Source organism: Streptomyces sp. NPDC023527 (genome assembly GCF_055560115.1).
Genome location: NZ_JBVHJJ010000012.1, coordinates 223,563 through 277,213, shown reverse-complemented (window position 1 = coordinate 277,213; position 53,651 = coordinate 223,563). Strand labels below are relative to the sequence as shown.

Sequence of the window (53,651 nt, the reverse complement as noted above, 5' to 3'; positions counted from 1 at the left end):
ATCGATGTCGCCTACCGCTACTTCGCCACCCCCCGCCGCCGCTTCATCCTCGCCGACACTCCCGGGCATGTGCAGTACACCCGCAACATGGTCACGGGTGCTTCCACGGCGCATCTGGCGGTGGTCCTGGTCGACGCCCGCAACGGTGTGGTCGAGCAGACCCGCCGCCATGCCGCCGTCGCCGCTCTTCTGCGGGTGCCGCATCTGGTGCTGGCGGTGAACAAGATGGACCTGGTCGGCTACGCGGAGCCGGTCTTCGCCGCGATCGCCGAGGAGTTCACCGCCTACGCCGCGTCGCTCGGCGCCCCCCAGGTCACGGCCATTCCGATCAGCGCCCTGGCGGGCGACAACGTCGTGGAACCCTCCGCGCACATGGACTGGTACGACGGCCCCACCATCCTCGAACACCTCGAAACCGTCCCGGTCGCCACCGACCCGGGTGGCGAGGCGGCCCGCTTCCCCGTCCAGTACGTCATCCGGCCGCAGACACCCGAATACCGGGACTACCGGGGCTACGCGGGTCAGATCGCCTCCGGCGTCCTCCGCGTCGGAGACGAGATCGCCGTGCTGCCGTCCGGCCGGACCAGCACCATCAGCGCCATCGACATGCTCGGCGAGGCGGTGGAAGAGGCGTGGGCGCCGCAGTCCGTCACCGTCCGCCTCGCGGACGACCTGGACATCTCCCGCGGCGACCTCATCGCCCCCACGACCACCGCGCCGGCCACCACCCAGGACGTCCACGCCACGGTGTGCCACGTCGCCGACCAGCCCCTGCGGCCCGGTGACCGGGTGCTGCTCAAGCACGCCACCCGCACCGTCAAGGCCGTCGTCAAGGACATCCCCTCCCGGCTGACCCTGGACGACCTCTCCCAGCACCCGGCGCCGGGTGAACTGACCGCCAACGACATCGGGCAGGTCACCGTGCGCACCGCCGAGCCGCTCGCGCTCGACCCCTACGCCCACTCGCGCCGCACCGGCTCCTTCCTCCTCATCAACCCCGCCGACGGCACCACGCTCACCGCCGGCATGGCCGGCACCGCCTTCGCCGCTTCTCTCACGAGGTGACCTCCAGCATGGCTCCTACGCCGCGCCCGCAGCGCTGGCTGCTGCGCAAGCCCAAGGGAGACGCGCCCACCCGGCTCTTCTGCTTCCCGTATTCCGGTGTCGGGGCGTCGATGTACAACCGGTGGCCCAAGCGCATCGGGCCGGCCGAGGTGTGCCTGATCCAGCTGCCCGGCCGCGAGAACCGCCTGCGCGATCCGCATTACGGTACGTACGAGCAGCTCGCCGGCACGCTCGCGGAGGCCCTGCTGCCGTATCTGGACCGGCCGTTCGCGTTCTTCGGGCACTGCGGCGGCGCGCTGCCGGGCTTCGCGACCGCCCTCCACCTCCAGGAGCACGGGCTGCCGACCCCGTCCGCCCTCTTCGTCTCCTCGCAGGTCGCCCCGCACGACGGCCCCTTCGGCCGCTTCCTCGGCATGACGGACGACGAGCTGGCCGTGGAGCTCGGTGAACTGACCCGGGCCATGGGCGGCACGCCGCACCCGGCCCTGATCGAGATGAGCCTCGGCGTGCTGAGGGCCGATGTGGACGCCAACCGCGCCTATCACCTCACCGAGCCGGTCCGGCTGCCGACCGCCGTGCACACCATCGGCTGGGACGCGGACCGGGAGATCCGGCCGGACCAGATGGGGGGCTGGGAGAAGTACGCCGAGCCCGGCCGCTTCCACCCGACCGTCCTCCAGGGGGAGCACTACGCGTTCCTCGGAGCTCCCGACCCCCTGATCGAGGTGCTCGCCGCCGGCATGGAGCGGGCGCGCGACGAGGACAAGGAGGGCAGTGCCGATGGAGCTCACGCCGACGCCTGAGCAGCGGGCCTACCGGGACGAGATCCGCGCGCTGCTCGACACCGACGAGGTGCGCGCGGAGACCGCCGCGATCCGCGGCCGCCCCGGTACCGAAGGCGGGCTCCTCGACGTCTACCGGAAGCTGGGAGCCTGCCGGCTCCTCGCTCCCAACTGGCCCGAGGAGTACGGCGGGGGCGGCCTAGGCATCGCCGAGAAGGCGATCCTCACCGAGGAGCTGATCGCCCACGGTGTACCCGACATCGCGCACACCCTCAGTATCGACATCGTCGGGCTCGCCCTCCTGCTGTACGGCACCGACCGGCAGAAACAGCGCCTGCTGCCGCCGATCGCGCGCGGCGAGAGCCTGGCCGGCGTGCTCTTCAGCGAGCCGGAGGCCGGCTCCGACCTCGGCGCGTTGCGGACCCGCGCCGAGCGGGACGGCGACGGCTGGCGGCTGTCCGGCCGGAAGGTCTACAGCGCCAAGACCCAACTGGCCGACTTCGCGCTCTGCGCCGCGAGGACCACCGAGTCCGACGTCAGGTTCCACGGCATCACCGTCTTCCTGGTGCCGCTGCGCACCCCGGGCGTGAGCGTGGAGCCGCTGTGGAACATCGGCGACGAGCGGTTCAACGAGGTGACGCTCTCCGGCATCCGCGTCACCGACGAGGACGTGCTCGGCACGGTCGACGACGGATGGCAGATCATCGGCGAGGTGCTCGGGCTGGAGCGCACCGGCATCGAGTTCCAGGCCAAGGCGCGCCGCTGGCTGGACGCCGTCCTCGACCGCGCCGCCACCGGCCCGACGGACCTCACCCCCGCCGAGGCGGACCGGCTGGTGGCCCTCGACGCCGACGTACGGGCGGCCCGGCTGCTGGCCTGGCGCTGCGTGGACGACCTCCACAGCGGCCGGAGCGACGAGGTGCGGTCGGCCATGGCCAAGTACTGGGCGGGGGAGACGGGTCGCGAGGTCGCGCTCGCCGCTTCCGAGTACGCCGGGCTCGACGCCCTGCTGGCGGGCGACGACGAGGAGAGCACGGACCACGGACTGCTGGAAGCCGCCTGCCGGGAGGCCCCCGGCCTCACCCTGGCCTCCGGGACCTCCGAAGTCATGCTCACCCTCATCGCCTCCGCCGACCTGGGACTGCTCGCCTGAGCCGTCGAAACCCCACCGAGCCGTCGAGAGAGAACAGAGAGCCCAGATCGCCATGGACGTCACACTCGCCCCGCGCCACCAGGAACTGCGCCGGCACGTCACCGAGATCCTGGACGACGAACTCGCCCCTCTCATCCGCAGGATGGCCGATCGCCCCCGCCACGGCGCCGACCCCGACAACGCCGCGATCCGCGCGATGGTCTGGCAGGCGCTGACCGAGATGGGCGCCCTGCGCCTCAACCAGTCGCCCGCCCCCGGCGACCGGCGCGGCCTGAGCGGTCTGGCGGTGCTCGCCGAGCGTCTTGGCGAGGTGCTCTACCAGGGGCCTCTGCTGGACACCGTGCTGGCCTCGGAAGCCCTGCTGCGCTGCGCCCCCGGCCCCGAGCGGGACCGTTTCCTCAAGGAGATCGCCGCCGGTACGTCCGTGGCCGCGGCGGTGCGCGACGGCGGGGTGCGCCCGTACGACGCCCCGCTCACGACCGGCGCCGCGGGGGAGACGGTCGGTGCCGAGCGCCGCTTCGTCGCCTTCGCCGCCGAGGCCGACTGGCTGCTCGTCCCCGGCCGGGCACCCGGCGGCACCTACCGTACCGCCCTGATCCGGCGCGACCACCCCAGCGTTCACCTGCGCAGACACGAGGAGCTGGGGCGCGGGGAGCTGTACGCGGTGCGGCTCACGGACACACCGGTCGCCGGCTGGCTCGACCTGGCAGGGGACGCCGAGGGCGCCTGGCAGGAGCTGATCGCGTCCGCCCGTACCCTCCAGGCCGCCTATCTCGTCGGCCTCAGCAAGGGCGCCCTGCGGCTCGGCGTCGACCACCTCAAAGAGCGCCGGCAGTTCGGCGGCGCCCTCGGTCGCCAACAGTCGCTGGCCTTCCTGCTGGCCCGACTCGCCACCCGGATCGACGCGGCGCACCTGCTCACCCGGGAGGCCGCCTGGGAGGCCGACAACGACCGGGACCACCGGCTGACCGCCGGCCAGGCCCTGGCGACGGCCGCCACCCTGGCCCGGGACGCCGGCCGGGACGTGCTGCACGTCCACGGCGCGCGCGGGATGACCGACGCCTGTGACGCGCAGCTCTTCTACCGCCGTGCGGCGGTGGAGTCCCTGGTGCTGGGCTCGCCCGCCCGCGTCCGGGCCGATGTGCTGCCGCTGCTGATGGCACGGCGCACGGCGGGCTGAGGCCCGCCCCACAGACCGAAGGCGGACGCGGAGTCCGTCATATCGCGCGGGAGCGACGGCGCATCGTCGATGCGTCACCAGACCCCGCGTCCGCCTTCGTACATCGCCGCCGGGCCTACCGGGCGCGCGAGAAGTGGTTCCACGATCTGCCGCGACACGCCTACGACGCCATCCTCCAGCAGCTCAAGGAGCGCGGGCCGTTGACCGCCACCGAACTGGGCGGCGCGAAGAACGGCGGGGAATGGTGGGACTGGAGCGACTCCAAGGTCGCCGTCGAACGCGCGCTGATGCTGGGCGACGTGGTGTGCGCCCGGCGCCGGGGCTGGAAGCGGGTGTACGACCTCGCCGGGCGCGCCGTGCCCGACCCGCTCCTGCACGACGACCTCGACGACACCGCGTGCGTGCGCCGCCTCGTCGCGCAGGCCGGGGCCGCCATGGGCGTGGCGACCCGCGCGGACCTCGCCGACTACCACCGCCTCAAGGGCACGCAGGTCGACGCCGTCGTCGAGGACTCCGGGCTGGTCCCCGTGGAGGTCGAGGGCTGGGCACAACCCGCCTGGGCCGACCCGGCCGCCCTCGCCGCCCCGCCCCGGGGCCGGCACCGCACCACACTGCTCTCGCCCTTCGACTCCTTGATCTGGGACCGGCCGCGCACCGAGCGCGTCTTCGGCTTCACCCACCGGCTGGAGGCGTACGTCCCCAAGGCCAAGCGCATACACGGCTACTTCGTCATGCCGCTCCTGACCGGTGGCCGGCTCGCGGGCCGCGTGGACCCCGCCCGCGAGGGAACCACCCTCGTCGCCCGCCAGGTGTCGATGCGGGGCCCGGGCGCCGTACGCCCCATGGCCCAGGCGCTGCGCTCGGCCGCCGACTGGGTGGGCTGCGACGACGTCCGCGTCGAACGCTGCGACGACCGGGCCCTGGCCTCGGCCCTCATGACGGAGCTCGGCCGGCTCTCCTGACCGTGCCGCCTCGCGGACGACTTATTGACGGTGCCGCCCGCACCGGACATTCCCCCCCAGCATGCCCACCGGCCCTGTGCGTCACAGAGTTGCCCCACTTATGGGTGAATTGCCGCTGTTCATGCCCGGTTCGCCCAAGCCGTACGGCATCGTGCAACCCGCTCACGCCGTGAACCGGCCCATGAACACCGGGAGGGACAAGTTGGCCGCCGAGACCACCGGAACACCCTCGGAGGAATTACGCTTCCGCTCTCCCACCCTGGCCGCCTTCGACAAGAGCCCGCTGACGGCGCGGTCGATGAGCAGGAGACTCCCGCAGCTCGTACGCAAGGCTCTGGCCCTGGCCTGGCGGGTGGACCGGCGCGCGGTGGTCGCGCTGCTCGGCTGCCAGGTGCTCTCCGGCGCCTTCGAGGCGTTCGGGCTGCTGGCCACCACCCGCACCATCACGGCCCTGATCACCTCGGGCCACATCCAGGACCGGCTCGCCGAGGCGCTGCCCTCCCTGGTGGTGCTGGCCTCCGCCGCCGGCATCCGCGCCCTGCTCGGCATCGCCGTCAGCAACATCTCCAGCCGGCTGGCCCCGCGCATCTCCCGTGAGGCGGAGATGCAGATGCTCGAAGCGGCGATCAACGCCGAACTCGCCGCCTACGACCACCCCGGGTTCAACGACAAGCGCGAGGCGGCGGACCGGGGCGCGGACGTCGCCCAGGACCTGCTCACCGAATCGCAGGACCTCATCGCCTGCCTCGCCTCCCTCGTCGCCGCCGCCGGCGTCGTCACGCTCCTGCACCCGGTGCTGCTGCCCCTGCTCCTGCTGGCCACGCTCCCGCAGGGCATCGCCAGTGTGAAGGGCGCGCGCGTCCACTACCTCACCTCCCGAGCCCTCAGCGCCGACCGCCGGGTGCTGAGCCACCTCCGCTGGCACGCCACCGACAAGATCTTCGCCGACCAGCTGCGCTCCGGCACGATGGCCGGTTTCCTCCTCGGCCGCTACCGCACGATCGGCGACCGCATCGACAGCGCGACCGACCGGGCCGTCCACCAGGGCGCGCGGTACGCACTGCTCGGCTCGCTCGCCGGAGGGGCCGCCTCCGGGCTCGTATGGGCGGCGTTGGCCCTGCTCCTCGGCACGGGCCACATGTCGGTCGCCTCGGCCGGCACGGCGGTCTTCGCCCTGCGCACGGTCGGCTCGTCCCTGCGCGGCATGGTGGGCTACGGCAGCCGGCTGTTCCGCACCGGCCTGTATCTGGACGACTGGGCGGAGTTCATCGACGAGGCCGGCGGCCACCGGATGCGGCGCGGCACCAAGGCGCCCGAAGCGCCCCTGGCCGTCCGGGCCGAGGCGCTGACCTACCGCTACCCCGGGGCCGACCGCCCCGCCCTGGAGAAGGTCAACCTCCAGGTGCGGCGCGGTGAAGTCCTGGCGCTGGTGGGGGAGAACGGCTCCGGGAAGACCACGCTCAGCAAGCTCCTGGCCGGCCTGTACCTCCCCACCGAGGGCGCCGTCACCTGGGACGACGCGGACATCGGCGACTTCGAGCCACAGGCGCTGTGGCGGCAGACCGCCGTCGTGCCCCAGGACTTCGCGCACTGGCCGCTGTCCGCCCGGGAGAACATCACCCTCGGCCAGTCGCAGCACGGCGGTGACGACGCCGTCATGCGGGCCGCCGCCCACGCGGGCGCCGACGAGGTCGTCGACGGCCTCCGCAGCGGCCTCGACACACTCCTGGCCCGCGAGTGGTTCGGCGGGGTGGACCTGTCCGGAGGGCAGTGGCAGCGCGTCGCCATCGCCCGCGCCTTCTACCGGCAGGCCGGGCTGCTCGTCATGGACGAACCCACCAGCGCCCTCGACGCCCGCGCCGAGCACCGCATCTTCACGGGCCTGCGCGAGGCCGCCCGGGACCGGGCCGTCGTCCTGGTCACCCACCGGCTGGCGAACGTCGCCGTCGCGGACCGCATCCTCGTCCTCGACCACGGCCGCGTCATCCAGGAGGGCACGTTCGGCGAACTCACCGCGGCCGAAGGGCTGTTCCGGGAACTGTGGCTGCTGCAGAACGACCGGGGCGTCCCGGGGGAATCGCCGGGCACGGCGGCGGACGAGTTTACGTCCTGTGCCGCAGTGGCAAGCTCCACGCGACGGCCGGAACACAATCCGCCGACGCGGCCCGCTTGACCGGCATACACGCACGCCGGGCGCGGAACCAGGACAGGCGCGCAATCACGACCGCCGCCCCGGGGCGTGGGCCGGAGAGTCAGGAGAGGCGTCATGGCGCTGAGCCAGGTCGAGATCGTGGCCGTCGACGAGGGTGAGGCATTCTGGGACGACAGGTCGGCTCTCCTGGCCGGCCTGCGGGAGAACCCGCCACGGGTGCCCGCCCACTTCGGGTACGACGCGCGCGGATCGGATCTGTTCGAGCTGATCACCGAGTTGCCCGGTTACTACCTCACCCGGGTCGAGTACGGGCTGCTCCAGGACAACGCCGGCGAGATCGCCGACCTGATCGGGTGCGAGCGGATCGCGGAACTGGGCAGCGGGAGCGCGAAGAAGACCCGCGTGCTGCTGGCGGCCTGCGCAGACCGTCGCCCGACCTCCTACCTCCCGATCGACGTCAGCCGCGAGATGCTCGAAAGCAGCGGGCACGGTCTGACCGCCGGACTGCCCGGCCTGCGGGTGCGGGGGCTGTGGGGCCGGTATCAGGCGGGCCTGGCCTGGCTGCGCGACAGCGAGCCCGAGCCCGTGGTGGTGGCCTTCCTCGGGAGCAACCTGGGCAACACCACGCCGGAGGAGCGCGACGGCCTGCTGTCCGAGATCGTGGGCACGCTCCGCCCCGGCGACGGCTTCCTGGTGTCGGTCGACCTCCGCAAGCCGGCCCGGGTACTGGAAGCCTGTTACAACGACCCGCCCGACCGGTCCGCCTTCACCCAGTTCCGGCTCAACCACCTGCACCACCTCAACCGGCGCTTCAAAGGCGACTTCGACCCCCGGTACTTCCAGGCGCGGGCACACTACGACTCCGACACCTCCACCGTCGAGGCGCGCCTCTACGCGACCGAGGACCACTCCGTCGCGCTCCGCGAGCTGGGCGTCGAGCTGGAGCTACGGCGCGGTGACTCGCTCAACGTCGGCCTGTCCCACAAGTTCGACCGTGAGCGGTTCGTGGCCGACGTCCGCGCGCGCGGCATGGACCTGCGCGCGCAGTGGATCGACGAGGTGTGGCAGTACGGCATCTTCCTCTTCCGGCGCTCGCCCGACCGTGGTGACGCCGCCGATGCGAACTGACATGGACGAGCTCGCGTCCCGCACCTCACGGGGTGCGCTGTGTGGCTGCTGAGGCCCCCAGGGGTCTACCGGCCTCAGACGGACACCTGGTTGCTGGCTCAGGCTCTGCGCGACTCCGGGATCCCCTCCGGCGCGCGGGTGATGGACATGTGCACCGGTACCGGCGCGTTGGCCATCGCCGCGGTCGGCGTGGGGGCGGCCCACGTCACGGCTGTCGACATCTCGCGCCGTGCCACGCTGGCGACCCGGTTCAACGCCCGGGTCCGCGGGCTCCCGGTACGGGTCGAGCGCCGCGACGCGCTGACCTTCCCCGCCCGTCGGCAGTTCGACGTGATCCTCGCCAACCCGCCGTACGTACCCTCCGCGCGGCGGGAGCTCCCGCGGAGCGGGAAGAGCAGGGCCTGGGACGCGGCCCGGGACGGCCGGGCCGTGCTGGACCCCCTGTGCGCCAGGGTGCCCGAGATGCTCTCCAGCGGCGGAATGCTGCTGCTCGTCCACTCCGCCGTGTGCGGCGTGGAGACCACCGTGGACCTGCTGCACCAGGGCGGGCTGAAGGCCGCGGTGGTGGTGCGGGAGACGGTGCCCTTCGGCCCGGTCATGAGGCACCGGATCGCGCTGCTGGAGGAACAGGGCCTCATAGAGGCAGGACAACGGCACGAGGAACTGGTGGTGATCCGTGGTGACCGGCGCGACCCCGAACCGTGACGTGGAACCGGACCGGCGGCGGGACCCGGCCGTCGGCCCGACCGACCGGCACCGCAGGCGGGTCACCGTGGTCCCCGGCGGCCCCCTGCTCGTCGAAGGACCGGTCGAGGTGGTGACCGGCGACGGCAGGGTCGTCGTCTCCGATCGGTTCATGACCGCTCTGTGCGTATGCCAGCGCAGCCGACGGCAGCCGTTCTGCGACACCAGCCACCGCCGACGCGTTCGCCAGGACCCCGAGGACCGGGCCGAGGGATCAGGCTCCGACTGAGTGCTCCGGCAGAGGGCGACGCAGCGATGTCGTGCCGCCGCGCCAGGCGGTGAGCAGATGGTCGGCCAGCCTGCCCTCCAGCAGCTCGGTGGCCGCGATGCCGAACACCACGTCACCGGCGAGCCGGGGTTCCCGGCGGAGCAGGTCACCGACGACGTCGCGACGCAACACCTGTTCGTGCACGGCGTCGGCCTCGATGTGTTCGGTGAAGAAGAGCGTGCACTCCGGCCCCGCGCCCAGCCGCTCCAGCGCCTGGGCGATCCGCTGCGCACTGGAGGCGGTGGTGATCTCGGCGGCCGCGAAGTGACCGACCATGGCGCCGCGCAGCCTGCGGTGCAGCCCGAACATCGACATCAGGTTCACCGTCGCGATCGCGGGCGCGGGCACGTCGTCCACGTAGTGCTGGTACTCCGAGGACAGCCCGGCGCCCACCATGAGGTCGGCGAACAGCCGGGAGTGCGCGCGCTCGGCGCGCCCGCCACCGAACTCGTCGAACTCGACCGCCACCAGGGACGCCTTGGCCTGCCCCTGAAGACGAGGGATGACCCAGGCGTGCGGGTCGGCCTCCTTGAGGTGGTACACCGAGCGGTGCGCGATGTATTCGCGCACCTGCCCCCAGTGGGCGGAGTCCCGGAGGTAGTGCGAGACCCCGGCCCCGGGCACCGGCTCGACCAGCAACGCGTCCAGCGCGGCGGTGACATCGTCGTCGCCGCCGGTGTCGGAGCGCAGGGCGGCCAGGAACACACGCTCCATCGCGGCCCGCAGCCGAAGCAGCTCCGGATCCCACTCCCACAGCGGATCGACCCCGTCGAAGCCTCGGTAGTGCAGCTCGTAGCAGGTGTGCAGGGCGAGCGTCAGGTCCTCGCCGTACGGATCGACGTGCTCCACGTCGGGCAGCGGCAGCGGCTCCGACGAGGGGCGGCGCGCCAGCGCGGTGACCACGACGGCCGACAGAGGTCCGCGGGGGATCGGCAGGATGTGGGTGAGGGGCTGGGCGTCTCCGGTGGTAGCGATGGGGGTCATCGGCCCTCCGACTCGATCGAACCGCGTGGATGCCATGCCCACGGGCGATGGATTCATCATCGCCCACCGCGGTTCCGCGCCGCCAGAGTCGGCCGGGCGCACCGGCGGGGTCGAACGCGGCGCCGATCCCGTCACCGCCGTGCCGCCGCGGAAGCCCGCGGTGGCACGGCTGCGGCCCGTCAGACCTCCAGCTCGGCCTCTATCCGCTTGAGCTGGTGGCGCGCCATCGCCAGGTTGGCCCGCTTGCCGTCCAGGACGAGGTAGAGGAACAGGCCCTTGCCGCCCCGGCCGGTCAACAGCCTGATCAGGTGGTACTGCGTGTTGAGCGTGATGAGGATGTCCTCGATGCTGTCCTGGAGGCTGAGCATCTCCATCGCCCGCAGCTTGGCCCGCACCACATCGGTGTTGGCGGCGGCCGCGACGTTCAGGTCGAGGGCCTGCGTCCCGCCGAGCGTCCCGAGCGCCATGCCGCTGCTGTAGTCGACGAGCGCCACCCCGATGGCTCCCTCGATCGCCGTCATCGCGTCCTGGAGAGCCGCTTCGGTGTTCGCCATGAGAATCCCGCTTTCGTCGTCAAAGTGGCAATGATGTAAAGGGAAATGAGGTCATGAGAGGTGGCGAGGCCGGTGGGCTCAGGCTTGCTGCCGGCGCTCCAGCGCGTCGGCGACGAGCTCGGCGACGCGGGTGCCGGCCCGACGGGCCTCCAGATTCAGCCGGCCCACATTGGCGTCCCCCGTCGCCAGCAGCGTCAGCACGCAGGACGGCCCGGCCGCGTACGTGGCCACGTACCCCCGCTCGCCGCGGACGAGCAGTTCGCGGAAGCCGCCGTGGCCCACGGCGTCGGTCAGCCGCGAGCCCACCCCCAGCGCCGCCGCGGTCAGCGCGGCGACCCCGTCGGGTTCCATGTCGGTGACATGGTGTGCGATCACCAGCCCGTCCGTGCTCGCCACCAGCGCGCCCGTCAGATGCGGGACGCGCACCCGTAACCCCTGGAGCTCGGCGAGCACCTCGGGCATGGCGGTCATCGACTGTCTCCTTCCGGTGAGTTGTCTCAGGGCGCGCCTCATCATGGGAATCGGCGGGTCCGGCAGGCGTACGGGCGGATGCGGGGCACGGTCACAGGGCCTCCAAGGCGTCACGGATCCTGAAGAGCAGGGAGATCTCCGGGGCGTCACGGATCGCGGGCCTCGCACCCGGCGCCGGCGCGGGCGCCGGTCCGGGGGCGCGGATCAGCCCCAGGGCGGCCAGCCGTCGTACGTCCAGGAGGGTGGCGAAGGCCGAGCGGCCCAGCGCCCGGGCGATCTGCACGGGTGTGCGGGTGCCGTCGGCCGCCCCCAGCACCGCCCGCCGGCCGCGGGACGGGTCCGCGCCCCGCTCCCACCGACGGGCCGCGTCCGGTACGGGCACGACCGGCGCGGCGTCCACCTCCGCGCTCGGCCAGGCCCGCTCCAGCAGGTCACGACGGCGGCGCACCTCCCGCCGCACGGCCGCGACCGGCACGGGCCGCACCGGGCCGAGCCAGTGCCGGGCCTCGCGCAGGAACCGCTCGGGAGGGCGCTCGTCCGCCTCCAGCGGGCACAGGACGAAGTAGGCGGCGTCGAACAGGGCGCTGAGGTGGCACAGTTCCAGCTCGCCCTGGCTGAGCCGGCCGTGTTCGACGAGGAAGTCCCCGGCCCGGTAGCCCGGGCCGCCCCGGGAGACGGCCTCCTCCCAGGTCTCCGCCGACAGCCGGCCGCCCGCGGTCAGCCGCCGGCCCACGTCCGGCGCGGCCGGGCTCTCCGCGTGCACCACGGCGCCGTCCGCGAGATACAGCGCGCCGACCGGTCCGTGCAGCGCCCCGGTGGCCCGCTCGTCGGCCAGCCGGACCAGCGCGGTGTCCTCGGCGGACGACGGCTGCGGAATCGATTCCTCGGCATCCGAGGCACCGGACGTCACGACAGGACCAGCTCGGCGGTCAGATCCTTGAGACGGAAGCGCGCCACGGCCAGATTGGCCTCGGCGCGGTCGAGCCAGAGATAGAGGAAGACGCTGCTGTCGAACGCCGTCTCCACGAAGCGGATGAGGTGGTAGCTGCCGCGCGCGGTGACGATGAGGTCCTCGACGGGGCCGGTGTCCTCCGCCGCCCGGGCGAACGCGCTGCTCTCGAAGACGAGCCGGGCCAGCTCGGCGGCCTCCGCCGACGCCGTCTCATGGTCGCGGTTCGGTCCGTCGCCCGCCGCGCCCAGCGTCAGACCGCTGGTCCAGTCCACCAGGCTGGCCCCCCGGACCCCGGGGATCGCCATGGCCTCTGATAAGCACGCGTCGATACCGGACACTCGGACCTCTCACTCGTACAGACGACTACTCGTACAGGCGCTGTTCGTACGGACACCGGCCGCCCCGCGGCGGCCACCAACGGCAGGGACGGCTGCGACGGAAGGTAATCGAAAACGGAACCCGATGAGACCGTTTTGGCAATTTCACTCGGCATAGGAGCCGGGTGTGGCAGGGGGGCCCACAGCCGTGGTCCGTTGGAGGGAACGAGGCCGCCGCCTGCGGCGCCGGGGCGCAGGGCCGCCCGCAGACTGGGCGCCACGGAAGAGAGGTGATGCTCGATGGAGACGACGGTCACCGAGATCGCGCCGGACATCTATCGGCTGTCCACGTACATCAGCGACGCGGACTTCATGTTCAACCAGTTCCTCGTCGACGCGGAGGAACCGCTGCTGTTCCACTGCGGACTGCGGGCGCTGTTCCCGCTCGTCTCGGAGGCCGTGGCACGCGTGACGCCGGTGGAGAACCTCCGCTGGATCACCTTCGGCCATGTCGAGGCCGACGAGTGCGGCTCGCTCAACCACTGGCTCACCGCCGCCCCGCGGGCCGCGGTCGCGCATGGCGCGATGGGCTGCCTGGTGTCGGTCAACGACCTGGCCGACCGTCCGCCGCGCCCGCTCGACGACGGCGAGGTGCTCGACCTCGGGGGCAAGCGGGTGCGCCGCCTGGAGACGCCGCACGTGCCGCACGGCTGGGACGCCGGGCTGATGTACGAGGAGACGACGGGCACGCTCCTGTGCGGCGACCTCTTCACCGCCATCGGCGACGCGCCGGCCCTGACCGAGTCCGAGATCGTAAGTCCGGCGCTGGCCGCCGAGGACGTCTTCCACGCCTCGTGCCTGACGGCCGACACCGCCCCCACCATGCGCCGGCTCGCCGACCTCGACCCGACCACCCTGGGGCTGATGCACGGCCCGTCCTACGCGGGCGACTGCGGCCAGGCGCTGCGCGACCTGGCCGCGGCGTACGAGACCCGGTTCACCGACTCGCTGCGGCAATGACCTCCGCGAGCGGGCGCGGCGCGGCGTCGGACTTGGGGGCCTGTTGCGGCGATCAACCCGCGTGTTCCGGCCGGTGGCCGTGACCCCTTCCGAGCCGGGCGAGGGTGACCGTGGTGGGACCGGATGCCGCGGTGAGGCCCTTGGGTGTCAGACAGGCGCCGACGCTGGAGGCCACCAGCGTGACCTCGGTGACGACGGTGGCTCCCTTGAACTTCCCCGCCTTGATGGCACCCGTGCTGACGGTGACGATGGAGACGGTGCTGCGCTGCGAGTCGGCAGCCGTGTAGACCCGGCCTTCGTTCTCCAGGCCGAACGGGCCGAGGCCGACCAGGGACCGGGTCAAGTGCGCCCCTTCGACCCGTACTTCCATGACGTCGGGGCAGGCATCGAGGACGGCCGTGCCCAGTCGGTGGAAGGTGTGCTGACTCGACCGGCTGGTGTGCTCGGCGAACGCTTCGGACACCGCTCGGCGCGCGCGGCTCCGGCAGTCCCCATAGTCGGCGGGGCGCTTCCGCTGCCACCGGCAGGTCCGGCCCCCTACGGCGCGCCGCCGGGCACCGACCCCCGTACGATCCGCTCCCACCGGAGGTGCACCGTGTTCAGGCCCGGCACCGCGCGGTCGGCCATGAAGCACGCCGCCGACGTGCCCCGGTACGTCAGCATCAGCACCCCCAGGGGACTGCCCTCCGGCAGACAGCCCATCGGCTCCACCGCGACGACGGGATCCCCGCCCAGCTGGAGGTCGTGCCGGGCCACCAGTCCCGAGACGCCCACCACCGCGTGCCCCGGCCCGGCCAGGGTCCGGGTGAGGCCGCGCAGCGCCCACCCGGGCAGGCGCGGCATGACGGCGGCGCGGCGCAGGGCCTCGCGGTCGCGGCGGGACTTCAGCGGGGCCGTGGCCCGGACCGCGCCTTCCAGCTGCCGCGCCAGGGGCACGTCCCCGCCCGGCAGCGTCAGCCGGACCATGACCGTCCGGTTGCCCGGCGCGCCGGCCTCGCCGGGGCGCCGGACGTTCGCCGGCATGACCAGCTCCAGCTCCGGAGAACGGTACGCCGCGGGCCAGTAGGTGGCCGCCCAGTCCTGCAACGTATGGGCGAGCGTGGCGAGATAGGCGTCGTTGGAGGAGCCGCCACCGGTGGCGGCGACCTCGCGCAGGAACCGCGTCGGGACCCGCGCCCAGCGGAAGGTGCGCCGGGCCGACAGCGGATGCCGGGCGGACTGCCACACGCCCGTACGGCGGGTCGCGCGCGCCGCGGTGGCCAGCGCCCGCAGGCGGTCGCGGACGGTCGGCGCCGGGGCGCCGAGCAGACCGGGCAGGACGGCGGACGACTGCTCCTCGGGCACGCCGTGCGGGGTGAACAGGGTCTCCAGCGTGTGCAGCATGCCCGCGCCGTCCTGCACGGCGTGGTGCACGAGATAGAGCACGGCGTACGTCCCGGGCGCGTGCCCGTGCAGCAGCCAGACGCGCCAGTGCGGCGCGCCCTCGGGGAGCGGGTCCCGCAGGAGCCGCTGCACGGCCTCCTCCAGGTGCTCGTACCCCGGCGGCAGCGGATGGTCCACGACGTGCGTGGCCGGATCGAGCCGCCGGGCGGCGGCCCACCGGGTGTCGGCGTCGGCGAGGTAGTGCGTCAGGGCCGGTAACGCGGACAGCCGTTCGAGGATGTGATCGCGCAGGTGTGCCCTGCTCGGGGCGTCCCCCGCGAGGCGCAGCAGCGCCCCGATGCGTAAGCGGGCATCGGGGTGGTGGACGGGAAAGGCGCGCATCGCCCGGTCCGTCAGGGACGGGGCGGCGGGGTGGAGCGGTGCGCCGGCGGGGAAGGTCATCGGCGGACGCCCCTGGTTCCGGACGGTCGTCCGGCGGCCTCGGCTCCGAGTCGGTCAGCGGTGACGGGCATGGGTGGAAGGTAACCCTCCGAACCGGATGGAAACAGATCGTTTCCGGCCGGGACGATCTCGCTCCGGACCCTGGCCGCGCCGCCCCGGCCATGACAACCTGGGGCGCCCGGACGGCACAACACCCCTCAATCCGACGGCTGGTTGGGAAGGACGAGGACACATGGACGCACTGACCGGACCGCCGCACGCACCGGATCTCCAGGATCCCGGCGACACCGCCGACCGGACGCCGCTGCCCCTGCGCATACGAGTCAACGGGCAGTCCCACGAGCTGCTCGTCGACCCCCGCACCACACTCCTGGACCTGCTCCGCGAACACCTCGGCCTCACCGGCACCAAGGTCGGCTGCAACCACGGCGCCTGCGGCGCCTGCACCGTCCACCTCGACGGACGCCGCGTGCTCTCCTGCCTGACCCTGGCGGTCACCACGCGGGACCGCGACGTCGTCACCATCGAGGGCCTCGGCGCCGACGGCTCGCTCCACCCCATGCAGCGCGCCTTCGTCGACCACGACGCCCTCCAGTGCGGATACTGCACCCCCGGCCAGATCATGGCCGCCGTCGCGTGCGTACGCGAGGGCCACGCCGGCTCCGACGCGGAGATCCGCGAGTACATGAGCGGCAACCTCTGCCGCTGCGCGGCCTACCCCAACATCGTCGCCGCGATCGCCTCGACGGGCACCGCCGCCGAGGGGATCTAGCCGTGCGGCCCTTCGTCTACAGCCGCGTCCACTCCCTGGACGAGGCCGTACGAGCCGCCGGCGAGCCCGGCGCGGTCGTCCTCGCCGGTGGCACCACCCTCGTCGACCTGATGCGGCTGGAGGTCATGCGGCCCCGGCGCCTCGTCGACATCGCCGGGCTCGGCGAACTCCGCGCCTTCGACACCCGCGGCCCCCTCCTGCGCTTCGGCGCGCTCGCCAACATGGCCGACGTCGCCGAGGACCCGACCCTCGCCCGCGACCACCCCGCCCTCACCGAGAGCCTGCGCCAAGCCGCCTCCCAGCAGCTGCGCAACGTCGCCACACTCGGCGGCAACATCCTCCAGCGCACCCGCTGCGCCTACTTCCGCGACGGCGTCTCGCCCTGCAACAAACGGGCGCCCGGCACCGGATGCGCCGCGCTGACCGGCGTCAACCGCGAACACGCCGTGCTGGGGGCCACGGACGCCTGCGCCGCGGTCTACCCGGGGGACTGGGGCGTCGCCCTCGCCGCCTTCGACAGCGAGGTCGAGCTGATCTCCCCGCAAGGGCGCCGCACCCTGCCCTTCGAGGACCTGCACCGCGTCCACGGCGACCGCCCCGACGTCGAAACGGTTCTGCGCCCCGGTGAGATCGTCACCGCCATCACCGTGCGCGCCACCCCCGCCGGCCGCCGCTCCACCTACCTCAAGGTGCGCGACCGCGCGAGCTACGCCTTCGCCGTCGCGTCCGCCGCCGTCGCCCTGGAGATGGCGGGCACGACGGTGGTCGGCGCCCGCGTCGCCGTCGGCGGCGTCGCCACCCGTCCCTGGCGCAGCCGCGAGGCCGAGGCCGAGCTGACCGGCCGGCCGCTGACGGAGACCACCGCCCGCCGCGCCGGGCAGGCGGCCTTCGCGCAGGCCCGCGCCCTGAGCGGGAACGCCGCCAAACTCCGCCTGGGGCCGCGCACCGTCGCCGAAGCCGTCTTGATCGCGAGCCGGAAGGGACAGGAGTCGTGACCGACACCGTCGGAGCGCCGGTGGTGCGCGCGGACGCCCTCGCCAAGGTCACCGGCGCCGCGCGCTACGCCGCGGACACCCCGGAGCCGCACCTCGCGCACGCCGCGCTGGTGACGTCCGCCGTCGCCCGCGGCCGCCTCACCCGCCTCGACACCGCCGCCGCCGAGGCCGTACCCGGCGTACGGCTCGTCCTCACCCACCGCAGCCCCGAGGCCGCCCTGCCGCCCGGCGGCTTCCTGACCGCAGGCGAGCCGTTCCAGTCGAGCGTCAACCCCCTGGGCTCCGACGAGATCCACTACGCGGGCCAGGTCATCGCCCTCGTCGTCGCCGACTCGGTCGAGGCCGCCGAGGAGGCCGCGCACCGCGTCGAGGCCGACTACGACACCTTGCCCGCCCACGCCACGCTGGACGGGGCGATGGACGGCGCCCGCGCGCAGGACCCCCTGTCGATCACGACCGGCGACACGGAAGCGGCCCTGCGCGCCGCACCTGTGGTCATCGAGGCCGAATACACCACCCCGGCGATGCACCACAACCCGATCGAGCTCTACGCCACCACGGCCGTCTGGCGGGACGACGCGCTGACCGTGCACCTCCCCACCCAATGGGTCCGCGGCACCCGCGCCGCGATGGCCTCGATGTTCGCGATGCCCGTCGATCGCATACGGGTCCTCAGCCCCTACGTCGGCGGCGGCTTCGGCGCCAAGGCGAGCGTGCTGTGGCACACGGTCCTGGTCGCGGCCGCCGCCCGGCGCCTGGACCGGCCGGTGAAACTGCTCGTACCCCGCGAGCAGATGTTCACCGTCGGCTCCTTCCGCCCGCAGACGCGGCAGCGCATCCGGCTCGGCGCCGACCGCGACGGGCGGCTGCTCGGCTACGAACACCACGGCTGGGGCCAGAACTCCCGGGCCGACACCCTCGCCCTGCCGGGCACCGACCTCACCACACGCCTCTACGCCCACCCCAGCATCAGCACCCGCGAGCACGTGGTGCCCACGGACGTGAACACCCCCGGCTTCATGCGCGCGCCGGCCGAGTTCCCCGCCGTCTTCGCGCTGGAGAGCGCCATGGACGAACTCGCCGTCGCCCTGGACATCGACCCCGTCGAGCTGCGCCTGCGCAACGAGCCCGAGCGCGACCCGGTCACCGGACTGCCCTTCAGCAGCCGTTCGATGGTGGCCTGCTACCGGCGCGGCGCCGAGCTGTTCGGCTGGTCGCGGCGCGACGCCCGGCCCGGCTCGATGCGCGACCGCGAGGGCCGGCTCATCGGCTGGGGGTGCGCGGCCTCCGGTTACCCCGTCCTACGGGCGCCGTCCCGGGCCCGCGTCCGGCTCACCGCCGACGGCCGCGCGACGGTCCTGGTCGCCGCGCACGACCTCGGTACGGGCGCGTACACGGTGCTGGCGCAGATCGCCGCGCGGGAACTCGGCCTGCCCGCCGACGGGGTGACGGTGCGGCTCGGCGACAGCGACCTGCCCACCGGGCCGATGTCGGCGGGCTCCCTGACCACGGCGTCCGCGGGCTCCGCCGTACGACTGGCGGCCCGGGCGGCGGGGGAGCGGCTGCGGGCCATGGCGGAGAGCCGGGGGCGTACGGCCGAGTGGGCCTGGGCCCACCTGCCCGGTGGCTCCCTGGAGGCCGAAGGGCACTGGGCGCCCCCGGAGCTCGACGCGGAGACGGCCCGCCGAGGGCTGGCCGCCGACTTCGGCGGCTTCGTCCAGGCGGGGGCGGTCAGCGCCACGCACGCGATGTTCAGCCACGGCGCGCAGTTCGTGGAGGTGCTGGTCGACCCCGGCACCCGCCGGATCCGGCTGGGTCGGATGGTCGGCGTCTTCGCCTGCGGGCAGATCATCAACCCCCGTACCGCGCACGGCCAATTGTCGGGCGGCATGATCTGGGGCGCCGGGCACGCCCTGCTGGAGGAGACGGCCGTCGACCGCGGCCGGGCCCGCTTCACCAACACCGACCTCGGCGGCTACCACATCGCCTGCAACGCCGACATCGGCGAGGTGACCGTGGAGACGGTCGACGAGCACGACGAGGTGGTCAACCCGCTCGGCGCCAAGGGCGTGGGCGAGCTCGGCATCGTCGGCACCGCCGCCGCGATCGCCAACGCCGTGCACCACGCGACGGGCATCCGGGTGCGCAAGACCCCCATCCTGATGGACGACGTACTGCCGCCCGGATCGTGGTGAGCGGACGGGGCCGTCCCCTTGGAGCCAGCGGATCGCGCCCGGCGAGCCGGTGCCGGGGGCGGCCCCGCCCCGGCCGTCAGCGCGACTGACGGTCGTCCATGACGGGCTTGGTCAGCGGACCGCCCGCCGACCCGGTGTTGACGACCCCCGCCGGTTCCAGCAGCAGGACGGCGGTCTCCTCCTCGGCCACCGGGCAGTGCTCCACGCCGCGCGGCACGACGAACAGCTCGCCCGGCCCGAGCGTGACCTCGCTGCCACCCTCGCCCTCGCCGTCGCGGAGCCGGATGGTCAGCCGGCCGCTGATGACCAGGAACAGCTCATCGGTGTCCTCATGGCTGTGCCAGACGAACTCGCCCAGCAGCTTGGCGAGTTTGACCTCGTAGTCGTTGAGGTCGGCGACCTTCCGCTGCGCCCAGTGGTCGTGGAAGGTCGCGAGGCGCTCGGCCACATTCACGGGCTGAACGGGGCGAGAGGGCTGGGTGGGTCGAGTGGGGGTGGTCATGGTGTGGATGCCTCCTGGAAAGCCGGGCCGTATGACGCCGTCGCGCCCGCCGGTGTCAGGAGTCTGCCGAGGGCGGTCACTTCCGGTCTTGTACGTTCCTTGCATGATCGGAGTCCTTGCATGACCGAAGATCGCCCCTGTACGGAAGAGCGACCCCGTACGCGGATCGAAGCCTGGCGGCCCGCGGTCCCCGGTATCGCCGAGGTCTTCCACGCGCGGTTCGTCGACCACGCCTATCCCGCCCACACCCACGACACCTGGGCGCTGATGATCATCGATGACGGCTCGGTGGAGTTCGCCCTCGACCGTCACCGCCACGGCGCCACCGGCGCGGGAGTCGCCCTGCTGCCGCCCGGCGTCTCCCACGACGGCAGAACCGTCACCGACGCGGGCTTCCGCAAGCGCGTCCTCTACCTCGACACCACCGTCCTCCCCGAGCGGCTCGCGGGCCCCGCGGTCGGCGTGCCCGTCTTCTGCGACCGTCTCCTGCGCCACCGCGTCCATCAGTTGCACACCGCCCTCGCCCATGACGGCGATGCCTTCGAGGCCGAATCCCGGCTCTCCTTCATCGGCGAGCGTCTCCGGGTCCACCTCGCCGCCCTCCGCCCCGGCACACCGGGGCGTGAGGCGGGACGGCTGGCGGCGGAGCTGCGGGACCTGCTGGACGCGCGCGTACGCGAGGGCCTCACGCTCCAGGAGGCGGCCGGGGTCCTGTGCGCCCACCCGACCCATCTCATCCGCTGTTTCCAGCAGTTGTACGGGCTCCCGCCGCACGCCTATCTGACGGGCAGACGCGTCGACCGGGCGCGCGGCCTCCTGCTCGCGGGCCACCGCCCCGCCGACGTCGCCACCGCCGTGGGGTTCTACGACCAGGCGCATCTGAACCGGCACTTCACCCGGCACGTGGGCACCACCCCCGCCCGTTACGCGGCCCTCGCGCGGGGTCGTGCGACGGGCTGCGGACGGCTGACGCGACAAGCGTCGGCCGCCACTCTTTCGGGGGAACCGATCGCCGCCGGGGAACCGCGCGGCAAGGGCGGGGCGTCGGGTTAACTCCCCTGTTCCCAGGGGAGATCGGGTGCATCCGCGTGGGTACGCGGCGGCTCGTACCCCGCCGCGCGCCCCAGCCCGGCGCCGGCCCGCCGGGCGCGGGCATATGCCGGGTCCACTCAAGCCGCGTGACCTTGCCCCACCGGCCACGCGCCACTGCTACCGTCGCGCGGCATGGAGCAGCTCTTCAGCCAGGATGAACTCGCCCTTATCACGGCGGCCGCGGAGGAGGCGGGCATGCCACCGCGGGACTGGGTCCGCGGTGTCGTCCTCCAATACCTCTCCGAGGATCCCGAGGACCTCTACGAGGACGCGCGGGCCACCGTCGACCCCCGGGCCGCCGACGGCCGCGCACCCTACCGGCCGGACCTGGAGCACGCCCTCTGGCCGATGACCTCGCACCGCCGGTCGGGCCGCACCATGCTCGAGGTGCACCACGCGGGGTGCTGGGTACCGAAGGGGGACGAGGAGGCCATGACCACCGCCCAGGCCCGCGAGCAGCTCCTCGCGGGGAACGCCCGGCCGTGCGACGCCTGTCTGCCCGAACGGTTCCTCACCCCCTCGGTGTAGGCGGCCGCGCGGGTGGCCGCGCCGCACCGGGCGCGGTCGGCCAGGGTGTCCCGCCCGCGGGATTTCCCCGGCCGGCCCGCGACTCCTGATTCCGCGCGAGCAATTCGGCTCGTGTTCGGAGGGAGTTTATGAAAGGGGCGCCGCGCGCCTCGGAGCCCGTACCTCCACATTCGGCCATTCCATTGACCGGCCGACGCGCCGGTTCCCGGTCGCGGGGGAGTGGCCTCGGTCAGGAGTGCTGGGCGAAAGTGTCGCGAGAGCACTGTGGGACCCCTGCTGTTTCCGGCCAGTCACACATGTCGGGGCTCTGTCAATTTTGCGGTCCGTTCGGGCGTGTTCCATGATTGTGAGCGTGCGTCAGTTGCGACGCCGGAGCGATATGACCCCACCCCGTGTGGGTCATTGAGCTTTCAACAGGCAACGGCGAGTGCTGTCCCTCGCCATCCGGAATACTTTCTCACTCTCGTGTATAGGCAAGGCCTCATGCCCGTCCAACAGCTATCGGACCTCATACGTTTCGCCCGTCGGCAGTCACCCTTCTACGCGAATCTCTACGCTTCCCTGACGCCGGACGCGGACCGCCTCGCGGACCTTCCCGTCGTCGACCAAGGGGAGTTCTGGGCGGCGAACACTCTCCAGGACAATCAGGTGCTGACCGCGCCGCTCACCGAAGCGGCCGTATTCAAGACGGGCGGCACCACGGGGGCGCCGAAATTCTCCCCTTACACCCGCGAGGAATGGCGGGAGTTCACCACCGCCTTCGGCCAGGGACTGGTCGAGGCGGGACTCAGGCCCGGCCACCGGGTGGCGGACCTGTTCTACGCCGGAGAGCTGTACGCCAGCTTCCTCTTCATCCTCGACTCGCTCGCCAACGCCCCGGTCGAGAACGTCCGGCTGCCCATCGGCGGCGGCGCCCCGCTGGAGTCGACGATCCCCACGCTCCAGGACTTCGCCGCCCAGGTCGTCGCCGGCACCCCGACCACCCTGTGCCGCCTCGCCGAGCACCTGATCGCCCAGGACCTGCGGCTGCCCGAGGTGGAACTGCTGTTCTTCGGCGGCGAGGCGCTCTTCGCCGACCAGCGACGCCTGCTGGCCGCCGCCTTCCCCAACGCCGAACCGCGCTCCCTCGGCTACGCCAGCGTCGACGCCGGCCTGCTCGGCTGCCCGGTGCCCGGCCCCGACCCCCGCGTGCACCGCGCGTTCACCCCGCACTCCGTCGTCGAGATCCTCGACGAGACCACCGGTGAACCCGTCCTCGAAGCCGGCCGGCCCGGCCGCGTCGTGGTCACCAGCCTCTTCCGCAAGCTCATGCCCGTCATCCGCTACCCGGCCGGCGACCGCGCCGAGTGGACGGACCCCGAGGCGGGCCACTTCCGCATCCTCGGCCGCGCCGAGGAAGGGGTGCGCGTCGGCCCCGTGTCGCTGTACTCCCAGGACGCCCAGGCGGCCGTCGAGGAGGCGGACACCGAGGGCCGCGTCATGGGCATGCAGCTCGTGGTGCGCCGCTGGGAGGGGCGCGACGGGCTGGTGCTGCGCCTGGCCACCGCCCCCGGCGACGACGACCCGGCCGGCCTGGAGGTCCTCGCCAAGGAGATCGTCACCGGTCTGTACACGGCCCGGCCGCTGTACCCCGACAGCATGGCCGCCGGCTATGTGCACCCCCTGGAAGTGGAGTGGGTGCGCCACCGCGACCTCTCCGTCAACTCCCGCTCCGGCAAGCTCGTCCGCGTGATCGACGAGAGGCCGACCGCATGACCACCCCGACAGCGAGCCGCAGACCGCCGCTCGTCCTGCGCAACCGCGCCTTCGGGACCGTATGGCTGAGCCAGGTCCTCACCCAGGCCGCCGTGCGGATGTTCCAGGTCGGCGTCTCCTGGTGGCTCGTCGCCTACGCCGTCAGCGGCGGCAACGGCCTCGCCTCCGGCCTGTTCATGGCCGTCAGCACGCTGCCCGCCGTGGCCCTGGCGCCCGTCGTGGCCCGCGCCATCGCCCGCTTCGCCCACCGCTCCCTGCTGCGCGGCGCGGCCGGCGGCGCCGCCGTCGTCGCGAGCGCGCTGGCCGGCTGGGCCTACGCGAGCGACCTGCCGCTCGCGACCGCCTATGCCGCGACGCTCGCCCTGGCCACCTGCCAGGCGTTCTTCGACCCCTGCCTGACCACCTCCGTGCCCGAACTCGTCGACGACGAGGACATCGAGGCCGCGACCGGCTTCGAGCTGTCCACCCAGTCGCTCGCGAGCCTCGGCGGCGCCCTCCTCGGCGCCCTGATCGTCGACCGCGCCGGAGTCGCCGGCCTCGCGGTCGGCTGCGCGGCCGCCTATGTGACGGCCGCGGCGCTCCTGGCGACCGTACGGTTCCGCCCGGCCGCGCCCGAAGCCGCCGGTGACGAGGCGGGCGCCGGGTCCGGGCGGCGGACGCTGCGGCAGGTCCTCGCCGGGCTGCCCTTCGTCCGGAAGATCCTGATCAGCTTCACCGCCGCCAACCTCTTCACCACCGCGGTCTTCGTCGTCATCCCGCTCTACACCAAGTCGGAGCTCCACGCCGGCGGCGGCACCGTCGCCCTCCTGGAGGCCTCGCTCGGCGCGGGCACGCTGATCGGCTCCTTCAGCGGCGCCAAGGTCCCCGGCCGGCCCACCGTCGTCGGCTCCCTCTGCCTCGCCGCGATGGCGCTCGCGCTCGGCGTCCCCGGGATCGTCGCCGAACGGCCCGTCATCGCCGGCGGCCTGGTCGTCGCCGGGTGGTGCGTCGGTGTGATCGGCGTCCGCTTCGTGGCACTGTTCCAGCGGCTGGTCCCCGCCGCCGACAAGCCCGCGTTCTTCGCCGTCATGCAGGCCGTCCTCGGCGCGACCTTCCCCGTCGCCTCGCTGCTCTTCGGCCTGCTGGGCGACCACCTGCCCGTACGGACGCTGTGCCTGATCCAGGCGGCCGGACTCGTACCGGCGGCCTGCGCGCTGGCCCTGCTGCGCGACCACGGACGCAAGGACGCCGTGGCGGAGACCGGGGTCGCCCCCGGCGCGGTGCCGACCTCTGACGCCCCGTCCGCCCCCGACGCCGAGCTCGTCACCGAGGCCGCGGGAGGCGGGCGATGAGCGTCGTCATCGAGCGCGCCACCACCGCCGACATAGCCGATCTGCGGCAGCTCTACTACGCCGTCTACGGTCCGCACTACCCCACCTCGCTGGGCACCGACCCCGCCGAGATGGCCCGTCTCATCCAGGACCCGGACACCCTCTGGCTCGTCGCCCGCTGCCCCGACACCGAGGGCCTCGCCGGCTCGGCCGCCGTGCACAGCGAGCCCGGCAGCCGCGTCGGCCGGCTCGAAGGGCTCGCGGTCCACCCCGACCGGCGCGGCTCCGGCCTCGCCGGGCTGCTGACGCGGGCCCTGTGCGCGGGAACCCTCGACGCCGGGCGCGTCGACTCCGTCTACGCCACGGTCCGTACGGTCAGCGCCGGTCCCCAGCGCGTCGTCGCCCGCAACGGCTTCCGCCCCGTGGGCATCCTGCCCAACGCCGTCGACGTCAGCAGCCGCGAAAGCCTCGCACTCTACGCGCGTTACTCGCCCGGTGTACTGGACCGGCGCGTCCCGGTCGCCGAGGTGCCCGAGGTACTGGCCCCGCTCCTGCGCACCGTCGAGGGCAGCCTGGGCATCAGCTACGCCGACACCCTGACCACCGCGCCCCGCCCGGCCCCGGCCGGGCCCACGGCGGCGCGGCTGGAGATGATCGAGGCGCCCGCGTTCGTCCGCCGCCGCTTCCAGGAGCGCTTCCCCGACGCCGACCGCTGGTTCTATCCGCTGCACACCCCGAACATCCTGCTGACGCCCGACGACGGCGGGTTCGAGGTGTACGCCTACCTCAACCGCACCGGCGGATACTGCGCCCTGGTCACCGCCCACCCCGACCCCGCGATCGCCGCGGGCTGGCTGGAGCCGGTCACCCGGACGCTCACCCGCGCCGGCGCGGGCTACGTCGAGGCGCTCGTCCCCCTCGACCACCACGGCGCGCTCTCCGCCTTCGCCGCGCAGGGCTTCATCGCCGGTGCCCTCTACCCCGCGATGCGCCGGGACGGCGACGGCTTCCACGACTACGTGGTGATGTCCCGGACCACCGAACACATCGACTTCCGCGGCGTGGTCGTCGACGCACCGCTCCAGCCCTTCCTCGATTCCTATGTGTCGGCCTGGGCGTCGACGTATCTGCCCTCACGTGAGGTTGCCTCATGACCCCCGTAAGTCCCCTGAACCCCCATCTCGCCCCCGTCGACGTCCCCGACGCGGCCGCCCTCGCCCGGGTGCAGCGGCTCTGCGACCTGACCGACCCCTACTCCTCCGGCCCCGCCGAGGAGGAGCTGTTCACCGCCGCGATGGCGGAGGTCAACGCCTGGCACCGCGACCGGTCCCCGTTCTTCCGGAACCTGTACGACAGCGAGCGGCCGGCCACGCCCTACGACGCCCCGCTCATCCACGCGAACTTCTTCAAGCGCCATGAAGTGCTGTCCATCCCCACGGACGACGTCGACCTGCACCTGACCTCCTCCGGCACCACTGGCCAGAAGTCGCAGATGTTCTTCGACCGCTGGACCATCCGCTCCGCGCAGCGCATGGTCGCCCGCATCTTCGAGCGCAACGGCTGGATCACCCCCGAGCAGGAGGTCAACTACCTCCTCTACAGCTATGAGCCCGCCCGCGACCTGAAGCTGGGCACCTCGTTCACCGACAACTACCTGTGCGACTTCGCGCCCGCGCGGCAGGTCGAGTACGCGCTGCGCGACACCGGCAACGGCCACGAGTTCGACCCCTTCGGCTGCGTCGCCGCACTGCGCCGCTTCGCCGAGGACGACGCGCCCGTACGCATCCTCGGCTTCCCCGCCTTCCTGTGGTTCACCCTGGAGCGGATGAGCGCCATGGGCCTGCCGCCCCTGCGGCTCCCGGAGGGCTCCCTGATCATCCTCGGCGGCGGCTGGAAGGGACACACCGACCGGCAGATCGGCAAGCACGAGCTGTACGCCCGCGTCACCGAGCAGCTCGGCATCCCCTCCGAGCGGATCCGCGACACCTTCGGCTCCGTCGAGCACTGCATCCCCTACATCGAGTGCGCGCACCACAACCTCCACGCGCCCGTCTGGTCCCGCGTCTTCATCCGCTCGACGCGCACCCTCGAAGCCCTTCCGTACGGCGAGCGGGGTTACCTGCACCTGGTGTCCCCGTACATCACGTCCGTACCGGCGCAGAGCGTCGTCATGGGTGACCTGGCCTCGCTCCACCCGGGCGAGGAGTGCGGCTGCGAACTGGACACCCCGTGGTTCACGATCCACGGCCGGGCCGGGGTCAGCCGCAACCGCAACTGCGCCGTGGCCGCCGCCGAACTGATGAAGGGAATGTCATGACCGAGGCAGAGATCTCGACGAACCACCACTACTGGCAGGGCGCCTTCATCGGCGACGAGGAAGCCGCCCGCCGCCTGGCCACGCTGCCCGCCGCCGTCGAGGCCGCCCTCGCCGCGCCGCTGGCCACCGAGACGCTCCTGGCCGCCTGCGACGCGCTCGCGACCGCCCTGCGCGACCCGGAGCACCCGGCCACCCGGCGGCTGGGCCACCACCTCCCCGCCGGCGAGGACGCGGCCGTCCTCGGCGAACTGGCCGCCTTCCTCAGCCGCGAGGAGCTCACCCGCAAGCTCCGCCGCGAGCTGGGCGGCACGGCGCCGCAGCGGCTCACCCGCCCCGACGCCAAGGAGACCGTCTACGAGGCGTGGGCCCCGGTCGGCCTCGTCGCCCACATAGCCCCCGGCAACGCCGCCACCGTCGCCCCGCTCAGCGTCGTCGAGGGACTCCTCGCCGGCAACGTCAACGTCCTCAAGACCAGCGGCGCCGACACCCTCCTCGCCCAGCACCTGCTCGCCGAACTGGCCGCGCTGGACACCACCGGAGCCATCGCCGAGCGCGTCGTCGTGCTGCGCTTCCCCTCCTCCCGCGAGGAGTGGCTGAAGCTCATGTGCGCCCCCGCCGACGCCGTCGCGGTGTGGGGCGGCGAGGCCGCCGTCGAGGGCGTGGCCGCCCATGTGCCGCCCGGCTGCCGCCTGGTGGAGTGGGGACACAAGATCTCCTTCGCCTACCTCACCCAGGACGCCTGGCACGACGCGGACACGCTGACCGCGCTCGCCGAGGACGTCTGCCGCTACGAGCAGCAGGCCTGCTCCAGCCCCCAGGTCGTCTACCTCGACACCGAGGACACCGACGAGGTCTTCGCCTTCGCCGAGCGGTTCGCCACGGCGCTGGCCGCCGTGCCCCCGGCGCCCGTGACGGAGGAGCCGAGCCCCGCCGAGGAGGCCGAGCTCACCACCACCGAGATGATCGCCCGCCTGGAGGAACACCTCGGGCTCACCCGCGTCCTGACCGCCCCCGACGGCTCCTGGCGCGTCCTCGCCGACACCCGGCCGGCGCTCACCGCCTCCCCGCTGCACCGCAGCGTGTGGATCAAGCCGCTGCCCCGCAAGCGCCTGATCCCCACCCTGCGGCCCATGCGCCGCTACCTCCAGACGGCCGCCGTCGGGGGCAGCCGCACCGACATCGCGGAGCTCTCCGGCACGGTGCTGGCCGCCGGCGCCACCCGGGTCACGCCCGTCGGCGCCATGACCGCCGGCTACTCCGGCGAACCGCACGACGGCGTCTACGCCCTCCAGCGCTACAGCCGCCGCGTCGCCGTCCAGGCCGACGAGCGCTTCACCACCACCGCCTGCCTCGACGACCTCGCCCGGCCGGTCGCCTTCCCGCCGCCCACCGGGCCGCTGCGCGACAAGGCCGACGTCCAGGAGCTCAACCGCCACGTGGACCGGCGGGACGCCGAGCTGTACTTCCGCAGCGGCGGCAGCACCGGCGCGCCCGCCCTGTCCCTCTTCAGCTACGACGACTACGACGTCCAGATGCACGCCGCCGCCCGCGGCCTGCTGGCCGCCGGCTACGACCCGGCGCGCGACCGCACCGCCAACCTCTTCTACTGCGGCGGCATGTACGGCAGCTTCATCAGCTTCTTCTCCATCCTGGAGCGCCTGGGCGGCGTCCAGATGCCGATGGCCGCCGGCCCCGACCACCGCGCCACGGCCGAGATGCTGGTGGCGTACGAGGTCGACACCCTCTTCGGCATGCCCTCCTACCTGTGGCAGCTCCTGCACGAGGAAGCGGACCTGCTGCGCTCGTACGGCGGCATCCGCAAGATCTTCTACGGTGGCGAGCACTTCACCGCCGAGCAGCGCCGCACCCTGGAGCGGAACTTCGGCATCGAGGTCGTCCACTCCATCACCTACGGCAGCACCGACCTCGGCCCGCTCGGCTACCAGTGCGCGGAGAGCGACGGCAGCGTCCACCACCTCCACGCCGACCTGCACACCCTGGAGATCCTGGACGTCGAGTCCGACCGCCCGGTCGAACCGGGGGAGACGGGCCGACTGGTGTTCACCACCCACGCCCGGCGCGGCCAGGACCTCGGCCGCTACGTCATCGGCGACCTCGGCCGCGCCCTGCCCGGGCGCTGTGCCTGTGGCAGTCATGCCCCGCGCTTCGAGCTGCTGGGACGGCTCGGCGACGTGATGCGCGTGGCGACGTACTTCCTCAACCACCGCCGGTTCACGGCCATCGCGCAGGAACGCCTCCGCTACAGCGGCGAGATCCAGATCCTGCTGGCCAACGGCGGCCCCCGCGAAGAGCTGACCGTCCGCGTGGAACGCGCGGCGGGCGTTCCGGCGGAGCGGGCGCGGGATGCCTTCCTGGCCGACTACCCGGAGCTGCGCACGGCGGTGGAGGAGCGCCTCCTCGACCTCACCGTCGAGGCCGTCGACGGCGCCGCGCTGGAACGCACCCCGACGAGCGGCAAGCTGCGGACGGTGGTGGACACCAGAAGCTGACCCCGGGCGCCCCCGGCGGTCAGGCGCGCTTCACGACTGCCGGGGCGCGTTCGCCGACCCGACCGGGGCGCCGCCGCTGGTGCCCTGCGCGAGCCGCGGCCGCGTTCGCGCCCTGCGCGAACGCCGCCGCACGGCCGGCCGACTTCGCGGGCGCGAGCTGTCAGCGGACGAACTCCAGGGCCACCGGCATCACCAGCGTCGTGAAGCTGCCCTGGTCCGCCGAGCGCACCACGACCGGGGCGGTCGGCGTCGCGATCTCCAGCAGCACATCGGGACCGACGCTCGTCTCCAGCACGGGCACCAGCACGGCCGGGTCGAAGCCGATCCGCGGCGGCCGCCCGTCCTGGCAGATCGCGGGCAGTGCCGTCGCGTCGTCCGCGTCGTGCGCGGCGACGGCCACACCGTCGTCGGAGAAGGTCAGGGTGACGGCCGCCGTCTCACCGAGCCCCTCGACCACGTCGCGCAGCGCCGACCGGCCGACGATCACCCGGTGCTCGGGCGGAGCCATCGCGGCGAGCACCTCGCGGTACATGGGGAACTCCCCGTCGAACGTCACCGGCGCCCGCTCCCCGGACGCGCCGCGCACCCGGAACCCGTCCGCGTCGATCTCCAGGGTGACGTCGGCGGACCGCGCCGCCCACCGCCCCAGCTCCACCAGCTCGGCGGCCTCCACCAGCACCCTGGCGGGCGCCCCTGTCAGCGCGAGCGGCTTCAGCACCCGCACCGACAGCCGGTAGCGGTCGGTCGCCACCAGCCGCACCTCACCCTCGTCGATCTCGACGAGCACACAGCCCAGCACCGGATACTCCGGGTCGGACGCCGCGGCCGGCACCACCTGCCGTACGGCGCTGGCCAGTTCCACACCACCGAGCCGCGCCCGCGTCGTGCCGGCGGACCGCCCACCCGCGAACCCGCGCAGCACCGCCGCGATCGCGGCCTGCGCCGCCTCCGTCTGATCCCGCACCGTCCCCAGATGCCGCTCCAGCAACTCCCGCCCCACCTCCTCGGGCCCGTCCAGCACCACGGCGATCTCGGCCAGCGGCAACCCCGTCTCCCGCAGACTCCGCAGCAGCCGCGCGCGCTCCTCCTGCTCCGGGCTGTAGAAGCGGTATCCGGTGACGCCGTCGACCCGAGCGGGCCGCAGGATCCGGCAGTCGTCGTAGAAACGGAGGGCGGACGGCGCGAGGCCGACACGCCGCGCGAAGGCACTGATGTTCAGCAGCTGTGTGGTGTCACTCATGGCCGCGATTCTGGACGTTAAGCCAGCTTGAAGGTCAACTTCGAGGCGGGACCGCCCTCCGGCGGCGGGTCCCGCGACCCGGGAAACGCCGATGCGGCGGCAGCCGGCAGCCGTTACCGTCAGAGCCGTTTCGTCCGTATCGAATCGCGGGGGAGGGACGCATGCCGGTCGGAGAGCCGCGCTTGTTCGAAATCCGGATCCACGGGTGCGCGAACCACGAAGAGGCGCTCCCGCTCCAGGAGCCGGTCGCACGGGCGCTGTGTCCGGACCCTGAGCACGACGGTCCGTGCGACGTGCCGTGGGGCTTCGGCGTCGAGGGCGGCGACGGGACGGCGGTGCTCGTCCTGGGTGTCTACACCTCCGGCGAACGGGCCGCGGAGGTGGCCGACCGGGTGCGTGCCGTCGTGGGCGGGGCGCACCCGGTCGTACTGAGCGAGGGCGGCGGCGAGGGGTTCGAGGAGCTGGCGACGCAGTACAGGATCGAGAACGGGCCCCGGCGGACCTGAGCCCGGCTCACGCCCGCCCGGGGCCCGGCCCGGGGCCCAGCCCGGGCCGGGGTCGCCGACCGTCAATGGCCGGCGGCCCTCGAAAGGCTCGCCTCCTGCGCGTCGATCAGCTCGTCCCAATGCTCCCGCGTCCATGCGCAGGCCGTGTCCAGCGGGCCCAGCAGACCCCGGCCGAGCGGGGTCAGGGCGTATTCGACGCGGCGCTCCGTTCCCTCGTACTCCTCCCGTACGACGAAACCGTCCCGTTCCAGCCCACGCAGTGACTGGGTCAGCGACTTGGCCGTGACGCCGCGCAGGGGAACCTTGAGCTCCGAGAACCGGCGCGGGCCGTCCTGCAGACAGCGCAGGATCAGCGTGGCCCACTTGTCGCCCACGCGGAACGGCACCAGAGGGGAGGGGCAGACGGGGTCGAACATCTCGGGGTCCAGCGGAGCTCTTTCGGCCTGCGACGTCGTCATGATCTACACCGTAGATCGGTATCCGATCGGAAACCAGCCCTCGGGCTACGCTCCCGATCATGGAAACGAAGAGCAGCAGGATCATCGTGTTCGGGGCGGGCGGCCGGGTCGGCCAGGCGGTTGTGGCGGAGGCCCGACGGCGGGGCCACGAGGTCACGGCGGCCGGGCGGGCCGACGGTGAGGTGACGGACCCGGCGGCCGTGGCGCGGCTCGCGGCCGGGCACGACGCGGCGATCGCCGCCGTGTACGATCCCGATGCGCGCCCCGGTGAGTTCTTCCCCACCGTCGCCCGCGCCCTCGCGGAAGGGCTCCCGGCGGCCGGAGTGAAGCGGCTGGTGTCGGTCGGGCTGGCGTCCGTACTGCCCACCGCGTCCGGGACCTTGCTGATGGACACCCCCGGGTACCCGCAGGAGTGGCGGGAGTTCTACGTCGGCCATGGCGCCGGCACCGATGCTCTGCGGGCGGCCGCGCCCGAGGCGCTGGACTGGGTGGTACTGAGCCCGGCGGGGGACTTCGACCATGAGGGCGAGTCCACGGGCGGATACGCGCTCGCCCCCGCCACCGCCGACAGCCGGATCACGACCGCTGACTTCGCCCGTGCCCTGCTGGACGAGGTCGAGGTCCCCACCCTGCACCGGACGCACAACGGAGTATCCGCCGCATGAACGACGTGATCCACGACAACCCGACCCCCTGGATCGCCGACCACATCCGTCGCTTCGAGGAGACCGGCGGCCGCCCCCGCCCAGGAGTGGCCGACCTGCTCCTCACCACCCGGGGCCGCAAGTCCGGCCTGCTGCGCCGCACGGCGCTGGCGTACGTCCGGGACGGGGACGCGTATGTCCTGACGGCGTCCAACGGGGGTGCGGACCGCCATCCGGCCTGGTACCTGAACCTGTTGGCCACCCCGGAGGTCACCCTCCAGGTCGACGCGGCCACCTTCACCGCGACGGCCCGGCCGGCCACGGCGGCCGAGTCGGCCCGCCTGTGGCCGATGGTGGTGGCCGCGATGCCCTCGTACGCGGCCTACCGCACCGCGACGACCCGGGAGATCCCCCTGGTCCTGGTCACCCCCGTGGGGCGCACGGACTGAGCGCGTCCCTATCCACCGGATGCCGCCGTGCGGCCCCTGGGACCCCAGGGGCTTCCGGCCGCTCCGTACGGGCCTCGGACCTGTCGGGATCACGCGTGAGCGTGATCGACCGGACATCTCCGGACCGGCCGGTCGTGTCCGCCGGTGCCGGGAGCCGATCCGGGCGGGCGGTCGCCGCTCGGGGCGCGCTTTACCGCGGCCCGGTCCGCGCGTCCGGGTCAGCCGCGACCGGCGCCGTCTTCCCCGTACACTGAGGTCGTGTCGGGCAGGCCCCTGCTCCGCCCGGCCACCTGTGTTCCACCCCTCCGCGGCCCGACCGGAAGGTCCGGCCACCCGGATGTCAGCCGGCCCGGGAGACGGGCACGGACCCGGACCGGTCGCACACGCGGCCGGACGCTCGGTGAACAGGTAGCGACGCCCGGCCGGTCCGGCCCTCGGCTCGCACGCAGATATCCCCTTCGCGGGGACCCGCTCGCTCTCACGCGTCACCGCCGGTGACCCGGTCCCCGCGCCGCCGTGCACCCGTACCGCGTCGACGAGGCCGGCAACCGACCGGTCGACATGCTCCCCGGCCCCACCGGGCCTTGGTCATCAACGCGGTTCCGGTCACCGTCACCCTCGCCGTCAGGCCGGGCCACGCGCGGTGCGCCATCGGCCGCCTCCGAGGGGACATCATGAAACTGAGCGCACTGCTCGACGGCCACGACCACCACCTTCTCCAGGGCGACCCGGAAACCCCGATCACCGCCGGAATGACCTTCGACGCCCACCGGGTGACGCCCGGCGCGCTCTACATCGCGGTCCCCGGCCACGAGGACGGCGGCCCCGGACTCGCCGGGCCGGCGCTGGCACGCGGAGCCGTGGCCGTCCTGACCGAGGACGACACCCCGCCGCCACCGGCCGGCCCGCCCGGGCGCGCATGCGTCGTACGGGTGGCGGACGTGCGGGCGGCCACCGCGCTCGCCGCCTCCCGCTATTACGGACATCCCGGCCGCGCCATGGACGTCGTGGCGATCACGGGCACCAACGGCAAGACGTCCGTCTCGTGCATGGTCGAGTCCGCCCTGCGGATCGCCGAAGGCGCGAAGGTGGGTGTCATCGGCACCTCCGGCAGCCGGATCGGCGGGCATTCGATCCCGATGCCGCGTTCGGCGCTCAGCACCCCGCAGTCGCCGGACCTCCACTACCTCCTGGGCCACATGCGCGACCGGGGCGTGCGGAGCGTGGTCCTGGAGGCCACCTCCATGGGCCTGCTGGAGCGCCGCCTGGATCATGTGCCCATCGACATCGGCGTCTTCACCAACCTGACCCAGGACCACCTCGACGACCACGGCACCATGGAGAACTACAAGAACGCCAAGCTGAGCCTCTTCAGGGGACTGAGCGGCCGCGCGGTGGTCAACGCCGACGACCCCGTCGGTGCCGGGATCCACGCCCTGATGCCCGGCGCCGTCACCACCTACGGCCTGGACGCACCGGCCGACTTCCGGGCGACCGACCTCTTCGTCGACGCCGTCGGCACCCGCTTCACGCTCCACCACGACGGCCGCAAATACCCCGCGGCCATCCCCGTCCCGGGCCGCTTCTCGGTCGCCAACGCGCTGGCCACCCTCGCGGCCTGCCACCTGCTCGGCCACGACCTGTCGGCGCTCGTCGACGCACTCGACCGGATGCCGGCCATCCCCGGCCGGTTCGAGCGCTACACCACCCCGCGGGGCACACGCGTGATCGTGGACTACGCGCACTCCCCGGATTCCCTGGAGAAGGTCCTCACCACCATCCGCGGCTTCGCGACCGGGCGGATCATCACCGTCTTCGGCTGCGGCGGCGACCGGGACGTCACCAAGCGCGCGCCCATGGGCCGGATCGCCGGGGACCGTTCCGACCTGTGCTTCCTCACCTCGGACAACCCGCGCGACGAGGACCCCGAGGCCATCCTGGACCAGATCGCCCCCGGCCTCGCCGCCACCGGGACCCCCTTCCACCGCGTGGCCGACCGCCGGACGGCGATCCTCTCCGCGCTGTCCGCCGCACGGCCCGAGGACATCGTGCTGGTGGCGGGGAAGGGCAGCGAGCCCCATCAGATCGTCGGGGAACGGCTCATCCCCTTCGACGACATGGCCGTGGTCCGCGCACTGGCCGCCCGATAGCGCGTCCCGTCGTCCGTGACCGCTCGCCACGGACGACGGTGAGGGAAGGCCGTACGGACCCTCGTCAGCCGACCGTGAGCGCCTCCGCGGCCGGTGACCGCAGCAGCGCCGCCAGCCGGGTGGCCGACGTGCCGAGACCGCCCGGCGCACCGAGCGGCGGTGCCTTGGGGGCGTTGTGGCGCAGCAGGTCGGCCTCGGCGTAGCGGCGGCAGCCCCGGTGCCAGGTGAGGATCCCGGACATCCAGTTCTTGAGCTCCTCCGCGTAGGCCTCCAGCGTCGCCCGCGCCTTCTCGTCGAGACCGAAGTCCTCGAAGAGCGCGGGCAGCTGGACGGCGACGACGTGCTGGAACTCCCGCATCCGTGACGCCATCAGATCGGCGACGATGCCGAGTGCCTCGGTCGTACCGCAGTCGAAGAAGTTCCGCACCACCAGGACGGCGTTGTGGACCTCGCCCTCGAACTGGATCTCCTTCTGGAAGGAGAAGATGTCGTTCATCAGGCAGGCGTAGTCCTGCGCGGCGCTCTCCATGGCCTTGACCGGCCGCGTCTGGTAGATCTCGCGCGGCACGGAGTTGCCGTGGCCGATCCGGGACAGGCTCATCGTGAGGTCCGAGCCGAAGGTCTGGCGGCGCATCTCGATGTAGTCGACGGGCTCGGGGATGCGGTTCTCCTTCTGGTTCGCCAGCTCCCACAGCCAGCTCTCCAGCATGGCCTCGACGGCGGCGCGGAACGCCCGGCGGTCGTCGGTCCCCATCGGTCCGGCCGTGCGCGGCCACAGCTCCGCCAGGCCGCGCTCCAGCGCCGTCAGCGCGGGCGGCATGGCGGCGAGGTCCAACGGCATGCAGGCCAGCAGGCGTTCGTGGTACGCCTTGGCGGCGCTCAGGTCCGGCGTGCGGCCGAAGACGACGGGATAGTAGTCGTCGGCGTACGTGCCCCAGGTCAGCCAGTCCGTGGTCAGGTCGAGCCCCTCCGGTGTCGCGTCCGGGTGGATACCGGCGGCGCACAGCGGGAGATCGATGTCCTTGAGCTTCTCCTCGTCCCAGATGCCGGAGCCGGGGAGGCCCGGCACGGCGTCCAGGATCCCCGTGCGGTGGCTCCACTCGACGTTGTGCCGCCGCGAGGCGTCCAGGTGGGGGCTCAGCCGCGTCTCGTACGGCATGGGGAAGTCGGGGTGGGGGAGCGCGCCGACCACCTCGAAGGGCACATGAGTGTGGCTCCGGAGCCTGGCGGGGGCCGTCTCCACCAGCGAGGCCACCAGCCGGGCCGCCGAGGTGCCCAGCCCCGACGGGCCGCCCAGCAGGCTGCGCGCCACCGACGCGGGCGCGTCCGCCGCCCGCTCGGCCGCGCCGTTCATGTACCGGCTGGAGCGCATGTGCCATTCGTGGCCGCCGGACTGCCAGTCCTGGAGCCCCTTGACGTAGGCGACGACATCGGCGCAGGCCGACAGGTCGAGGCCGTGCTCCAGGAGAAGCGGTTCGACCTCGGTGAGAGCCGTGTGCTCGAACTGCTGGAGCCGCGAGGTGAGCAGGTCGTTGACGGCGTCGGCCGCCTGCTGGGTGCCGACGCCCAGGAACTTCTCCAGCACCAGCACCGCGTTGGCCAGCTCACCCTCGTTCTGCGTCTCGCGCTGGTACGAGAAGAGGTCGTTGCGCAGGTGCACCCCGTCGGCGAAGGTGTCCTTCAGGACGCGCATCGGCCGGGTCGCCGCGATGGCGGCGGGCACCTCCGCGCCCACCGCGTGCTCCACGAGGTTCGCGGACCACGGCGCGCCGCCGACCTTGCGGCGCATCTCGATGTACTCGACGGGGTTGGACACCCGGCCTTCGTTGATATTGGCCAGCTCCCACAGCGACTCCTCCAGGAGATGCCGGGTGCTCTCCTTGAAGCGGCGCCGCCAGTCGAGCGACATCACCGGGACCGTACGGGCCCACAGGTCGGCCAGGCCCGCCTCGACCTGGTTGGTCGGCTCGGGTGAGGTGTCCTCGGGGTCGATCGGCATGAACGCGGGCAGCCGGTCGAGGTACGCCTTGCCGCCCTCCATGTCGCGGGTGCGCTTGAAGATGTCCAGGAAGTGGTCGTCGAAGAAGAACACCCAGACATACCAGTCCGTCACCAGGTCGAGCTCGGCGGCCGAGGCGTCGGGGTGGGTGTAGGCGCACAGCAGCGCGTAGTCGTGGGAGTCGAACGCCGTCTCGTCCCAGATGCCCGACCCCTCGATCATCCGCATCTCGCGGGCCCACGCTTTGGAATGCTCGCGCGCGCTCTCCAGATGGGGGTTCAGGCGGGCCGGATACGGCATGTAGAAGCGGGGGAGTTCGAAGGGCTGCGACATGGGGAACCACGCTAGTTCGCACCGGCCGCCCGGATAGATCGGGAAGTCGTATTTCCGCCCAATGAGGTGAAAGCCGCCGCGCCCCCGCTTAAGGATCTTGCGGACGGTGGTGTTCGATCGCCCGGTGGTCCCTCGGGGTGACCGGTGCGTCGCCGGGTGTACCGGGATGCGCCCGCGCGCGTAGGGTCGTGGACATGGGCGACGAAGCGCTGCGCAAGGACGTACTCGACGAACTCGGCGAGGACCGGATCGAGGAGCTTGCCCGTGAGCTCGGCACCGACGGCGAAGGGGCCAGGACGTTCGTCGAGGCCACGGTCGACGCCCTGCCCGCGACGCTCACGAGCGCGGGAGGAACGGCGGGCGGAGCGGCCGGGCCGGCCGGCGGCTTGATGTCCGGGGTGCTCAGCAAGATCGCCGGGCCGGTGGCCGAAGCGGTCGCCAAGAGGACGGGCCTGCCCGTCGGCTCCGCCTCGCGCGCGCTGGAGCTCCTGCTTCCGGTGGTCATGACGACCATCGCCAAGCGCAGGAAGCGCTGACACCGGCACCGGAGGCCGGCGTGCGGGCGGGCTCCCGGTGCCACAGGCGCACGGGTCGGGCGGGGCCGCCTCCACCGGCACGCGCGGCCGGGCCCGGCAGCCCCTGGAGACCACTCGCTTAACATCGTCGTGGATGCCGCCCCCGCGAAGGGGCCCGCCGAGCCGCCGCGCGAGGCGCGAACCGCGGCGCCCGACCCACGACATTGGAACTCCGCAGTGCCCCGATCCGCCCCGTACGTCCGATCCGCCGCACCCCGCCGCCACCTAGCGCGGGTGCTCGCGACGGTCGCGCTGTTCGCGGTCGCGGCCACCGGGTGCGGGACCGTGGGCGAGCCGCTCAGCGCCGGCCGGACCGCGCCCGCCGCCGCCCCGTCTCGGCTGTGGCCCGACCGTCCGGCGGCCCCCACGCCCACCGGCGAGCAGCACGACGACGTCACCGCCACGCGCGTCCCGGGCGTCGCCGCGATCCCCTCCGGCGACATCCGCGCCGTGGACCCGTACGCGGTGATCAAGGCCGAGGTCGCCGCCCGCGGGCACGACGACAACGGCGCCGACGGGCTCGACGACGCGACGGCCGCGAAGGTCGCCTCCTGCTCCGGCAAGCATCGGGGCTGCCCGGTCAGGACCCCCGTCTACCGGGACCTCACCGGCGACGGGCACAACGAGCTGATCATGGCCATCGAGATGGAGGAGCACCTCGTCGCACTGCGCTGCTACACGGTCGTGGACGGGCACCTCACCCGCATCATGCTCACGGTCGTCCAGCCCTCCGCCATCGAGGTGGCGGGCCGTGACCTGATCGTCTGGGAGCCCTCGGCCACCCCGCACTACGCCGTGCGCTCGGTCTACTCCTGGGACGCCCACCGCCGCTACATGGACCTCCGGAGCGACGAGATCCGCCGCACCGACAACGACACCGCCACCCCGCGCCGCGGCACGGAGCGCCGCCGGTGAGCGCCCGCCTGCGCCCGACGCGGCCCCGGCTGCGAAGGATCTCCCGATTCGGGTCGCTGTACGGGAAGTTCACGCTCTTCCTGGCCGTGATGTGCTGTGTGGTCGCCGCGGTGCTCGGCATCCTCGTGCACGTCATCGTCACCCGGCAGACCGTCCACCAGGCACGCGTCGAGGCGCTCGCGAAGCTGGACTCCGGCGCCCGTGCCTACGCCGCCGGTGACCCGATGCACCACCAGGCCGACCTGAACCCGCCCGGAATCCCCGACAAGCTGCGCGAGATGGCGCTGCGCGGCCGGCGCGGCACCGCGCTCGGCGACGACAAGGGCATCGCCACCATGTGGGCCGCCGGCCCCGCGGACGGCGGGGTGCTGGCGGCACGGCTCGACTACCGCCACGGCGCGAGCACCATCGAGGGCCTGGACCGGGCCATCGTCGGCTCGTCCGCCCTGGCCATCGGCGGCACGCTGCTCGTCGGCGTCTTCGCCGTCTCCCGGGTCACCCGCCGCCTGCACCGCACCGCGGACGTCGCCCGCCGCATCAGCGCGGGCGACCTCGACGCCCGCGTCGCCGACCCGCGCACCACCGACCCCTCCAAGGCACAGGACGAGGTCGCCGCCGTCGCCGAGGCGCTCGACGCCATGGCGGGCACCCTCCAGGCCAGGCTGCAGAGCGAGCAGCGGTTCACCGCGGACGTGGCCCACGAGCTGCGCACCCCGCTCGCCGGCCTCCAGGCGTCCGCCGACCTGCTGCCGCCGGGCCGGCCCACCGAGCTCGTACGGAACCGGGTGCAGGCCCTGCGCCGGCTCACCGAGGACCTGCTGGAGATCTCCCGGCTGGACTCGGCCACGGAGCGGCCCGACCTCGACGCGCACGACCTCGGGCAGCTGGCCGAGCGCGCCGTACGGGCCTCCGGGCTGGAGGCCGACGTGCGGATCGTCCGCGACGCGTGCGTCGTCACCGACCGGCGCCGCCTGGAGCGGGTGCTGAGCAACCTCCTCGCCAACGCCCACCGGCACGGCCGCCCGCCCGTCACCCTCACCGTCGACGGCCCGGTGATCACCGTCCGCGACCACGGCGACGGCTATCCGGACTACCTCCTCGAACACGGCCCGCAGCGCTTCCGCACCGAGCCCACCACCAGCGGCGCCAAGGGCCATGGCCTGGGCCTGACCATCGCCGTCGGCCAGGCCCGCACCATCGACGCGGAGCTGACCTTCGCCAACGCCCCCGACGGCGGCGCCCTCACCACGCTCGTCCTGCCGGAGGACATCGGGGAGCCGGTGGACGCCGGGGACGGAGCGGGCGCCGGAGGCGGCTGACAAGCCCCGCCGACGACGGGCTCAGGGGCGTCTCGTGACGTCGGCGGTCGCCGCCGGCCGGACGACGGCGGCTTCGAGCGGCAACCCGTCCAGCTGCCCGCCCCCACCGACCCCCGCCTCCGAGCCGTCTGCGACCTCCTGCACCACGACCCCGCGGATCCGCGCACGCTGGCCGCCCTGGCCGCCGCGACGGGAGCCGGTGAGCGCACCCTCAGCCGGCTCTTCCGCCGCGAACTGGGCATGACCTTCCCCCAGTGGCGCACCCAGCTACGCCTCTACCACGCGCTGCGGATGCTGGCCGACGACGTGCCGGTGACCACCGTCGCCCACCGGTGCGGCTGGTCCTCCGCCAGCGCCTTCATCGACGTCTTCCGCCGCGCCTTCGGCCGCACCCCCGGCGCCCACGTCCGCCACCCCTGAACTCACACCCCCGTCAGCCGCCCGGGCGCCGGGCGCAGGTAGACCGCCCAGGTCAGCGCCGCGCAGAGCGCGTACGCCGCGAGGAAGGTGAGATACGCGGCGTCACCGTTGTGAGAGGCGAGGAAGGACTGGCGCAGGGCCACGTTGACCAGGACGCCGCCGAAGGCCCCCACCGCCCCCGCGACGCCGATCAGCGCCGAGGCGCGGCGCCGTGACCGCTGTTCGGCCGCCTCGGGGTCGGCTCCGGCCGCCACCGAGACCCGGGCCCGGGCCCGGAAGATCGCCGGGATCATCCGGTACGTCGAACCGTTGCCGATGCCGCTGAAGACGAACAGGGCCACGAAACCGGTGATGAACAGCGGCAGCGAACCCTGCCGGGACGCGGCCAGGACGAGCGCCGCGCCGACCGCCATGGCGGCGTAGTTGCACAGCGTCACCCTCGCGCCGCCCCAGCGGTCGGCCATCAGCCCGCCGACCGGTCGGACCAGGGAACCCAGCAGCGGGCCGATGAAGGTCAGGCCGGCGGCCTTGACCGGAGTGTCGAACTGGTCGTGGAACTGCACCTGCAACACCTGCCCGAAGGCGAAGCCGAAGCCGATGAAGGAGCCGAAGGTGCCGATGTAGAGGACCGACATGATCCAGGTGTGCGGCTCGCGGCAGATGTCGCGCATGGCGTGCTTGTCGTTGCGCAGCGCCGTGAGGTTGTCCATCCGCAGAGCCGCGCCCAGGGCGGCGAGAGCGATCAGCGGGATGTACAGCAGCGGCAGCAGCCTGGGGTGGGCGGTACCGGCGACGGTCATGACCAGCAGGCCGACCAGCTGTACCGCGGGTACGCCCAGATTGCCGCCGCCCGCGTTGACGCCCAGGGCCCAGCCCTTGAGCCGCTGCGGATAGAAGGCGTTGATGTTCGCCATCGACGAGGCGAAGTTGCCGCCGCCGACCCCGGCCACACAGGCGACCACCAGCAAGGTGGTGTACGAGACGCCCGGTTCGAGCACCACACCGGCCAGCACGGTGGGCACCAGCAGCAGGAGGGCGCTGAACACGGTCCAGTTGCGGCCGCCGAACTTCGCCACCGCGAAGGTGTACGGCAGCCGCAGCGTCGCGCCGAGCGCCGTGGGCAGGGCGGTGAGCAGGAATTTCCCGGCGGGGTCGATGCCGTACTCCGGGCCGAGGAAGAGCACCAGCACCGACCACAGGCTCCACACGGAGAACCCGATGTGCTCCGACAGCACGGAGAAGACGAGATTGCGGCGGGCCACCGCGGCCCCCGACTCGGTCCAGAAGGCGTTGTCCTCCGGCCGCCAGTCGTCGATGTCGTGCCGCCGGGCCCCAGTGGCGCGGGCGGCGGGCGGCGGCGAGGGGTGGGCCCGTACGTTCCAGACCCGCAGCGCCGCCTCGCTGCCGTCGGGCGCTGTCGGCTCGTCCAGACAGGCGCCGGTCCGCAGGTCGAACGCCTGCTTGTACATGGGGGAGGCGACCACCGGGGCGCCGTCCCGGCTGCCGAGAATGCCGCGCGAGAGGACGTAGGCACCGCTGAACGGGTCGCGGTTGCCGACGGCGTAGACCTGCCCGTCCCGGTCGCGGAAGACCGCGACCTGCTCGTCGCCCACCAGCACCGCCACACCGCGGCCGGGCATCAGGGCCGTCCAGTCGCACACGGTCCGCCAGTCGCGGCCGTCATGGATCTCCACCGTCATCGGGTACGCACCTCCAGGGCGGTTCCGGCGATCAGCGCGGGAGCGGCGACCGCCGGGGTGAGGATCCGGCCCTCCTCGTGGGGGCGGGCCGGGCGGATCTGGTCGCGCTCCGGGACGAAGCGCACGGTCGGGTCGGGGGTGCCGGGGGCGTTGGCGAAGGAGACGAAGCGGCGCAGCCGCTCCGGGTCGGCCAGCGTGGCGGACCACTCGTCCTCGTACGTCCCGACATGGCGGGCCATCAGGTCGTCCAGGACGGAGCAGATGCCGAGCGCGTCGTCCATGACGACCGCGCGCAGGTGGTCCAGGCCGCCCTCCAGGCGCTCCAGCCAGGGCGCGGTGCGCTCCAGCCGGTCGGCGGTGCGGATGTAGAACATCAGGAACCGGTCGATCGTGCGGATCAGGGTCGCGCGGTCCAGGTCGGCGGCGAGCAGGTCGGCGTGGCGCGGAGTCATGCCGCCGTTGCCGCCCACGTAGAGGTTCCAGCCCGCCGAGGTGGCGATCACGCCGAAGTCCTTGCTCTGCGCCTCGGCGCACTCGCGGGCGCAGCCGGAGACCGCCGACTTCAGCTTGTGCGGGGCGCGCAGCCCGCGGTAGCGCAGCTCCAGTTCGATGGCGAGGGCCACCGAGTCCTGCACCCCGTAGCGGCACCAGGTCTCGCCGACGCACGACTTCACGGTGCGCAGGGCCTTGCCGTACGCGTGCCCGGACTCGAAGCCCGCGTCGACCAGCCGCTTCCAGATCGGCGGCAGCTGGTCCACGCGGGCGCCGAAGAGGTCGATCCGCTGCCCGCCGGTGATCTTGGTGTAGAGGCCGAAGTCCCGGGCGATCTCCCCGATGGTGATCAGGCCCTCGGGGGTGATCTCGCCGCCGGGGACGCGGGGGACGACCGAATAGGAGCCGTTGCGCTGGAGGTTGGCGAGGAAGTGGTCGTTGGTGTCCTGGAGGGCGGCCTGCTCGCCGTCCAGGATGTGCCCGTTGCCCAGGCTCGCCAGGATCGAGGCGACGACCGGCTTGCAGATGTCGCAGCCCTCGCCGGTGCCGTGCTCGTCGACCAGCCGGGAGAAGCCGGTGATGCCCTTGACGCGGACGATCTCGTAGAGCTCGGCGCGGGTCTGGGTGAAGTGCTCGCACAGCCCCGTGACGATCTCGGCGCCGCCGGCCGCCAGCTCCTCGGACACCAGGGTGCCCAGGAGCTTGACGCAGCTCCCGCAGCCCGTGCCGGCCTTGGTGCACCGCTTGACCTCGGCGGTCGACGTGCAGCCGTGCTCGCTCACGGCCGCCTTGATGGTGCCCTTGTCGACGTTGTGGCAGGAGCAGACCACCGCCTCGTCGGGCAGGGCCACCGGACCGGCGGGCGCCCCCGCCGAGGCGGGCAGGACGAGCTGTTCGGGAGGTACGGGCAGCCGCGCGCCGCTGACCGCCAGGGGCCGCAGCACGCCGTACGCCTCGGTGTCGCCCACGAGCACGCCACCGAGCAGCGCGCCGTCGGAACCGATCACCAGCTTCTTGTACACGCCCTCCCTGCTGCTGGAGTACAGCACGTCGAGGGCGCCCTCGGTGGTGCCGTGGGCGTCGCCGAAGCTGGCCACGTCCACGCCGAGCAGCTTGAGCTTGGTGGAGGTGTCGGCCCCGGTGAAGGACCCCTCGCCACCGACCAGATCGAGCGCCGCGGCCTCGGCCATCGCGTAGCCGGGCGCGACGAGCCCGTACACCCGGCCGTCGGCGGCCAGCGCGCACTCGCCGATGGCCCGGATGTGCGGATCCTCCGTGCGGCACCGCTCGTCGACGACGATCCCGCCGCGCTCGCCGACGGGCAGCCCGCACCGGCGCGCCAGCTCGTCGCGCGGCCGTACCCCGGCCGAGAAGACCACGAGGTCCGTGGCCAGTTCCGTGCCGTCGGAGAGCGCCATGGCGCGCACCCGGCCGTCGTCGCCGGTCTCGATCCGCTGGGTGCCCGCGCCGGTGTGCACCGCGACGCCCAGCTCCTCGATCTTGCGGCGCAGTACGGCGCCACCGCCGTCGTCCACCTGGAGCGCCATCAGCCGCGGGGCGAACTCCACCACGTGCGTCTCCAGCCCCATGGCCCTCAGCGCGCCCGCCGCCTCCAGCCCGAGCAGCCCGCCGCCGACCACCGCGCCCACCCGCGCCCCGGCCGCGTCCGACCGGATCCCCTCCAGGTCCTCGATGGTGCGGTACACATGGCAGCCGGCGGCGTCGTGCCCCGGCACCGGCGGCACGAAGGGGTACGAACCGGTGGCCAGCACCAGCGTGTCGTAGGACAGTTCACGGCCGGCGGCGGTGGTGACCGTCCGCGCGGCACGGTCGACGGCGGCGGCCGGGTCGCCCAGCAGCAGCTCGATGCCGTGCGTGTCGAGGAACTCCTTCGAACACAGCGAGAGTTCCTCGGCGGTGGTGTCGGAGAACCACGACGTCAGCCGCACCCGGTCGTAGGCGGGCCGGTTCTCCTCGGCGAGCACGGTCACCCGCCACCGCCCGGCCGCGCCGGGCTGCTCGAACAGCGCCTCCAGAAAGCGCTGGCCGACCATGCCGTGACCGACCAGAACCAGATCCTTCATCGTCATGACGACGCTCCTTGGGTGGTGAGCAGGTGCAGGGGATCCGCGGGCAGCGGGTCGTCCCGCTCATAGGCCCGGGTGAGCGCGCCGACCGTGGCCAGGTCGCCCATGAGAATGCCGCCGACGAGCCGGTCGCCGCGCAGGACGAGCTTCTTGTACGAACCGCGGGTGGCGTCCGTCAGCCGCAGGACGTCCAGGCCGGGGCCCCCTTCGGCGGTCTCGCCGAACGCCGCGTACTCCAGGGGGCCGGCCGTCAGCCGGGTGTACGGGCGCGAGCCGGTGTAGACCGCGTCCGGGTCGGCACCGGAGAGCCGGGCGGCGAGGACGTCGGCCTGCGCCCAGGCGGGACCGGCCAGGCCGTGGGTGACGCCGCGGTGTTCGGCACAGTCGCCGATGGCGTACGTGCCGGGGGCGCAGGCGAGGGTGTCGTCGACCAGGCTGCCGGTGCGCACGGGCAGGCCCGCGGCGCGGGCGAGGCGGGTGCGGGGCCGCACGCCGCAGGCCACGACCACGAGGTCGGCGTCCAGGACGGTGCCGCTCGCCAGCTCGACACCGGTGATGCGGCCGGGGCGTGCTTGATCAAGCCCGTCCGGCGATCGAGGACCGGGGTCCGGGGCGGAGCCACGGTTCCGGGAAGGGGCGGGGTGGGGGAGGAGCCCGCCGCAGGCGTCGCGCAGTGTCCCGACGCCGAGATCCGCGAGCCCGCTGCGCAGCATCGCCCCGGCCTGTTCGTCGAGCTGCCGCTCGACCAGGTACGGCCCCCGGTACACGATCGTCACCGACAGCCCGAGCGCGGCCAGCGCCCGCGCCACACCCACCCCCAGCACACCGCCCCCGATCACCACCGCCCGCTCGGCCCCCGCCGCGTCGCCGGCCAGCCGCCGGCAGTCGGCGAGCGTGCGGAACGCGTGCACCCCGTCCCGGAGCCCGCCGTCGGCGCCCCGCAGGCCACGCACCCGCGGCAGCACCGGCTCCGCCCCCGTCGCCAGTACCAGCTCGTCGTACGAGGCGCCGGAGCCGTCCGCCAGACGCAGCGTCCGCGCGCCGGCGTCCACCCCCGTCACCGCGCCGCCCGCCCGCACGACCCCCTCCCCGTACGGCAGGCCGATCCCCTCCGCCGCGTACCGCCCGGCGAGCACGTCGGCGAGCAGCACCCGGTTGTACGGGGCGCCCGGCTCCGCGCCGTACAGCGTCACCTCGCCCCGCCCGCCCAGCGCGTGGAAGCGCTCGGCGAACCTCGCGGCGGCCATGCCCGCGCCCACCACGGCGATCCGGCCGGTCACCGGTCCGCCTGCGCGGTTCGTTCCACGCGCACCGCGCAGAGCTTGAACTCCGGCATCCCCGACGTCGGGTCGAGCGCCGGGTTGGTGAGCGAGTTGGCCCGCCCGGCACCGCCCCAGTGGAACGGCATGAAGACCGTGTCGGGCCGGATGGAGTCGGTCACCCGGGCCGGTGCCCGCGCCTCCCCGCGCCTGCTGCTGACCGTCAGCAGCTCGCCCTCGGTGACCCCCAGGCGCCGGGCGAGCACGGGGTGGAGCTCCACGAACGGGCCCGGCGCGGCCCGGTTGAGCTCCTCGACCCGCCGGGTCTGCGCCCCGCTCTGGTACTGCGACACCACCCGCCCCGTCGTCAGGAACAGCGGGAAGTCGGCGTCCGGCTCCTCGGCGGCGGGCCGGTGCGACACCGCGGCGAACCGGGCCCTGCCGTCCGGCGTCGCGAAGCGGTCCAGGAAGAGCCGGGGCGTGCCCGGATGCGCCTCGTCCGGACAGGGCCAGAACACCCCGTCCTCGGCCCCGATCCGGGCGTAGCTGATGCCCGCGTAGTCGGCCGGACCGCCCGCCGACGCCCGCCGCAACTCCTCGAAGACCTCCTCGGGATCCTCCGGGAAGCCCGTCTCCACACCCAGCCTGGCGGCCAGGTCGTGGAGCACCCGCAGATCGCCGCGCACCCCGTCCGGCGCGTCCACGGCCTTCCGGCGCAGCAGCACCCGCCCTTCGAGGTTGGTGAGCGTGCCGGTCTCCTCCGCCCACTGCGTGGACGGCAGCACCACGTCGGCCAGGCGCGCCGTCTCCGAGAGCATCGGATCGGCGACGGCGAGGAAGTCCAGGGCCCGCAGCCGCTCGGTCACATGCGCCGCGCGCGGTGCGGAGATCACGGGATTGGAGCCCATCAGCAACAGCGCCCGTACGCCGCCCTCCTGGCCCAGGCCGTCCAGCAGCTCGTACGCCGAGCGGCCCGGGCCCGGCAGCGCGGCGGGGTCCACGCCCCACACCGAGGCGACGTGGGAGCGGGCGGCGGGGTCCTCGATCGAGCGGTAACCGGGCAGCTGATCGGCCTTCTGCCCGTGTTCCCTGCCACCCTGGCCATTGCCCTGACCGGTCAGACACCCGTAACCGGAGCCGATTCGTCCGGATTTTCCGGTCGCCAGGCAGACGTTGATCCAGGCGCTGACAGTGTCGGTGCCCTTGCTCTGCTGCTCCGGGCCGCGCGCGGTCAGCACCATGCCCTCCGCCGCGCCGGCGAACATCCGCGCCGCCTCGCGCAGCCGCGCCACCGGCACCCCCGTCAGCAGCTCCACCCGCTCCGGCCAGTGCGCCATCGCGGCGGCGCGCGTCTGCTCGAAGCCCGTCGTACGCCGGGCGATGAAGTCCTCGTCCAGCAGCCCGTCCGCGATGATCAGGTGCAGCAGGCCCATGGCCAGGGCGAGGTCGCTGCCCGGCAGCGGCTGGAGATGCAGATCGGCCTGCTCCGCCGTGCGGGTCCGGCGCGGATCGACCACGATCAGGGTGCCGCCGTTCTCCCGCAGCTCGCGGAAGAAGCGCAGGGCCGGCGGCATCGTCTCGGCCGGATTGGCGCCGACGAGGATCACACAGCCCGTGCGGGTGATGTCCTGGAGCGGGAACGGCAGCCCCCGGTCGATGCCGAACGCCCGCCGGTGCGCGGCCGCCGCGGACGACATGCAGAACCGGCCGTTGTAGTCGATGTTCGCGGTCCGCAGCACGACCCGGGCGAACTTTCCCAGCAGATACGCCTTCTCATTGGTCAGCCCGCCCCCGCCGAACACCCCCACCGCGTCCCGGCCGTGCCGCTCGGCCGCCGCCGACAGGCCCGTCGCGATCCGGTCCAGGGCCTCCTCCCAGCTCGCCTCCCGCAGCTGCCCGCCGCGCTCGTCGCGCACCAGCGGCGCGGTGAGCCGGACCGCCGGTGACAACGGCGCCGCGGCCGTCCGGCCCTTGCCGCACAGAGCCCCGAGGTTCACCGGGAACTCCGGCCGCTCCAGCACCTCGACCACGCCGCCTGCCGGGCGCAGCCGCATCCCGCACTGGAGCGAGCAATACGGGCAGTGGGTGTCGGTCGTTGTCATAGGACGAGCGTCATGGACGACCATTACGCGGCCGGGTCGGCGATGTTGCGCACGCGGTACGCGCTCTTCACACCGGCCCACGGGCCACGTCGGTTCCCCGACATCTTTCGTAACCTCCCGGCGCCACCCCCTAACCGGCGCGTGACGGCCGGGCAACGCGATCGAAACCCGACTGCCGGATCATGCGGCCCATGGGAACAGGCACTACGGCCGCAACCGGGCCGCTGACCGGTTATGTCATCGGGGTGACCGCCGTGCGGCGCCGTGAGGAACTGGCCGCCCTGCTCCGGCGCAGAGGGGCCCGCGTGGTCGAGGCCCCCACGATGCGGATCGTCCCGCTCGACGACGACACCGCGCTGCGGCACGCCACCCAGCGGTGCCTGACCGGCCCGCTCGACTACGTGGTCGCCACCACCGGCGTCGGCTGGCGCGGCTGGATGAGCGCCGCCGAGGGCTGGGGCCACGGCGCCGGACTCGCCGCCGCGTGCCGGGGCGCGGAGGTGATCAGCCGAGGGCCCAAGGCCACCGGCGCGGTGCGGGCCAGCGGGCTGAAGGAGAGCTACTCACCCCCTACCGAGGCGTCCGACGAACTGCTCTCCTGGCTACTGTCGCGGGAGTTGCGCGGCCGTCGTGTCGTCGTGCAGCAGCACGGCGCGCCGCTCGACGGCTTCACCGGCGCGCTCCGCGAGCGCGGCGCCGAGGTGATCGAGATACCGGTCTACCGGTGGGCGGGGCCCGACGATCCCGACGCCGTACGGCGCCTGGTGGAGCAGACGGCGCGCCGCGAGGTGCACGCGCTGACCTTCACCAGCGCGCCGGCGATCACCTCCTTCCTGGAGTTCGCGGCCGCGGCCGGCCTGCGCGCCGATGTGCTCACCGCGCTGCGCGAGGCGGTCGTGCCCGTATGCGTGGGGCCGCTGTGCGCCCGCCCGTTGGAGGACGTCGGCGTACCCACTGTCTGGCCCGACCGCGGCCGTCTCGGTTCGCTCGTCCGCGTCCTCACCGAGACGCTGCCGGCCCGCGACCGGCGCGTGCTGAGCGTCGGCGGCCGCTCGCTGGTGCTCCAGGGGTGCGCGCTCCTGGACGAGGAGGACGCCGCCGTGTGGCTGCCGCCGGTGCAGGCCGCCGTGTTGCGGGCGCTGGCCGAGCGGCCGGGCTGGGTGCTCAGCCGCGGCGAACTGCTGCGGCGCGTCTGGGCCGGGGCGCGGGCGGACGAGCACACGGTCGAGGCGGCCGTCGCCCGGCTGCGGGGCGCGCTCGGGCCGTACGCCGGGCTGGTCCGCACGGTGCCCAAGCGCGGCTACCGGCTGGCCGTGGACGGCTGAGCCCCCACCGGGCCGGTACGAGCCCCGGAGGGGGAGCCGAACCACAGCGCCAGAGCGGCCCGGAGACCCTCGGCCCCGGCGGAGCGGTCCGCGGCCCACGCCGTGATCCCGTCCGGCCGCACCAGCAGCGCGCCGAGGTCCGGGCGCTCGGCGGCCGCCGCCGTGACGAGGGTGACCCGGTCGCCATAGCCCTCGGCAGACTCCCGCAGCCCGGGCGTACCGGCGAGGTCCATCAGCAGCGCCCGCCCGTCGTGCAGATGGTCGGCGAGCCTGCCGCCGTCGGCCAGTTCCAGGTCCGGGGCGCTGCGCCCGGTCAGGGGGTGGTCGCCGGGGAGGTCGTGGCGCTGCCACACACCGGAGATCCGCTTGACGAGGTGCGTGGTGCCGTCGACGGTCCGCGTCAGCTCCGCCACCACCTCCCGCAGCGCGCGGACGTGCGGCTCGGGGCGCATCAGGGCCACCTGCGCCCGCGTCCACTCCAGCACCCACGCCCCGATGGGATGCCGCTCGGCGGTGTAGGTGTCCAGCAGCCCCTCCGGCGCCCAGCCGCGCACGGTGGCGGCCAGCTTCCAGCCCAGGTTCATCGCGTCGCCGACACCGAGGTTGAGGCCCTGGCCGCCGAAGGGGGAGTGCACGTGCGCCGCGTCGCCCGCCAGCAGCACACGCCCCGAGCGGTAGTCCGTCACCTGACGGGCGTTGTCGGTGAAGCGGGTCGCGGTGCGCACCCCGGTGACGGTCACCTCCACCCCGGACACCGCGCGCAGACTGCTCTGCAACTCCTCGGCGGTGACGGGGGTGTCGCGGTCCGCGGGCGGCCCGTCGAACTCCACCGTGAGGATGCGGCCGGGCACCGGACCGTGGGCGTACGTCCCGGTCTCCGTCCAGTTCCAGCCCGTCTTCAGCGCCTCGGCGCCCTCCATCTCCACCAGCGCCTGGTGGCCGGTGATCTGCGGATCCGTGCCGGGGAACGCGAAGCCGGCGAGCCGGCGGACCGTGCTGCGGCCGCCGTCGCAGCCCACCAGCCAGCCGGCGCGCACCGACTCGCCCCCGGCGTGCACGGTGACGCCGTCCTCGTCCGCGTCGAAGCCGGTCAGCTCCACCCCGCGGCGTATCTCGACGCCCAGTTCCGCGGCGCGCGCGCCGAGCAGCCGCTCCAGGGCCTCCTGCGGTACGAGCCCGACGGCGCCGGCCGGGCCGGCGCCCGTGAACTCCGGGTCGTCCGCGTCCAGGAGGTCTCCGCGCAGCATGATGCCCGCGAAGTGCCCGGCGAACCTCGGGGGCGGCTTCAGCTCCTGCCCGTCGGCGTCCTTCCGCTGCCCCGCGAAGGCGGCGAGCCGCTCCATCGTCGCGCGCTGCGCCTTCTCCAGCTCGGGCAGCAGCCCTCGCCGGTAGAAGGCCTCGGCGGTGGGGGAGTTGATCGCCCCCGCCTTGATGGTCGTATCGATCTCCGTCAGCCGCTCGACGACGAGCACGCTCACCCCGCCGAGCCGCAGCTCGCACGCGAGGGTGAGACCCACCGGGCCGGCTCCTGACACCACGACGTCGTAGTCCACACAGTTCATGGCCTGACTATAGCCACTAAAAGTTTTTAGTGGCTATAAATTTGCTGGTTCGTTTTCGTTATCCTTCGGCCATGAACGAGGACGGCGACATCATGGGCGGGACCGAGGGCAGCCACGAGGAACCGACCCTGCGGCAACGCAAGAAGCAGCTCACCCGGCAGCGGATCTCCGACATCGCCACGCAGCTGATCGGAGCCCGGGGCTTCGACAACGTGACGGTCGCCGAGATCGCCCGGGCCGCCGACGTCTCCGCGATGACGGTCTTCAACTACTTCCCGCGCAAGGAGGACCTCTTCCTCGACCGGATCCCGGAGGCCGTCGACCTCCTCACCCACGCCGTACGCACCCGCCGCCCCGACGAGAGCCCGGTCGCCGCCGTCCACCGGCTCCTCCTCGGCCTGCTGGACCAGCGGCACCCGCTGGCGGCCGTCGACGACGACTTCCCGCCCTTCTGGCGGATCGTGCTCCAGTCACCCGCGCTGCGGGCCCGCGCCCGCGAAGGCGTCGAGGAACTGGAGAACGCCCTCACCGCGGCCGTCGCGGAGACGACCGGCGCCGCCCCGGACGACCCCCGCCCCCGGCTGACCGCGGCCCTCACCGTCGCCACCTGCCGCGCCGCCTACGTCACCGCGGCCGCGCGACTGCTCGCGGGCGAGCGCGCCGACGACGTGATCGACGACCACCGGGCGTACGTGAACGACGCCTTCGCCGCGCTGGAGCGTGCCCTGAACGGCTGACGCCCTGTCGGCCGGACGCCGACACGCCCGACTTTCACCCGGACGCCCGCTCCGGAAAGCCGGGCGTCGGACGGCGAACTACCGTCCGCGACATGACGTCCGTACGCCGCGCCCCGCGACTCTCCCGCCCTGTCCGCCGCCGCCTGCCCCGCGTCGCCACGGTCTCCCTGCCGCTCGCGGCCGCCACCGTGCTGGCCCACGGCCTCGCCGGCTGCGCCGGCGCCGACAAGGCGGCCGGCGGCCCGGACCTCAGCCCGTACTACGAGCAGACCGTCGACTGGAAGCCCTGCGCCCGGGAGGCGGACCGGCAGGTCGGACGGGAGACCATGAAGGCCGCAGGCACGGCCGAATGCGGCCGTCTCACGGTCCCGCGCAGCTACACCGAGTCCGGCAAGGGCGAGCTACGGCTCGCGCTCATGCGCTACCGCGCCAAGGACCGGGACCACCGCCGCGGCTCCCTCGTCGTGAACTTCGGCGGCCCCGGCGAATCCGGCCTCAAGCAGCTCACCGCCCGCGGCCCCGACGGCCTCGGCAAGGCCGGGACCCGCTACGACCTCGTCACCTTCGACCCCCGAGGAGTCGGCGCCAGCTCCCCGGTGCACTGCGGTGACACCGGGGGCGGCCGCGAACCCGGCACCGACCCCGACTCCTACGGCATGGCCGCCACCCTGGCCGCGCGGGAGAAGGCACTCAAACGCTGCGAGGCGCGCTCCGACGGGATCCTCCCGTACGTCGGAACCGTGAACACCGCCCACGACGTCGACGTCCTGCGCGCGGCCCTGGGCGAGGAGAAGCTCGACTACCTCGGCTTCTCCTACGGCACCAGGCTCGGCGCGGTCTACGCCCACCAGTTCCCCCAGAACGTCGGACGCATGGTCATGGACGGCGTCGACGAGCCGTCACCCGACATGAAACAGACGACGCTCGCACAGACGGCCGCCTACCACAAGGCGCTGCGCCACGCGGTGGACATCTGCACCCGGAAGGGCGACGAGGACTGCGCGCTCGGCTCGGACACCGACCATGCCATGGAGCGGATCGAGCGGGCGTACGACAACCTCGACGAGGCACCGCTCGACTGGCCCGGCGGCCGGAGACTCGACCGGTCCACCGCCGTCACCGAGACCATGGGCCTGCTGCGCTCCCGCGAGGGGCTGCCCGAGGTCCCGAACCTGCTGGCCGCCATCGTCCACCACGTGCCCCCGGGGGAGTCCGCCGAGATGGCCCGGGCCCAGGCCGACGACGCCGAGGGCAAGGAGCCGGACGGGAGCCGCGACAACTCCGCCGACGCGATGACCGCCATCAACTGCGCCGACACCGCGAGCCGCTACCGCGTCGAGCAGGTCGTCGCCGCCTATGACGAGTTCGTCGGCGCCTCACCGGTGTTCGGCCCGGACATGGCCATCGGCATGGGCCTGTGCACCGGCTGGCCCACGGCCGGTGACGACGCCTCGCACGACGTCAGCGCCACCGCCGCCCCCAAGATCCTCATGCACACCTCCGACCACGACCCCGCCACCCCCGTCCAGTGGCTGCCCCAGATGGCCCGGGCGGTCGGCTCCGCCGTCACCATGACCGACACGGGCGGCGGGCACAGCGTCTACGGCTCACCGGACGCCGACTGCGTCAACGAGCGGATCGACGCCTTCCTGCTGGACGGCGTCCTGCCGCCGAACCGCACCCGGTGCCGCTGAGCGGCCGCGCGGGCCGCGCGCGTGCTCCATTGGAGCGGACTGAGGCGCGGGCGGATGCTCCGCACCCACGACCCGGGCAGTCATCAGCTCCGTGGGTGCGTCGGCCGGTCCGCACGCCCCCGCACACAACCCCGCGCGCGGCAAGGGACATCA

Annotated in this window: 45 protein-coding genes and 2 pseudogenes; 31 read left to right on the top strand and 16 right to left on the bottom strand. The window is 73.3% G+C overall.

The annotated features are described in order from the left end of the window. From ACZ303_RS24355 to ACZ303_RS24315, 9 genes and pseudogenes are all read left to right on the top strand, one after another. Positions 1 to 1,065 (top strand): sulfate adenylyltransferase subunit 1 (locus tag ACZ303_RS24355; RefSeq protein ID WP_467342312.1); only part of this gene is annotated, 1,065 nt, incomplete at its 5' end. Between the two features lie 8 nt (positions 1,066 to 1,073). Continuing rightward, on the top strand, positions 1,074 to 1,868 hold the full coding sequence (locus tag ACZ303_RS24350) for a thioesterase II family protein (RefSeq protein WP_467342310.1): 795 nt from the start codon (positions 1,074 to 1,076) through the stop codon (positions 1,866 to 1,868). Then, positions 1,846 to 3,000, top strand: a complete 1,155-nt coding sequence (locus ACZ303_RS24345; RefSeq protein WP_467342308.1) for an acyl-CoA dehydrogenase family protein — start codon at positions 1,846 to 1,848, stop codon at positions 2,998 to 3,000. Before ACZ303_RS24350 ends, ACZ303_RS24345 begins: the two co-directional genes overlap by 23 nt. Positions 3,001 to 3,052: 52 nt before the next feature. Beyond that, complete coding sequence (locus tag ACZ303_RS24340) at positions 3,053 to 4,180, top strand: acyl-CoA dehydrogenase family protein (protein WP_467342306.1); 1,128 nt, start codon at positions 3,053 to 3,055, stop codon at positions 4,178 to 4,180. A gap of 95 nt (positions 4,181 to 4,275) precedes the next feature. Further along, a pseudogene (locus ACZ303_RS24335) lies at positions 4,276 to 5,142 on the top strand (DNA glycosylase AlkZ-like family protein); the annotation flags it as partial. A 181-nt stretch (positions 5,143 to 5,323) separates the two neighbouring features. After that, positions 5,324 to 7,315, top strand: coding sequence for an ABC transporter ATP-binding protein (locus ACZ303_RS24330; RefSeq protein ID WP_467342305.1), 1,992 nt, complete (start codon positions 5,324 to 5,326; stop codon positions 7,313 to 7,315). A 93-nt stretch (positions 7,316 to 7,408) separates the two neighbouring features. Next, the gene (locus ACZ303_RS24325; RefSeq protein WP_467342303.1) at positions 7,409 to 8,422 is read left to right on the top strand and encodes an L-histidine N(alpha)-methyltransferase; all 1,014 of its coding nucleotides are present in this window, start codon (positions 7,409 to 7,411) and stop codon (positions 8,420 to 8,422) included. A gap of 39 nt (positions 8,423 to 8,461) precedes the next feature. After that, positions 8,462 to 9,127, top strand: coding sequence for a HemK2/MTQ2 family protein methyltransferase (locus ACZ303_RS24320; protein WP_467342302.1), 666 nt, complete (start codon positions 8,462 to 8,464; stop codon positions 9,125 to 9,127). Next, the gene (locus tag ACZ303_RS24315) at positions 9,102 to 9,395 is read left to right on the top strand and encodes a CDGSH iron-sulfur domain-containing protein (RefSeq protein WP_467342301.1); all 294 of its coding nucleotides are present in this window, start codon (positions 9,102 to 9,104) and stop codon (positions 9,393 to 9,395) included. The genes ACZ303_RS24320 and ACZ303_RS24315 overlap by 26 nt, the downstream gene beginning before the upstream one ends. Here the strand turns inward: ACZ303_RS24315 and ACZ303_RS24310 are convergent. The 5 genes from ACZ303_RS24310 to ACZ303_RS24290 all read right to left on the bottom strand — a co-directional run bounded on the left by ACZ303_RS24310 (position 9,381) and on the right by ACZ303_RS24290 (position 12,700). Then, positions 9,381 to 10,418, bottom strand: a complete 1,038-nt coding sequence (locus ACZ303_RS24310) for an iron-containing redox enzyme family protein (RefSeq protein WP_467342299.1) — start codon at positions 10,416 to 10,418, stop codon at positions 9,381 to 9,383. The genes ACZ303_RS24315 and ACZ303_RS24310 overlap by 15 nt on opposite strands. A gap of 179 nt (positions 10,419 to 10,597) precedes the next feature. Then, a complete protein-coding gene (locus ACZ303_RS24305; RefSeq protein ID WP_467342298.1) occupies positions 10,598 to 10,972 on the bottom strand; it encodes a hypothetical protein in 375 nt (124 codons plus the stop codon). 78 nt (positions 10,973 to 11,050) lie between these two features. Then, on the bottom strand, positions 11,051 to 11,443 hold the full coding sequence (locus tag ACZ303_RS24300) for a roadblock/LC7 domain-containing protein (RefSeq protein ID WP_467342296.1): 393 nt from the start codon (positions 11,441 to 11,443) through the stop codon (positions 11,051 to 11,053). A 91-nt stretch (positions 11,444 to 11,534) separates the two neighbouring features. After that, a complete protein-coding gene (locus ACZ303_RS24295; protein WP_467342295.1) occupies positions 11,535 to 12,353 on the bottom strand; it encodes a transcriptional regulator in 819 nt (272 codons plus the stop codon). Then, positions 12,350 to 12,700 (bottom strand): roadblock/LC7 domain-containing protein, encoded by a 351-nt coding sequence (locus ACZ303_RS24290; RefSeq protein ID WP_467342294.1) that lies wholly within the window; start codon positions 12,698 to 12,700, stop codon positions 12,350 to 12,352. Before ACZ303_RS24290 ends, ACZ303_RS24295 begins: the two co-directional genes overlap by 4 nt. A gap of 312 nt (positions 12,701 to 13,012) precedes the next feature. Here ACZ303_RS24290 and ACZ303_RS24285 point away from each other — a divergent pair, with 312 nt between their 5' ends. Then, positions 13,013 to 13,732 carry an oxygen-binding di-iron domain-containing protein gene (locus ACZ303_RS24285; protein ID WP_467342293.1) on the top strand — a complete coding sequence of 240 codons (720 nt, stop codon included), beginning with the start codon at positions 13,013 to 13,015 and terminating at the stop codon, positions 13,730 to 13,732. Between the two features lie 52 nt (positions 13,733 to 13,784). On the opposite strand, the gene ACZ303_RS24280 is transcribed toward ACZ303_RS24285, so the two are convergent. Both ACZ303_RS24280 and ACZ303_RS24275 read right to left on the bottom strand, forming a co-directional pair. After that, on the bottom strand, positions 13,785 to 14,195 hold the full coding sequence (locus ACZ303_RS24280; RefSeq protein WP_467342291.1) for a hypothetical protein: 411 nt from the start codon (positions 14,193 to 14,195) through the stop codon (positions 13,785 to 13,787). A 74-nt stretch (positions 14,196 to 14,269) separates the two neighbouring features. Further along, positions 14,270 to 15,556 carry a wax ester/triacylglycerol synthase domain-containing protein gene (locus tag ACZ303_RS24275; RefSeq protein ID WP_467342289.1) on the bottom strand — a complete coding sequence of 429 codons (1,287 nt, stop codon included), beginning with the start codon at positions 15,554 to 15,556 and terminating at the stop codon, positions 14,270 to 14,272. A gap of 232 nt (positions 15,557 to 15,788) precedes the next feature. Between ACZ303_RS24275 and ACZ303_RS24270 the strand changes: the two genes are divergently transcribed. The 3 genes from ACZ303_RS24270 to ACZ303_RS24260 are packed head-to-tail and all read left to right on the top strand — an operon-like array spanning position 15,789 to position 19,518. Further along, positions 15,789 to 16,328, top strand: a complete 540-nt coding sequence (locus ACZ303_RS24270) for a (2Fe-2S)-binding protein (RefSeq protein WP_467342287.1) — start codon at positions 15,789 to 15,791, stop codon at positions 16,326 to 16,328. A 2-nt stretch (positions 16,329 to 16,330) separates the two neighbouring features. After that, positions 16,331 to 17,323, top strand: coding sequence for an FAD binding domain-containing protein (locus ACZ303_RS24265; RefSeq protein WP_467342285.1), 993 nt, complete (start codon positions 16,331 to 16,333; stop codon positions 17,321 to 17,323). Beyond that, positions 17,320 to 19,518 (top strand): xanthine dehydrogenase family protein molybdopterin-binding subunit, encoded by a 2,199-nt coding sequence (locus ACZ303_RS24260; RefSeq protein WP_467342283.1) that lies wholly within the window; start codon positions 17,320 to 17,322, stop codon positions 19,516 to 19,518. The genes ACZ303_RS24265 and ACZ303_RS24260 overlap by 4 nt, the downstream gene beginning before the upstream one ends. Before the next feature lie 76 nt (positions 19,519 to 19,594). Here ACZ303_RS24260 and ACZ303_RS24255 read toward each other — a convergent pair whose 3' ends face one another. Continuing rightward, a complete protein-coding gene (locus tag ACZ303_RS24255; protein WP_467342282.1) occupies positions 19,595 to 20,020 on the bottom strand; it encodes a cupin domain-containing protein in 426 nt (141 codons plus the stop codon). 120 nt (positions 20,021 to 20,140) lie between these two features. Here ACZ303_RS24255 and ACZ303_RS24250 point away from each other — a divergent pair, with 120 nt between their 5' ends. From ACZ303_RS24250 to ACZ303_RS24220, 7 genes are all read left to right on the top strand, one after another. Beyond that, complete coding sequence (locus tag ACZ303_RS24250; RefSeq protein WP_467342280.1) at positions 20,141 to 21,073, top strand: helix-turn-helix domain-containing protein; 933 nt, start codon at positions 20,141 to 20,143, stop codon at positions 21,071 to 21,073. Between the two features lie 171 nt (positions 21,074 to 21,244). Next, on the top strand, positions 21,245 to 21,640 hold the full coding sequence (locus tag ACZ303_RS24245; RefSeq protein ID WP_467342278.1) for a DUF6233 domain-containing protein: 396 nt from the start codon (positions 21,245 to 21,247) through the stop codon (positions 21,638 to 21,640). A gap of 483 nt (positions 21,641 to 22,123) precedes the next feature. Beyond that, positions 22,124 to 23,395, top strand: a complete 1,272-nt coding sequence (locus ACZ303_RS24240) for a phenylacetate--CoA ligase family protein (RefSeq protein ID WP_467342276.1) — start codon at positions 22,124 to 22,126, stop codon at positions 23,393 to 23,395. Next, positions 23,392 to 24,726 carry an MFS transporter gene (locus ACZ303_RS24235; RefSeq protein WP_467342274.1) on the top strand — a complete coding sequence of 445 codons (1,335 nt, stop codon included), beginning with the start codon at positions 23,392 to 23,394 and terminating at the stop codon, positions 24,724 to 24,726. Before ACZ303_RS24240 ends, ACZ303_RS24235 begins: the two co-directional genes overlap by 4 nt. Continuing rightward, on the top strand, positions 24,723 to 25,859 hold the full coding sequence (locus ACZ303_RS24230; protein ID WP_467342272.1) for a GNAT family N-acetyltransferase: 1,137 nt from the start codon (positions 24,723 to 24,725) through the stop codon (positions 25,857 to 25,859). The genes ACZ303_RS24235 and ACZ303_RS24230 overlap by 4 nt, the downstream gene beginning before the upstream one ends. Further along, the gene (locus ACZ303_RS24225) at positions 25,856 to 27,022 is read left to right on the top strand and encodes a LuxE/PaaK family acyltransferase (protein ID WP_467342271.1); all 1,167 of its coding nucleotides are present in this window, start codon (positions 25,856 to 25,858) and stop codon (positions 27,020 to 27,022) included. Before ACZ303_RS24230 ends, ACZ303_RS24225 begins: the two co-directional genes overlap by 4 nt. Then, positions 27,019 to 29,532, top strand: coding sequence for an acyl-CoA reductase (locus ACZ303_RS24220; protein WP_467342270.1), 2,514 nt, complete (start codon positions 27,019 to 27,021; stop codon positions 29,530 to 29,532). The genes ACZ303_RS24225 and ACZ303_RS24220 overlap by 4 nt, the downstream gene beginning before the upstream one ends. Before the next feature lie 160 nt (positions 29,533 to 29,692). Here the strand turns inward: ACZ303_RS24220 and ACZ303_RS24215 are convergent, their stop codons facing one another. After that, complete coding sequence (locus tag ACZ303_RS24215) at positions 29,693 to 30,772, bottom strand: DNA polymerase III subunit beta family protein (protein ID WP_467342268.1); 1,080 nt, start codon at positions 30,770 to 30,772, stop codon at positions 29,693 to 29,695. 161 nt (positions 30,773 to 30,933) lie between these two features. On the opposite strand from ACZ303_RS24215, the gene ACZ303_RS24210 reads away from it, so the two are divergent. Then, entirely contained in the window at positions 30,934 to 31,278 is a 345-nt protein-coding gene (locus tag ACZ303_RS24210) for a hypothetical protein (RefSeq protein ID WP_467342266.1), read from the top strand. A gap of 62 nt (positions 31,279 to 31,340) precedes the next feature. Here the strand turns inward: ACZ303_RS24210 and ACZ303_RS24205 are convergent, their stop codons facing one another. Beyond that, positions 31,341 to 31,736 (bottom strand): winged helix-turn-helix transcriptional regulator, encoded by a 396-nt coding sequence (locus ACZ303_RS24205; protein ID WP_467342264.1) that lies wholly within the window; start codon positions 31,734 to 31,736, stop codon positions 31,341 to 31,343. A gap of 59 nt (positions 31,737 to 31,795) precedes the next feature. On the opposite strand from ACZ303_RS24205, the gene ACZ303_RS24200 reads away from it, so the two are divergent. The 3 genes from ACZ303_RS24200 to ACZ303_RS24190 all read left to right on the top strand — a co-directional run bounded on the left by ACZ303_RS24200 (position 31,796) and on the right by ACZ303_RS24190 (position 34,979). Further along, the gene (locus tag ACZ303_RS24200) at positions 31,796 to 32,401 is read left to right on the top strand and encodes an NAD(P)-dependent oxidoreductase (protein WP_467342262.1); all 606 of its coding nucleotides are present in this window, start codon (positions 31,796 to 31,798) and stop codon (positions 32,399 to 32,401) included. Continuing rightward, complete coding sequence (locus tag ACZ303_RS24195) at positions 32,398 to 32,829, top strand: nitroreductase/quinone reductase family protein (RefSeq protein ID WP_467342260.1); 432 nt, start codon at positions 32,398 to 32,400, stop codon at positions 32,827 to 32,829. The genes ACZ303_RS24200 and ACZ303_RS24195 overlap by 4 nt, the downstream gene beginning before the upstream one ends. 674 nt (positions 32,830 to 33,503) lie before the next feature. Continuing rightward, the gene (locus ACZ303_RS24190) at positions 33,504 to 34,979 is read left to right on the top strand and encodes a UDP-N-acetylmuramoyl-L-alanyl-D-glutamate--2,6-diaminopimelate ligase (RefSeq protein ID WP_467342258.1); all 1,476 of its coding nucleotides are present in this window, start codon (positions 33,504 to 33,506) and stop codon (positions 34,977 to 34,979) included. A 64-nt stretch (positions 34,980 to 35,043) separates the two neighbouring features. On the opposite strand, the gene ACZ303_RS24185 is transcribed toward ACZ303_RS24190, so the two are convergent. Next, on the bottom strand, positions 35,044 to 37,311 hold the full coding sequence (locus ACZ303_RS24185; RefSeq protein ID WP_467342256.1) for a family 2 encapsulin nanocompartment cargo protein terpene cyclase: 2,268 nt from the start codon (positions 37,309 to 37,311) through the stop codon (positions 35,044 to 35,046). A gap of 194 nt (positions 37,312 to 37,505) precedes the next feature. On the opposite strand from ACZ303_RS24185, the gene ACZ303_RS24180 reads away from it, so the two are divergent. The 4 genes and pseudogenes from ACZ303_RS24180 to ACZ303_RS24165 form a co-directional block, all read left to right on the top strand. Continuing rightward, complete coding sequence (locus tag ACZ303_RS24180; RefSeq protein WP_467342255.1) at positions 37,506 to 37,847, top strand: DUF937 domain-containing protein; 342 nt, start codon at positions 37,506 to 37,508, stop codon at positions 37,845 to 37,847. Between the two features lie 273 nt (positions 37,848 to 38,120). Then, complete coding sequence (locus ACZ303_RS24175) at positions 38,121 to 38,801, top strand: hypothetical protein (RefSeq protein ID WP_467342254.1); 681 nt, start codon at positions 38,121 to 38,123, stop codon at positions 38,799 to 38,801. After that, the gene (locus ACZ303_RS24170) at positions 38,798 to 40,120 is read left to right on the top strand and encodes an ATP-binding protein (protein ID WP_467342252.1); all 1,323 of its coding nucleotides are present in this window, start codon (positions 38,798 to 38,800) and stop codon (positions 40,118 to 40,120) included. Before ACZ303_RS24175 ends, ACZ303_RS24170 begins: the two co-directional genes overlap by 4 nt. A 78-nt stretch (positions 40,121 to 40,198) precedes the next feature. Beyond that, positions 40,199 to 40,540, top strand: a pseudogene (locus tag ACZ303_RS24165) (helix-turn-helix transcriptional regulator); the annotation flags it as partial. 2 nt (positions 40,541 to 40,542) lie between these two features. On the opposite strand, the gene nirD reads toward ACZ303_RS24165, so the two are convergent. From nirD to ACZ303_RS24145, 4 genes are read right to left on the bottom strand one after another with little or no spacing between them, the layout of a single operon-like run. Further along, positions 40,543 to 42,240 (bottom strand): nitrite reductase small subunit NirD, encoded by a 1,698-nt coding sequence (nirD, locus tag ACZ303_RS24160; protein WP_467342251.1) that lies wholly within the window; start codon positions 42,238 to 42,240, stop codon positions 40,543 to 40,545. After that, positions 42,237 to 44,822 (bottom strand): nitrite reductase large subunit NirB, encoded by a 2,586-nt coding sequence (nirB, locus tag ACZ303_RS24155; protein ID WP_467342249.1) that lies wholly within the window; start codon positions 44,820 to 44,822, stop codon positions 42,237 to 42,239. Before nirB ends, nirD begins: the two co-directional genes overlap by 4 nt. Then, positions 44,819 to 46,099 (bottom strand): NAD(P)/FAD-dependent oxidoreductase, encoded by a 1,281-nt coding sequence (locus ACZ303_RS24150; RefSeq protein ID WP_467342247.1) that lies wholly within the window; start codon positions 46,097 to 46,099, stop codon positions 44,819 to 44,821. Before ACZ303_RS24150 ends, nirB begins: the two co-directional genes overlap by 4 nt. Beyond that, on the bottom strand, positions 46,096 to 48,180 hold the full coding sequence (locus ACZ303_RS24145; protein ID WP_467342245.1) for a molybdopterin oxidoreductase family protein: 2,085 nt from the start codon (positions 48,178 to 48,180) through the stop codon (positions 46,096 to 46,098). Before ACZ303_RS24145 ends, ACZ303_RS24150 begins: the two co-directional genes overlap by 4 nt. 191 nt (positions 48,181 to 48,371) lie before the next feature. Here ACZ303_RS24145 and ACZ303_RS24140 point away from each other — a divergent pair, with 191 nt between their 5' ends. Then, complete coding sequence (locus ACZ303_RS24140) at positions 48,372 to 49,505, top strand: uroporphyrinogen-III synthase (RefSeq protein WP_467342243.1); 1,134 nt, start codon at positions 48,372 to 48,374, stop codon at positions 49,503 to 49,505. Here ACZ303_RS24140 and ACZ303_RS24135 read toward each other — a convergent pair. Next, a complete protein-coding gene (locus ACZ303_RS24135; protein WP_467342242.1) occupies positions 49,481 to 51,067 on the bottom strand; it encodes an FAD-dependent monooxygenase in 1,587 nt (528 codons plus the stop codon). The two genes, ACZ303_RS24140 and ACZ303_RS24135, sit on opposite strands and share 25 nt — an antisense overlap. A gap of 71 nt (positions 51,068 to 51,138) precedes the next feature. Here ACZ303_RS24135 and ACZ303_RS24130 point away from each other — a divergent pair, with 71 nt between their 5' ends. Together ACZ303_RS24130 and ACZ303_RS24125 are read left to right on the top strand one after the other, a co-directional pair. Then, positions 51,139 to 51,804 carry a TetR/AcrR family transcriptional regulator gene (locus ACZ303_RS24130; RefSeq protein WP_467342240.1) on the top strand — a complete coding sequence of 222 codons (666 nt, stop codon included), beginning with the start codon at positions 51,139 to 51,141 and terminating at the stop codon, positions 51,802 to 51,804. Between the two features lie 92 nt (positions 51,805 to 51,896). Next, the gene (locus ACZ303_RS24125) at positions 51,897 to 53,498 is read left to right on the top strand and encodes an alpha/beta hydrolase (protein WP_467342239.1); all 1,602 of its coding nucleotides are present in this window, start codon (positions 51,897 to 51,899) and stop codon (positions 53,496 to 53,498) included. Positions 53,499 to 53,651 lie beyond the last annotated feature (153 nt).

Coding starts and splice junctions, on each gene's coding strand:
- ACZ303_RS24270 (WP_467342287.1), top strand. CDS start 15,789: ATGGACGCACTGACCGGACCGCCGCACGCACCGGATCTCCAGGATCCC.
- ACZ303_RS24205 (WP_467342264.1), bottom strand. CDS start 31,736: ATGACGACGTCGCAGGCCGAAAGAGCTCCGCTGGACCCCGAGATGTTC.
- nirB (WP_467342249.1), bottom strand. CDS start 44,822: ATGACGATGAAGGATCTGGTTCTGGTCGGTCACGGCATGGTCGGCCAG.
- ACZ303_RS24140 (WP_467342243.1), top strand. CDS start 48,372: ATGGGAACAGGCACTACGGCCGCAACCGGGCCGCTGACCGGTTATGTC.
- ACZ303_RS24145 (WP_467342245.1), bottom strand. CDS start 48,180: ATGACAACGACCGACACCCACTGCCCGTATTGCTCGCTCCAGTGCGGG.
- ACZ303_RS24180 (WP_467342255.1), top strand. CDS start 37,506: ATGGGCGACGAAGCGCTGCGCAAGGACGTACTCGACGAACTCGGCGAG.
- ACZ303_RS24345 (WP_467342308.1), top strand. CDS start 1,846: ATGGAGCTCACGCCGACGCCTGAGCAGCGGGCCTACCGGGACGAGATC.
- ACZ303_RS24230 (WP_467342272.1), top strand. CDS start 24,723: ATGAGCGTCGTCATCGAGCGCGCCACCACCGCCGACATAGCCGATCTG.
- ACZ303_RS24220 (WP_467342270.1), top strand. CDS start 27,019: ATGACCGAGGCAGAGATCTCGACGAACCACCACTACTGGCAGGGCGCC.
- ACZ303_RS24190 (WP_467342258.1), top strand. CDS start 33,504: ATGAAACTGAGCGCACTGCTCGACGGCCACGACCACCACCTTCTCCAG.
- ACZ303_RS24340 (WP_467342306.1), top strand. CDS start 3,053: ATGGACGTCACACTCGCCCCGCGCCACCAGGAACTGCGCCGGCACGTC.
- ACZ303_RS24235 (WP_467342274.1), top strand. CDS start 23,392: ATGACCACCCCGACAGCGAGCCGCAGACCGCCGCTCGTCCTGCGCAAC.
- ACZ303_RS24130 (WP_467342240.1), top strand. CDS start 51,139: ATGAACGAGGACGGCGACATCATGGGCGGGACCGAGGGCAGCCACGAG.
- ACZ303_RS24135 (WP_467342242.1), bottom strand. CDS start 51,067: ATGAACTGTGTGGACTACGACGTCGTGGTGTCAGGAGCCGGCCCGGTG.
- ACZ303_RS24310 (WP_467342299.1), bottom strand. CDS start 10,418: ATGACCCCCATCGCTACCACCGGAGACGCCCAGCCCCTCACCCACATC.
- ACZ303_RS24125 (WP_467342239.1), top strand. CDS start 51,897: ATGACGTCCGTACGCCGCGCCCCGCGACTCTCCCGCCCTGTCCGCCGC.
- ACZ303_RS24195 (WP_467342260.1), top strand. CDS start 32,398: ATGAACGACGTGATCCACGACAACCCGACCCCCTGGATCGCCGACCAC.
- ACZ303_RS24255 (WP_467342282.1), bottom strand. CDS start 20,020: ATGACCACCCCCACTCGACCCACCCAGCCCTCTCGCCCCGTTCAGCCC.
- ACZ303_RS24250 (WP_467342280.1), top strand. CDS start 20,141: ATGACCGAAGATCGCCCCTGTACGGAAGAGCGACCCCGTACGCGGATC.
- ACZ303_RS24290 (WP_467342294.1), bottom strand. CDS start 12,700: ATGGCGATCCCCGGGGTCCGGGGGGCCAGCCTGGTGGACTGGACCAGC.
- ACZ303_RS24185 (WP_467342256.1), bottom strand. CDS start 37,311: ATGTCGCAGCCCTTCGAACTCCCCCGCTTCTACATGCCGTATCCGGCC.
- ACZ303_RS24225 (WP_467342271.1), top strand. CDS start 25,856: ATGACCCCCGTAAGTCCCCTGAACCCCCATCTCGCCCCCGTCGACGTC.
- ACZ303_RS24330 (WP_467342305.1), top strand. CDS start 5,324: ATGAACACCGGGAGGGACAAGTTGGCCGCCGAGACCACCGGAACACCC.
- ACZ303_RS24325 (WP_467342303.1), top strand. CDS start 7,409: ATGGCGCTGAGCCAGGTCGAGATCGTGGCCGTCGACGAGGGTGAGGCA.
- ACZ303_RS24215 (WP_467342268.1), bottom strand. CDS start 30,772: ATGAGTGACACCACACAGCTGCTGAACATCAGTGCCTTCGCGCGGCGT.
- ACZ303_RS24350 (WP_467342310.1), top strand. CDS start 1,074: ATGGCTCCTACGCCGCGCCCGCAGCGCTGGCTGCTGCGCAAGCCCAAG.
- ACZ303_RS24245 (WP_467342278.1), top strand. CDS start 21,245: ATGGAGCAGCTCTTCAGCCAGGATGAACTCGCCCTTATCACGGCGGCC.
- nirD (WP_467342251.1), bottom strand. CDS start 42,240: ATGACGGTGGAGATCCATGACGGCCGCGACTGGCGGACCGTGTGCGAC.
- ACZ303_RS24275 (WP_467342289.1), bottom strand. CDS start 15,556: ATGACCTTCCCCGCCGGCGCACCGCTCCACCCCGCCGCCCCGTCCCTG.
- ACZ303_RS24300 (WP_467342296.1), bottom strand. CDS start 11,443: ATGACCGCCATGCCCGAGGTGCTCGCCGAGCTCCAGGGGTTACGGGTG.
- ACZ303_RS24285 (WP_467342293.1), top strand. CDS start 13,013: ATGGAGACGACGGTCACCGAGATCGCGCCGGACATCTATCGGCTGTCC.
- ACZ303_RS24305 (WP_467342298.1), bottom strand. CDS start 10,972: ATGGCGAACACCGAAGCGGCTCTCCAGGACGCGATGACGGCGATCGAG.
- ACZ303_RS24200 (WP_467342262.1), top strand. CDS start 31,796: ATGGAAACGAAGAGCAGCAGGATCATCGTGTTCGGGGCGGGCGGCCGG.
- ACZ303_RS24240 (WP_467342276.1), top strand. CDS start 22,124: ATGCCCGTCCAACAGCTATCGGACCTCATACGTTTCGCCCGTCGGCAG.
- ACZ303_RS24210 (WP_467342266.1), top strand. CDS start 30,934: ATGCCGGTCGGAGAGCCGCGCTTGTTCGAAATCCGGATCCACGGGTGC.